Genomic DNA, 57537 nt, shown 5'->3' with positions numbered 1-57537 from the left:
TGGCCGCCGTCTGGCCGTGGTCGGAGCCCGCGCCGGGCACCGAGGACGGGCGCGAGCAGCCGGCCGCGGCCGGCGAGGCGCGGCCCGAAAGCCTGGAGGGTGTCCTGGTGGCGCAACTGCGTGCCGGGGAGATCACCCGCCGGCAGTATCTGCGGGCCATGGGCTCACTGGCGGCCCGCGACGACGTGCGCCACCCGCTCGCCCCACCCCCCGACACCCGCTGGCCGCCCACCGAGGCCTGAGGACACGCTCGTGCGGCCGGGGGAGGCGGAATGGGCCGTACGGCCCTGTTCGCGCGTGCCCGCCGGGTATGCGATGGACCATGCCGGGCTGTTCAGGCAGGGGGTCCGCATGTCGTTTCGTGATCGCATCGACGCCGGTCGGCGGCTCGCCGAGCAACTGCGCCCGCTGCGGGGCCGCGACGACATCGTGGTCCTCGGGCTGCCGCGCGGCGGCGTGCCGGTGGCCGCCGAGGTGGCCCGAAGCCTAGGCGCCCCCCTCGACGTCATCGTCGTGCGCAAGGTCGGCGCGCCGGGCCAGCCGGAACTGGCCCTCGGCGCGGTCGGTGAGGACGGCGAGGGCGTCGTCAACGTAGGACTCGTGCGGGCCCTGGGCGTGAGCCAGGCCGAGCTGCGCGCGGCCCAGGACCAGGCCCACGACGAGGTACGCGCCCGCGTGGGGGCGCTGCGCGGGCACCGGCCCCGGGTGCCGCTGGCCGGGCGTACCGCGATCGTGGTGGACGACGGTGTGGCGACCGGGGCGACCGCCCGCGCGGCGTGCCGCATCGCCCGGGCGGCCGGGGCCGCGCGCGTGATGGTGGCGGTGCCGGTGGCCCCCGCCGACGCGGTCGAGTCGCTCGCCGGCGCCGCCGACGAGGTGGTGAGCCTGCTGCACCCCACCCTGTTCGGCGCGGTCGGACAGTTCTACGACGACTTCTCGCAGACCCCGGACGCCGAGGTCACCGCGCTGCTGGCGGAGTCGTGCGGGGCCGGGCCGCGCCCGGCGTACGACGCCGAGGTGGTGGTCGACGCGGGCGGCGTCGCGCTGCCCGGCCGCCTGACCATCCCCGCCGGCGCCCGGGGCATCGTGGTGTTCGCGCACGGCTCCGGCAGCGGCCGCGGCAGTCCCCGCAACCGGCACGTCGCCGAGGTGCTGCACGGGGCCGCCCTGGGGACACTGCTGTTCGACCTGCTCACCGAGCCGGAGGCGAGCCAGCGCAGCAACGTCTTCGACATCGGCCTGCTGGCCGGGCGGTTGCTGGACGCGGTCGCCTGGCTGCGCGGGCGCCCCGAGGCCGGTACCGCCCCGGTGGGGTTCTTCGGCGCCAGCACCGGCGGGGCCGCGGCGCTGGCCGCGGCGGCCACTCTGGGTACGGACATCGCCGCGGTGGTGTCCCGGGGTGGACGGCCGGACCTGGCCGGGGACCGGCTGGCCGAGGTGCACGCGCCGACCCTGCTGATCGTGGGTGGCGACGACCACGTCGTGCTGGAACTCAACCGCGACGCCCGGCGCCGGCTGCACTGTCCGAACCGGCTGGCCGTGGTCCCGGGCGCGGGCCACCTGTTCGAGGAGCCCGGTGCGCTGGACGTGGTCGCGGGGGCCGCCGTGGAGTGGTTCACCGACCATCTCGCCCCGGACGCCGTACCCGCGACCGCCACTCCCTAGAGGATCTCGGCGCCGCGACCCCGGTCCGGCATCCCGCCCAGTTCGGCCACGTCCAGCGCGCGGCGCACGTCGCCCGGGCTGAGCACGCCGCACGGGCGGCCGCCGACCGCGACCACGGCCAGCCGGCACGGGTCGCCGAGCACCCCCAGCGCGCCGAGCAGCGGCGTGTCCGGCGCGAACACCCGGATCCGGGCCAGCGGCACCCGTACGTCCGCCAGCCGGGTGGTGTCCCGGGCCGGCCCGGGCACCGCGGCCAGCCGGGGCAGGGTGACCAGACCGGCCAGCGCCCCGTCGAGGTCGACCACCGGGTACGCCCGGTGCGGGTGCCCCGCCGCCACGGTGGCGACGAACGCGGCGACCGACTGGCCGGCGTAGCCGCAGACCGGTGGCGCGGTCATCACCCGCGCCACGTCGATGCCCGCCAGCCCGGTGGTGAGCCGGACGTCGGCGGCCTCGGCACCGGCCGTGGTGGCCAGGAACCAGCCCAGCAGCATCAGCCACAGCCCGCTCAGCGAGCCCGACACGAGCACCGCCGCCAACCCGCCACCGGCCACCAGACCGCCGGTCACCTGGCCGGCGCGCGCCGCCGTCCGCCGGGCCGCCGTCCGGTCACCGCGCCGCCACCAGATCAGCGCCGCGACCACCCGCCCGCCGTCCAATGGGGCGCCGGGCAGCAGGTTGAACACCGCCGTGACCGCGTTGACCGCGGCCAGCCAGACCAGGCCGACGTGCAGCGGTGCGAGCCCGGCGAGTGCGGCCAGCCACGCGGCCCCGGCGAAGACCCCGGAGGCGGCCAGGCTGGCCAGTGGCCCGGCCAGGGCGATCAGCAGGTCGGCGCGGGGGTGCGGGGGGTTGCCGTCCAGTTCGGACACCCCGCCGAGCAGCCACAGGGTGATCGCCTTGACCCGTACGCCGAAGTGCCGGGCGGTCAGGGCGTGGGCGAGTTCGTGCCCGAGCAGCGCGGCCAGAAACAGCCCGGCCAGCGCCACGGCCACCAGCCAGTACGCGGCGGCGGCGTACCCGGCGGCGGCCGCGGGCAGCAGCGCGCCCGCGACGCCCTGGGTGAGCAGGAGCAGGATGAGCAGCACCGACCAGTGCATGCCGACGGGGATTCCGGCGATCTGGCCCAGCCGAAGGTTCTGGCGCATCGGATTCGCCTCTCTCCCCCGGACGGTCCGTCGGGGGCGGGTCGCGCGGACCGGGCCGGAGGTCCCGACCGCCGGCCGCGGCCGGTGCCTCAGGGAGCCGGGGAGCCCGGGAATCCCTCCAGCGACAGGACCGTGTCCCGGATGTCGCGGATGATGCCGTCCACCTCTTCGATCTGGTCCTGCAGCCGATCCCGGAACGCGGGTGGGGAGAGCCGGGTGGCCAGGCACTGCAGCGCCAGTCCGTGCCGGAACAGCCGGTGGATCGCCCGGCTGCGCAGCTCCTCACCGATCTGCTGGCGGTCCTCCAGCAGCCGTAGCTGTTCGGTGTCGTGGCGGGCGCGGGCCAGGCGTAACACCAACCCCGCCTGGGCGGCCAGCGCCGCCATGATCTCCCGGTCGAGCGGGTCGAAGACCTCGGCACCGGCCCGGCGCGAGACCATCAGCACCCCCGTGAGATCCCGCTCGTCCAGCAACGGTACGGCCATGGACTGGCCCACCGAGCCCGGCGCGGGCGGCCCCCCGGGCAGCCGGTCGGCATCCGCCACGGCGAGTCCGCCGAACGCGACGGCGTCGCCGAGCACCGAGTCCGGCACCGTCACGCGGGCGCCCCGCCACGGCCGGAAGATGCCGTCGGCGACCGCCACGATCATGGTGCCCGGGTCGTCGCCGACGGGGATCGCCGCCACCGCGCCCGCGGCCCGCAGGGTGTCCTGGGCGGCGTGGCCGAAGCGGTGCAGCGCCACGTCGGCCTCGGCGCCCGCCAGCAGCTCCGTCGCCGCCTGCGCCATGGCGGCGTGGAACGCCTGCCGGCGCCGGCCCTCCACGAGCAGGGTGGCGTTCTCGATCGCCACCCCGGCCGCGGCGGCCAGCGCCACCACCAGTTGCTCGTCGTCGCAGGTGAACTCGGCGGCGTCGCGTTTCTCGGTCAGGTAGAGGTGGCCGAAGAGCCGCGGCCCGACCCGTACGGGCACGCCGAGGAAGGAGCGCATCGGGGGGTGGTGCTCGGGGAAGCCGACCGATCGGACGTGGTCGGCGATGTTGGCCAGCCGCAGCGGCTCGGGGCGCTCCAGCAGGAGCCCGAGCAGCCCCTTGCCCTCGGGCAGGCAGCCGATCCGCTCCCGCGCGCCCTCGTCGGCGCCCGCGTGGATGAATCGGACAAGCGTGCTCTGGGCGACCACGCCCAGCGCGGCGTACCTGGCGCCCACCAGGGCCTTCGCGGCCTCGACGAGGTGCCGGAGCACAGCGTCGAGGTCGTCCGCCCGGGCAACCTCGAGGTAGCCGCGCAGCAGCGTGCCCAGCCGCCCCTGGGCGGCCTCGTCTGGCGTCATCGTGCGCTCCTCGTCCGTGCACGAGGTTTGCCTGATTCGACCAGTCTGGCACCCTTGGCGGTCCCCGGGAACATCCGGCACGCGACAAGTTACCGCGTGGTCCGGGCCCGGTGGCCCTGGCGCGGTGCTGACCTGCGGCTCGACACTTCGTGCGGAGGCTGCCATGAACCCGTGCCTCGGCCCGCTCATCGATCCGCCGGACCCGTCCGCCGCCCGGATCGGCGGCTCACCGCGCCCGGTCGCGCCCGCGCACCGGCCGGCTCACAGCAGCGGCGCGCGCCCGGAGAAGCCCGTCGCCACCCGGACGCGGGCCTGCAGGGTGCTGCCGTTGCCCGGGTACAGGAAGACGTAGTTGGTCGACTTCTGCACCGCGGCCAGGTCCAGGTAGCCGTCGCGGTTGAAGTCGCCCACGCCAACCAGGTCGCGCATGGTGTCCCAGCTGCTGCCGATCTGCCGTCGCGCGGCGAAGCCGCCGGAGCGTCCCGAGTAGAACTGCAGGGTGCCGGTGGAGGTGACCCGGGCGATCAGGTCCGGCACGCCGTTGCGGTCGAAGTCCCCGACGCCGGTCAGCTCGCTCATGGTGGTCCAGCCGCCGGTGCCGACCCGTACCCGGGGACCCAGTGTGGTGCCGGCGCGGCCCGGGTAGAGGTACAGGTTCCTGTCGGCGGTCCGCACGGCCAGCAGGTCGGGGTAGCCGTCCCGGTTGAAGTCGCCGATCGCGGTGATCTCGCGCAGCGAGTTCCAGCCGGTGCCGATCCGCTTGCGGGTGCCGAAGCCCGAGCCGGTGCCCGGGTAGAACCAGAGGTCGCCGTTGGAACTCTGCCGCGCCACGACGTCCTCGCGGCCGTCGCGGTTCAGGTCGCCGATCCGGACGATCGCGTTCATCGCGCCCCAGCCGCCGCCCAGGCCGCGGGCCGCGGCGGTGTCCAGGTAGGTGCCGTTGCCCGGGTACAGCACCAGGTTGCCGCTGCTGGTGGTGCGGGCCAGCACGTCGGACCAGCCGTTGCGGTTGAAGTCCGCGAAGGTGGCCGACGGCAGCGGACCGAAGTCCACGTAGTCGTTGTCGATGTTGATGGTGACGCCGCCGTACGTCTCCTGGTGGTCGCCCCGGTACTGCTTCATCCGGCGGTGCGGCGGCCAGTAGCTGGCCGGGATCGCCGGGTCGGTGACCGTGGCGACGCCGTCCCAGCGGGCGAAGTCCAGGTAGTCGGGGCGCACGTACCCGGCGGTGCGGTAGTTCGCCACCTGGTCGGCCACCCCGGATGCCATGCTGGAGTAGAAGCCGGACAGGTGGCCGCGGTCGTGCAGCCGTGCCGTCCACGCGCTCATGAAGGCCAGCACCCCGGCCCGGCAGGCGGCGTCGTCGGTGCGGTACGCCTCCATGTCGTAGATCAGCACGCTGGGTGCGCTCAGCCCGAGCGCCGCGGCCTGGGTGGCGGCGTCGTCCGCCGCGGCCCGTCCCTGTGCCGCCGCCTGCGTGTTGTCGATCCTGTACCGCTTGTTCGAGGTGGTGCACGACGCCTGCGGGCCGAGGTAGATCGGCAGCAGATGCCAGCCCGCGGCCTGCTGGTGGGCCACCCACCCCGGGGTCAGGTTGGGTTGGGCGCAGGCGCGGTTGTTGCCGCCGAAGTAGATCCCGATCGCCCGGTACGGCGACGCCAGCCAGGCGTCCATCGTCGCGCTCGACGGCGCGGTGCAGGTGTCGAACCCATACCCGGTGAAGGTGCCCGGCGCGGGAGCTGCGGCAGCGGGCGGCGCGGCACCGACCGTGCCGAACACGGTGGCGGCGATCGCGGTGCAGAGCAGACGGAACAGGGGGCGGCGGCCGCCAGGGTCGCCGCACGGGGCAGCCATGGTGACCTCGCACGGTATCGACGTTCTCTCAGACAACCATCGGCGGCGCCCGCCGGACAGGGGCCGAACGTCCCCAAAGGCAGGTACGGCGGGACCAAAGTCCCGGCGTACCCCCGGCCGTTCAGCCCTGGGACCGCGCCCTCGGCACGCGCGAGGCTGAAGGTCGGCCTCTGTCTCGGGGGTGTCCCCATGACCACGACGATCAGCCCCACCGGCCGCCTCAGCGCGGTGCCCGCGACCGCGCGCCCGGTGGCGGCGCTGGCCGCCGTGGTGGGCGAGCAACGCCACGCCCGGCTGCTGGCCGCGGCCCGCGACTTCCGGACCCGGTTCGCGGGCCACACCCTCTGGACCGTGAGCTCCACCGCGTCCGGCGGAAGCGTCGCCGAGATGCTGCAGGCCCTGGTCGGGTACGTGCGCGACCTCGACCTGGACATCCGCTGGCTGGTGATCGGCGGCGACCCGGGGTTCTTCGCGGTCACCAAGCACCTGCACCACCTGCTGCACGGCTTCCCCGGCCGGTTGACGCTCGGCCCGGACACGGCGGCCCACTACGAGGACGTGCTGGCCGCCAACGCCCAGGACCTGCTCGGCCGCGTCCACCCGGGCGACATCGTGCTGCTGCACGACCCGCAGACCGCCGGGCTGGCGCCGTGGCTCACCCACGCCGGGGTGCACGTGGTGTGGCGCAGCCACGTCGGCTGCGACCTGCAGAACGCGGCCACCCGCGACGGCTGGGCGTTCCTGCGGCCCTACCTGCAGCACGCGGACGCGTACGTGTTCTCCCGGCGCGCGTTCGTCCCGGCCTGGCTGCCCGCCGAGCGGACCCGGATCATCACCCCGTCGATCGACCCGTTCGCGCCGAAGAACCAGGACCTGTCCCCGGCCGTGGTGCGCGCGGTGCTGGCCGCCGCCGGGCTGATCGACGCGCCGGTGACCGGGCCGCCGGTGTACCGGCGCCTCGACGGCGGCACGGGCCTGATCGCGCACCGGGCCACCGTGGTCGCCGAGACCCTGCCGGGCCCCGACGAGCCGCTGGTCGTGCAGGTGTCGCGCTGGGACCCGCTCAAGGACATGGCCGGGGTGATGCGCTCGTTCGCCGAGTACGTCGCCCCGTACGCCCAGGGGCGGCTCGTGCTGGCGGGCCCGGCGCTGGTCAGCGACGACCCCGAGGGCGCCCTGGTGCGCGCCGCGTGCGTGCAGCGGTGGCGCGGGCTGCCGTCGGCGGTACGGGAGCGGATCGTCCTGGCCTCGCTGCCGGTGGACGACGTCGACGAGAACGCCGTACTGGTCAACGCGTTGCAGCGGCATGCCGCCGTGGTGACCCAGAAGAGCCTCGCCGAGGGGTTCGGGCTGACGGTCGCCGAGGCGATGTGGAAGGGACGCCCGGTGGTGGCGTCGGCGGTCGGCGGCATCCCCGACCAGATCACCGAGGGCACCGGAGTGCTGGTGCCCGATCCGTCCGACCTGGCCGCGTTCGGGATGGCGTTGTGCGGGCTGCTGTCCGACCCGGCCACCCGCGAGCAGCTCGGCGCGGCCGCCCACGAGCGGGTCCGGACCGCGTTCGTCGGTGACCTGCACCTGCTGCGCTACGCCGAGATGCTGACGGCGCTGCTGAGCGTCGTGCCCGGCGGCTGACGGTGCTCGACCGCACCGCCGAGGCGGTGATCGTGGTGACCGACGATCCGGACCGGCTGGCCGCTCGTCCCGAGGCCGACGGGCTGCGGCGGCGCGCCGCCGAGCTGGCCGCGGTCCGGGTCGAGGTGCGCGTGCTGCCCGCGGCGGACCGGCCCGTCGCGCACGCGCTGAAGCGGCTGGCGCGGCGCGGGATCGGCCCCGGGCTGGTGCTGCTGCTGCGCGGCGATTCCGGGTCGGCCGACGCGGACGCGGCGCCGCTGGGGCCCGCGGCCAGGCGTACGTTGACGGTCGCCGTGGGTCCGCTGACGGCCGGCCCGGCCGAGCCGAGTGGCTGGCCCGGGCTGCTGGCCGCCCTCGACGAGCAGCTCATCCGGCGCCGCGACCGGCGGGTGCCCGCGGTGGACGAGGATCCGGCGTGGACGCTGCGGGAGACCGGCACGGACCGGCACCGCCGCCGGGTCACGGAGTCGCTGTTCACCCTGGGCGCCGGGGGTTTCGCCACCCGGGGCGCGGTGGAGGAGGACGGGCCGGGCACGGTGCCGATGACCCTCGCCGACGGCGTGTACACCGGCGAGGGGCCGGCGGAGCACCTGCTGCCCGGGCCGTGCTGGACGGCGCTGGAGCTGCACCCGCCGCCCACCGAGGAGGTGCGCATCCTGGATCTGCGCACCGGTGTGTTGTACCGGCGCGAGTGCGGTCCCGACGCGACCGTGCGTACCCTGCGGCTGGTCGATCTCACCCGGCCCGGGGTGGCCGCCGCGCGGGCGGAGGGCCCGCCGGGCCGGCTGGCCCCGGGACCGGCGCTGTGCCTGCCCGCCGCCGACCCGGCCGCCGCCGAGGGGGTGGCAGCCGGGTCGGGCGTCGCCGACGGGTACCACTGGGCCCGGGTGGCCGCGCGGGGCGGGCAGGGCATCACGGCGGTGGCCGCCCAGCAGTGTCACACCGGCGGGACGCGGCACGTCGTGGACCGGTTCGCGGTGTACGCCCGCGAGGCGGACGGCCCGTCCCCGGCCGCGGTCGCGGCGTTGCGGGCGGCCCAGGCGGACGGATTCGAGCACCTGCTGGCGGAGCACCGGGCCGCGTGGGCGCGCCGCTGGCGGCGGGTCGACGTACGGATCCCGGACGACCCGGAGGCCCAGCGGGGGGTGCGCTTCGCGCTGTTCCAGCTGTGGTGCGCCGCCGGGCGCCACGACGAGGCCGCGGTGGGCGCCCGGGGGATATCCGGGACCGGCTACGCCGGGCACGTCTTCTGGGACGCCGACGTGTTCGTGCTCCCCGCCGTGGTCAGCATGGACCCCGGGGCCGCCGACGCGATGGTGCGGTACCGGCTGCACCGGCTCGACGCGGCGCGCGCCGCCGCCGCGCAATGCGGCCGTCGCGGCGCCCGGTTCCCGTGGGAGTCGGCCAGTTCCGGGCGCGACGTGACCCCGCGCAGCGGCTACATCGGCGGCGAACTCGTGCCGATCCGCACCGGGGAGCTGGAGGAGCACATCACCGCCGACGTGGCGTGGGCGGCCGTGCACGCGGCGACCTGGTCGGGCCGGCCGGACCTGCTCACCGGCGCTTGGCGTCCGCTGCTGGTCGAGACGGCCCGGTACTGGGCGTCGCGGGTGCGTACCGACGGGGCCGGGCGGGCACACATCGACAAGGTCATCGGGCCGGACGAGTACCACGAGGACGTCGACGACAGCGCGTACACGAATGTCATGGCGCGGTGGAACCTGCGCACGGCCGCCGCGCTCGGCCCGGCGGCGGCCGGCGACGCGGAGCGCGCCGCCTGGTCCGACCTGGCCGACCGGCTCGTCGACGGCTACGACCCGGCCACCGGCCGGTACGAGCAGTTCGCCGGGTACGGCGCGCTGGAGCCGCTGCGCGCGATCGACCTGGCACCGCCGCCCCTGGCCGCCGACGTGCTGCTGGGCCGCGACCGGGTGGCCGGCTCCCAGGTGATCAAGCAGGCGGACGTGTTGATGCTGCACCACCTCGTGCCGCAGGAGACCGCACCCGGCTCGCTCGGGCCGAACCTGGACTTCTACGGCCCGCGTACCTCGCACGGCTCGTCGCTGTCCCCGGCGATCAGCGCCGCCCTGCTGGCCCGCGACCGGCGCCCGGACGCCGCCCTCGCGCTGCTGCGGCTGGCGCTGCGGCTCGATCTCGAGGACGCCACCGGGACCAGCGGGGCCGGGCTGCACGTGGCCACCATGGGCGGGCTGTGGCAGGCGGTACTGCTGGGCTTCGCCGGGGTGAGGGTGGAGTCGGGGGCCATGCGGGTCGACCCGTGCCTGCCGGACGCCTGGGGCGCCCTGGAGGTGCGTTTCCGCTGCCTGCGCCGCCACGTGCGGCTGCGCCTGGCCCGGGACGCGATCGAGATCCGCACCGACGGGCCGCTGCGGGTGCGGGTGCCTGGCCACCCGCCCGTGCTGGTCCGGGGGACTGCGCGGCTGCCGGCCGCGCGGGAGGGAGCGCCGTGATGTCGCATGTGCTGGCAGCGGTCCGGCCGGGGGTGGACGGTGCCGCGGTGGAACCGGTCGCCGGGGCGATGGCCGCGCTGCTCGCTGCCGAGGTGCGCCGCATCGACCTGGTCGGGCGTCCCGCTGCCGACGCCGCACCGATCCTGGCCGCGCTGCGTGCCCCCGACGCCGTGGCCGCGGTGGTGGCCCGCGACGCGGTGGACGACGCGGGTTGGGAGGCGCTGCTGCAGGGTGCCGCCCAGCCGCTGGTCCTGGTGCCCGAGAAGGGCCGCGCCCCGGAACGCATCGACCGCATCCTCATCCCGTTGGACGGCAGCGACGCCGCGGCCGAGGCGGTCGCCGAGACCGTGCAGATGTGCGCGGGCGCGGGTCTGGAACTCGTCGTGCTGCACGTCTTCGACGCGAGCACCGTGCCGGCGTACTGGGATCAGGCCGCGCACGCGCGGCAGTGCTGGGAGCAGGAGTTCCTGGCCCGGCACTGCGCGGTTCCCGGGGTGCGGTTGCACCTGCGCAGCGGGGTCGCCGGCGAGCACGTGGTCGACGTGGCGGAGGCCGAGCAGGTCGACCTCATCGCGCTGGCCTGGTCGCAGCGGCTCACCCCGGGCCGGGCGGGCACGGTGCGCCGTACGGTCGCGGAGGCGGGCGTGCCGATCGCCCTGATACCCGTTTTCACCCGATAGGCGAGCTCTGCTCCTGCCTGTTCCTCGCGACCCGTGTACCGGACCCGGCGCACGGGTATCGATATGCGTGCGCCGGACCGCGCGGGACGGACATGCGCGCCTCGGCCCGGCGGTCGTGACGAGGAGGCTGCTATGAGGATCGGACTGATCGCCCCGCCTTGGGTCCCCGTGCCGCCGGTCGGCTACGGCGGCACGGAGGCGGTCGTGGACAACCTGGCGCGCGGGCTGAGCGAGCTGGGACACCAGGTGCGCCTGTTCACGGTCGGGGAGTCCACCTGCCCGGTGCCCCGGGACTCGCTCTACCAGCGGGCCGTGCAGCCCATCGGCGACACCATGGCGGAGGCGGCGCACGTGCTGGCCGCGTATCGGGACCTGGCGCGGATGGATCTCATCCACGACCACACCGTCCTCGGGCCCCTGCTGGCCGGGCGGTACGCGGGCGAGCTGCCCCCGGTCGTGGTCACCAACCACGGCCCGTTCGCCCCGACCCCGCGCCGGGTCTTCGGGGAGATCGCCCGCACGGCCCACGTCGTCGCGATCTCCCGGTCCCAGGCCCGGCAGGGCGCGGGGGTACGCGTCGCCGCGGTCATCCACCACGGCATCGACCTCGACCGCTACCGTTTCGGCGCGGGCGCCGGCGGCTACCTGCTGTTCCTCGGCCGCATGTGCCCCGACAAGGGGGTGCACCGGGCGGTCCGGATCGCCCGGCGCGCCGGGCTGCCGCTGCGGATCGTCACGAAGATCTGGGAGCCCGCCGAGCGGGCGTACTACGAGCGGGAGGTCCGGCCGCTGCTCGCCCCCGGCGACCCCGAACCGGCCGAACAGAGCCCGCGAGCCTGCCTCGAGCTGCTGCGCGGGGCGACCGCGCTGCTCAACCCGATCGCCTGGCCGGAGCCGTTCGGGCTGGTCATGGCCGAGGCGCTGGCCTGCGGCACCCCCGTGATCACCACCGCGTGCGGGGCCGCGCCGGAGATCGTCGATCACGGCCGCACGGGCTTCGTGTGCCACAGCGACGAGGAGATGGCCGCCGCGGTCGCCGAGCTGCCCGGCATCGACCGGCGGGCCTGCCGGGACGCCGCCGAGCGCCGCTTCTCCCGCGAACGCATGGCCCGCGACCACGAACGCCTCTACGCGGGTGTCCTGTCCGGCGTCCGGGGCGTCCCGCGACCGCGCGCCTACCCCGTCCCGGCCTGAACTCGGTGGTCCCGGCGCCGCGGGTCCGTCACCCGACGTCCGGGTACGGCGCCTGCGGCCCGCCGGTGGGCAGCACGGCCAGCGGGCAGGCGGTACGCCCCAGCAGGGCGCGGGGGATGTGGCCCAACGCCTCGCCCGCGTGGTGGCTGCCCGCCGCCACCACCAGCAGCGACGCCTCCTGGCTGAGCGAGACGAGCGCGTGCGCCGGGTCGGTGTCGTGCAGGATCTGCCGTTCCACCTCGTCGGCGGCGTCCGCGGGCAGGTGGTCGTACAGGATGGAGGTCAGCAGCCGGTCCGCGTCCGAGATGCGGTCGTGGCGGCTCAGCCGGTAACCCTCGGCCAGGTCCGCTTCGGCCTCCGTCCACGCGTACACGGCGCGCAGCGGCACCTCCTGGCGCCGGGCCTCGGCCGCGGCGTAGGCGATCACGCAGCCGGGGCAGCTGTCGTCGTCGACGGCCGCCACGACCGCACGTCCCGCGCCCGGCGAGTCGGGCCCGTACACGAGCACCGGGCACCGCTCGTGGGTGGCGGCCCCGGCCAGGTGCGCCCCGACCACCCGGCACCCGGTGGGCGCGGTCTCGCCGGGCACCGCGACGGCCCCCTCCGGTGTCGCGTCGTACGACACCGGCAGCTCGGCGAAGCGGTGGCGCAGCTCCGCGAGGATCTCCGTCGCGGTCGCGTTGGGTCGCGTGTCGTGCGGCGCTCGGACGGCCGTTGCTGCGCCGGCGTTCATGGGGGGCCTCCAGTGCGGCGGGGACCTCAGCGCGGCGCCGCGGCGACCCCACTGGGCGTGATGTGGGCCTCCGGCCCGGGGAAGATCAACGTCGTGCGGTCGCTGTCCCGCCACCGCACCTCGTACGGCGGGCTGCCGTCGGGGTGGCCGACCGCGACGATGACACCGATGCGGCGGCTGTCCCCCAGGTGGGTCCCCTCCAGGACGATCTGGTCGCCGACCTGCGCATTCATCCTTGCCTCCCGAGGGCTGTCCGGGCCTATGGGGTCACGGCCAGCATGGCTCTGGGCCTGGCCGGGCGGGCAGGGCCATTGGTCCCGCCGTTGGACCCGGTCCGCACCCCGTCGCGATCGCGGCGCCGGGGCCGTTCGGCGCCGCCGCCGTGACCTTCGGCCGTCCCGGCCGGCGTCCTACCGGGTCGACACTGACCAGGGGCCGTGACTGGGCCCGAGGGACGGAGGACCGCTGCGGCGGAAGGAGCCCGCGATGACGCAGACCCGTACCTGGAACATCGAGATCATGATCAGTGAGAACGCGGACGAGCGGCGCACTCACGCCGAGGCCCGCCTGCACAGCGGTGTTCGGCCGTTGCTGCGCGGGGAGGGCGTCGCGCGGCGCCGGGCGTCCGATCACGAGGTCCCGGAGATCGGCGACGAGCTGGCCGTGGCCCGCGCGTTGTCCGACCTGGGACATCAGCTGCTGGACGCCGCCGCCGGCGACATCGAGCAGTTCACCCACCGGCCGGTGCACCTGGTCGGCTGAGCCGGGTCCGGCGGCGGGTGGGCCGTCCGGGCCACCCGCCGCCGGATCACCGGCTCTACCGGTGCCGCCCAGCCCGGACCATTAGCGGACGCCGGGCGGCGATCCCGGATTGCCCCTGCCTGGTCTCACTGCGTGGCGGAATCAGTCGATCTTCGTAACGGTTCGATTGCTTCGGTGGCCCGATTTGTGCGCTTTGTGGGAATTTGGTAACAGATTGTTGACCTTCAGCTTCACCACGGCCGAAGAATCTGGTCTAGCGTAGGCGCCCTTGACCCGCATTGCCGCGGAGGTGCCCCCTCATGATCCGCCGTGAATCCTTCGTCGCCGTCCTGGCCCTGGTCGGGGTCGTCGGCGCTGGCTGTGCCTCGCCCACCGGGACGGAGCAGCCCGATCCCGCGGGCGCCGCGCCCGCCGCGACGCGTCCGGGCCCGGACGTCCTGTGCCGTACGGCGCTGGACAGCTACTACAGCCAGAAGCTCAGCGACGACCCGATCGTTGGGCAGCAGCTCACGAGGGATGCCGCCCTTCAGGCAGCCGCCGATCTGTCCGAGCTGAACGAGAAGAAGCTCGCCGGCCTCATCAAGGCGCTCAACGACTACGGCTACATCGCCGGGAAGATCGCCGACGCCAGTAAGCGCGGCGACACCGAGGAGGCGATCAAGCTGCAGAGCGACAGCGCCGCCGCCGGGCGTGCCATCACCCGCGAGTCGACCGCCGTGAAGGCGCCGAACTGCGCCCAGTTCATCAACCTCTGATCCCGGCCGATGGGCCGGGGATGACGCGGTCCGGCCCGCGCTGAGGCCGATCATCGCGCCAGCCCCACGACCATGGCGTCGCCGGTGCCGAGGCGGCGCCAGACCGGCGGAGCCGCCGGGCGCGGTCACCCGCGGCCGTCCACACGCAGGACCCCTGCCCGCTGGGCACGGGACTTTCGGCCCTCCGGGTGCCAGGGCGAAGATCGCAAGATTCTGGAGGACATCTCTGGAAGGATCCGCCCCATGGACGCGCTCGACCTCGCCCGATGGCAGTTCGGCATCACCACTGTCTATCACTTCCTCTTCGTACCGATCACCATCGGACTGTCCATCCTGGTCGCGGGGCTGCAGACAGCATGGGTACGGACCGGGCGGACGGAGTATCTGCGGGCCACGAAGTTCTGGGGCAAGCTGTTCCTGATCAACTTCGCGATGGGCGTCGTCACCGGCATCGTGCAGGAGTTCCAGTTCGGCATGAATTGGAGCGATTACTCCCGGTTTGTCGGTGACATCTTCGGCGCGCCGCTGGCCATCGAGGGCCTGCTGGCGTTCTTCCTGGAGTCCACGTTCCTCGGCCTGTGGATCTTCGGGTGGGACCGGCTGTCCAAGAAGGTCCACCTCGCCTGCATCTGGCTGGCCGCGATCGGGACCTGGCTCAGCGCCTACTTCATCCTGGCCGCCAACTCGTGGATGCAGCACCCGGTCGGCTTCGAGGTCAACCCGGTCAGCGGCCGGGCCGAGCTGCACAGCATCGCGGCGGTGCTCACCAACTCGACCACCCTGGTGACCTTCCCGCACACCATCACGGCGGCCATGGTCACCGCGGGCGCCTTCATGCTGGCGATCAGCGCCTGGCACGTGCGGCGCCGCAACCAGCCCGAGGTGTTCCGCCCCAGTCTGCGGCTCGGCGCCTGGGTGGTGCTCGTCGCCGGCCTCGGCGTCGTGGTCACCGGCGACCTGCAGGCGCGCATCATGACCGAGCAGCAGCCGATGAAGATGGCCGCGGCCGAGGCGCTGTACAACACCTCCCAGCCCGCCAGCTTCTCGATCTTCACCGTCGGCTCGCTCGACGGCAGCCAGGAGATCGCCAGCATCCGGATCCCGCACCTGCTGTCGTTCATGGCCACCGGCGACCCGAACGGCCAGGTCGAGGGCATCAACGACCTGCAACGCGAGTACGAGCGGACGTACGGCCCGGGCGACTACACACCGTCCATCCCGGTCACCTACTGGTCCTTCCGGCTCATGATCGGTTTCGGGGTGCTGGCCATGCTCGTCGCCGCCCTGGCGCTGTGGCTCACCCGCGGTGACCGCACCCCCACCAGCCGCGTGCTGTGGTTCGCCGCCCTGTGGACCTTCGCGATGCCGCTGCTGGCCAACTCGTTCGGCTGGATCTTCACCGAGATGGGCCGCCAGCCGTGGACCGTCTTCGGAGTGTTCAAGACCGCGCAGAGCGTGTCGCCGTCGGTCGGCGCCGCCTCGGTGGCCACCTCCCTGGGCGTGCTCAGCCTGCTCTACGGCGTACTCGCCGTCGTCGAGGTGGGGTTGTTGCTGCGCTACGCCCGCGCCGGAGCCCCCGAGCCGCCACCCGAGGAGAGCGACTCCGACGCCGACCGCCCGCTCGCCTTCGCGTACTGAGGGGCCGCGTGACCATGGAACTCACCACCATCTGGTTCGCCCTCATCGCCATCCTTTGGGCGGGCTACTTCCTGCTCGAGGGCTTCGACTTCGGCGTCGGCATCCTGCTGCCCGTGCTGGGCCGCGACGACCGGGAACGCCGCCTGCTCATCAACACCATCGGCCCGGTCTGGGACGGCAACGAGGTGTGGCTGCTCGTCGCGGGCGGCGCCACCTTCGCCGCCTTCCCGGAGTGGTACGCCACCCTGTTCTCCGGCTTCTACCTGCCGCTGCTGATCATCCTGGTGGCACTGATCCTGCGCGGGGTCGCGTTCGAGTACCGCGGCAAGATCGACGACGGGCGGTGGCGGCGCCGGTGGGACCTGTGCATCATCGGCGGCAGCCTGGTGCCCGCCGTGCTGTGGGGGGTGGCGTTCGGCAACATCGTGCGCGGGGTGCCCCTGAACGCCGAGCACGAGTACGTGGGCGGCTTCCTCGACCTGCTCAACCCGTACGCGCTGCTGGGCGGCCTGACCACCCTGACCCTGTTCACCCTGCACGGCGCGGTGTTCCTGGCGCTGAAGACCGACGGGGAGGTACGGCACCGCGCCGGGCGGCTGGCCGCCACCCTGGGCGTGCCCGCGATCGTGGTCGCGGGAGGCTTCCTGCTGTGGACCGCCCTCGCCCACCACGACGTGGGTGGCTGGGTGCTGTCCGGCCTGGCCGCGCTCGCCCTCGCCGGGGCCGTGGTGGCGGCCCGGCTGCGCCGCGAGGGGTGGGCGTTCCTGGCCACCGGCACCACCGTCGTGCTGGCCACGTTCGCGCTGTTCGTCACGCTGTTCCCGAACGTGATGCCGTCCACCATCGACCCGGCCTTCAGCCTGACGGTGGACAACGCCTCGTCGACGCCGTACACGCTGCGGGTGATGACCTGGGTGGCGCTGGCCTTCACCCCGATCGTGCTGGGCTACCAGGGCTGGACGTACTGGGTGTTCCGCAAGCGGCTCACCGTCGAGCACATCCCCCCGGCGGTGGTGGTGCCCGCCCGGGAAACCGCGTGAGGCCCCTCGACCCGCGGCTGCTGCGCCACGCGCGCGCTACCCGTACGTACCTGGCGGCCACGGCCGGGATCGGCGCGGCGCTGGCCGTCCTGGTGGTGGCGCAGGCGACCCTGCTGGCCGACGGGATCACGGCGGTGTTCCTGGGCGGCGCCGGACCGGCCGCGCTGAGCTCCACCCTGGGCTGGCTGACCGTGGTGGTCGTGGCCCGGGCCGCGCTGTGCTGGGCGCAGGAGGTCACCTCCACCCGCGCCGCGGCCGGCGTCAAGAGCGAACTGCGCGGGCGCCTGCTGTCCCACCTCGCCCGGCTCGGCCCGGCCGCGCGGACCGGCACCGGCGGATACGCCACCCTCGCCACCCGGGGCCTGGACGCGCTCGACGCGTATTTCGCCCGCTACCTGCCGCAGCTCGTGCTGGCCGCGCTGGTCCCGGCGATCGTGCTGGCCCGGCTGCTGCCCGCCGACCTGATCGCCGCCGTCACGATCGCGCTGACCCTGCCGCTGATCCCGGTGTTCATGGCGCTGGTCGGCTGGCACACCGAGGCCGCGAACCGGCGCCAGTTCCGGCTGCTCACCCGGCTCTCGCGGCACTTCCTCGACGTGGTCGCGGGCCTGCCCACCCTGCGGCTGTTCGGCCGCGCCAAGGCGCAGGCGGAGACGATCCGGCGGATCAGCGAGGAGCAGCGCCGCCGCACGATGCGGACGCTGCGCACTGCGTTCCTCTCCTCGCTGGTGCTGGAACTGCTGGCCACCCTGTCCGTGGCCCTGGTCGCGGTCGGGGTGGGCCTGCGTCTGGTCGCGGGGCACCTGGATCTGTCCACCGCGCTGCTGGTGCTCATCCTCGCCCCCGAGGCCTACCTGCCGCTGCGGGCGGTCGGGGCGAACTACCACGCCAGCGCGGAAGGGCTGGCCGCCGCGGAGGAGGTGTTCGCCGTGCTGGAGACCCCGGTACCACCGGCCGGCACCCGGCCCGCCCCGGACGCCGCCACCGCCGAGCTGGTCTTCGACGACGTCGAGGTCGCCTATCCCGGTCGCGACGGGGCGGCGCTGCGGCTGAACGCCCGGATCGCGCCCGGGCAGATCGTGGCGCTCACCGGCCCCAGCGGCTGCGGCAAGTCCACCGCACTCGCGGTCCTGCTCGGCTTCGCGGTACCCACCCGGGGGCGGGTCACGGTCGGCGGGGTTCCGCTGTCCGAGATGGACCCGGCGCGGTGGCGCGACCGGATCGCCTGGGTGCCGCAGCGCCCGCACCTGTTCGCGGGCACCATCCGCGACAACGTCACCCTCGCTACCGGGGCGGGCCGGCCCGGCCCGCCGAGTGCCGCCGTCGGCCATCCGGCCGGCCCGGCCGCCGAGACCGGCTCCAGCGCCGCCCGGCGGGCCGAGGCCGGCGATCAGGAGGTCTGGTGGGCGCTGGAGCAGGCTGGGGTCGCCGATGCGGTCGCCGCCCTGCCCGGCGGACTCGACACCGTGCTCGGCGATGACGGTGCCGGGCTGTCGGCGGGGCAGCGGCAACGTCTCGCGCTGGCCCGGGCGTTCCTGCGCGACGCCCCGATCGTGCTGCTCGACGAACCCACCGCCAACCTCGACGACGCCACCGCCGCCACGGTCACGGCCGCGATCCGGCGGCTCGCCCACGGCCGTACCGTCGTGCTGGCCGCCCACCGCCCCGAGCTGATCGCGCTGGCCGACCGGGCACTGCCGCTGGCCCCCGCACTGGCGGGTGCGCGATGAGCTGGTGGCGGCTACTGGGCGCGGTCGCCCGCCCCGCCGCGGGCCGCCTCACCGTGGCGGTGCTGGCGGGGGTGGCGGCGGCCGGGGCGGGCGTCGGGCTCATGGCCACCGCCGCGTGGCTCATCTCCCGCGCCGCCCTGCACCCCCCGGTGCTGCACCTGATGGTGGCGATCGTCGCCGTGCGCGCGTTCGGCATCAGCCGCGGCGTGCTGCGCTACGCGGAGCGGCTGATCGGGCACGACGCCGCCCTGCGGGTGCTGGGCGCCCTGCGGGTCCGGCTCTACACCCGGCTGGAACGCCTCGCCCCGGCCGGGCTGGCCGAGTACCGCCGCGCGGACCTCGTGCAGCGGATGGTCGGCGACGTGGACGCGGTGCTGGACCTGCTGACCCGGGTCGTGTTGCCGTACGCGGTCGCCGCCGTCGTGGGCGCCGGGTCGGTCGGGCTCGTCGGGTTCCTGTGCCCGCCCGCAGGCGTCGTCCTGGCGCTCGGCCTGCTGGGCGTCGGCCTGCTCGTCCCGCTGCTGCAGGCCGCGACGGCCCGCCGCGCCGACGGGCGGTTCGCCCCGCTGCGCGGCGAACTCGCCACCGACGCGGTCGACCTGCTGCACGGCCTGCCCGACCTTGTCGCGTACGGTGCCGCCGACGCCCAGCTGGCCCGCCTCGCCGCCACCGACGCGCGGCTGCGCGCCGCGCAGCGCCGCTCCAGCGCGTCCACGGGCACGTCGGCGGCGGTGAGCGCGCTGGCCACCGGCCTCTGTGTCGTCGCCGGGCTGGCCGCCGGCGCGGTGGCCGTCCGCGCCGGCACCCTGCCCGGTGAGCTGCTGGCCGTCGTGGTGCTCACCCCACTCGCGGTGTTCGAGGCGGCGGCCGGGCTGCCCGCCGCCGCCCAGCGCTACGCCGCCGCCCGCGGTTCGCTGCGCCGCCTCGCCGACGTGTGCGCCGCCCCCGACCCGGTGGCCGAGCCGGACCAGCCGGCCGAGGTGCCCGCGGGCCCGCACACCCTGCGCGTGTCCGGGGTCAGCGCCGCCTGGGTCCCCGGCCGTCCCGTGGTGCACGGCGTCGACCTGGAGCTGAGCCCGGGGCGGCGGGTCGCCCTGGTCGGGGCGAGCGGCAGTGGCAAGAGCACCGTCGCCGCGCTGCTGGTCCGCTGGCTCGACCCGTGCGCGGGGCGGATCACCCTGGACGGGGTGGACCTGCGCCGCATCCCGGGGGATCAGGTCCGCCGGGTCGTCGGCTACCTGCCGGAGGACGCGTACCTGTTCGACACCACCATCGAGGAGAACCTGCGGATCGGGCGGCGCGACGCCACCGTGGCGCAGCTGCGGGCCGCGCTCGCCGACGCCCGGCTGCTCGACTGGGTGGACGGCCTGCCGCTCGGCCTCGACACCCCGGTGGGGGAGCACGGCATGGCGCTCTCCGGTGGCCAGCGCCGCCGCCTCGCCCTGGCCCGGGCGCTCCTGGCCGACTTCAGCATCCTCGTGCTCGACGAGCCCACCGAACACCTCGACGAGGCGACTGCGGCGGCGCTGACCCGGGACCTGCTGGCGGCGGCGCGTGACCGTGCGGTGCTGCTCATCACCCACCGTACCGACGGGCTGTCCGACGTGGACGAGGTGATCCGGCTGGGCGCCGTGCCCACCCCGGTGGCCGCGTAGGGCCTGCCCCGCCAGGCCGACCGACCCTGCCCGGTGCGGCGCCCGCCGGGAAGGCTCAAGGTGCCCCACGGACGGGGGTGGAGCGCCGCGATCAGGTCACTCAGCCCGGACCGGCCGGGGTGGAGTGCGGGGCGAGCGTCGCCTGATGGACCGCCTGCAGCAGCTCCCCGGCGGTGAACGGCTTGTAGACGATGGGGACGCCGGCGGCGAGCAGCCGTAGCACCTCGGCGCTGGCCGCGCTGTAACCCGACACCAGCAGCACCCCGACGGCGGGGTGGTCGCGCCGGACGGCGTCGACGAGCTGGGCCCCCGACATCCCGGGCATCACGATGTCGGTGAGCAGCAGGTCGAACGGCTGCTCGGCCAGGTGGTCGAGGGCGGCTTGTCCGCTCTGGACCGTGGTGACGTCGTAGCCGTGGGCCCGCAGAATGCGCGCGGCGATCTGGCTCACCTCGCCGTCGTCCTCGGCCAGCAGGACGTGCCGGCCCTCGCCGCGCGGTCCGCGTTCGGCGGCGGGGCTCTCCGCCACCGCCGGGGCGGTGGTCAGCGGGAGCAGGATGTGGAACGTCGTACCGACGGTGCTGTCGGAGCCGAGGCTGATGCTGCCGCCGGCCTCGGTGACGATGCCGTAGACGGTGGCCAGGCCCAGCCCCGTGCCGCGGTGCCGGCTCTTGGTGGTGAAGAACGGCTCGAAGATGTGGGCGGCCACGTCGGGCGGCACGCCGGTGCCGGTGTCGCTGACAGTGAGATGGGCGTACTGGCCGGGCGGCAGCGGCGGCCGGCGGGTGGGGTCCTCGGCGAGCTCGGTGGTGGCGGCCTCGATTTTGACGACACCGCCGTCCGGCATGGCGTCGCGGGCGTTGATGACGAGATTGAGCAGGATCTGTTCGACGCGGCCCCGGTCGGCGCGGATGACCAGGGGTTCGGCGGCGGGGCGGGTGACCAGCTGGATGTGGGCGCCGATGGTGCGGTCGAGCAGGGCGCGGGTCTCGTCGATGACGGCGTTGAGGTCGATGTGCTCGGTGGTGGCGGGTTCCTCGCGGGCGAACAACAGCAGCTGCCGGGTCAGGTCGCGGGCACGTTCGGCGCCCGCGCGGGCACGGGTCAGGTCCTCACGCGTGTCGGCCTCCGCCGATTCGAGGGCGAAGTCCACGTAGTTGATGATGATTGCCAGCAGGTTGTTGAAGTCGTGGGCGACGCCGCCGGCGAGCTGACCGAGGCTCTCCATCCGCTCCGCGCGGGCGGAACGTTCGAGGACCCGCTTGCGATCCGTGATGTCCCGTTCGGTGGCCGCGGCGCCGACCACGGTGCCGTGCCGGTCGCGGATGGGTGAGACGCTGGCGGAGATGTCGAGGACGGTGCCGTCCTGGCAGACGCGGCGCGACTCGAAGTGGGCGATCCGCTCGCCCCGCGCGATCCTGGCGAGGGACTGGGGGAAGTGGGGCGCCCGGTCGGGGGTGAGCAACCTCAGCACGCTCTGACCGATCATCTCCTCGGCCCGGTAGCCGTACATCCGTTCCGCTCCGGGGTTCCATGAGGTGACGATGCCGTTCAGGTCGGAGGTGATGATCGCGTCCTCCGACGACAGGACGATCTCGGCCAGCCTCGACTCGTCCTCGGCCGCCCGATGGGTCCGGCGCTCCAGGGTGCGCTGGTGGTAGGCGAAGCCGACGCTCAGCCCGGCCAGCCCGGCGATGACCCACAGGCGCAGCACCTGATCCGTGGTCCCGGCCAGCCCCTGCCAGGTCGACGTGCCCCACGCCACCAGCAGGGCCAGGAGCCCGATCATGGCCACCGCCCACGGGCGGGCCGACACGGCCGCCACGGGCGGTCCGATCGCGGCCACCCCGAACACCATCAGTTCCGGCGGCGTGGCGAGATCCGCGACGCCTATGGCCACGACGAGCACCACCGCGGCGGCCAGCACCACGTTGCGCCACCGGTCGTGACCCGCCGTGGCGCGGTCGCGCCGCCGTTGCCGATACCTCATGGGCAGCCCCCGCGGACCGGGTCGGATCCTCACAGACCCCGTGGCTCCCGGCCTCCGGACGGTGGTGACGTTGTTGGTTTCAGGATGGCATGCCGGAACCGGGCAGCCGCCGTACCCGGAGATTCCGCCGCTGACCTTGAAGAGTTCGGGTCAGCGCCGCACCCGAACCCATCAAGATCCGGGAGGTCAGCGCCCGCGCAGCGCGGGTTCCTTCGCCGGTGCGGGCCGCTCCGCCGGGACCGGGATCACCACCACCGGGCAGGTCGCCTTGCGGATGCACTCTTCGCTGACCGAGCCGAGCACGGTGTGGCGTACCCGGCTGTGCCCGTGGCTGCCCAGCACCAGCAGGTCCGCGGCGGACGCGGCGGCGCTCAGCACGTCGGCCGGGCGCCCCTCGATGACCTCCGCGGCGACCGGCTGGGCCGTGCCACGCCGGTCTGCCAGGGCCTTGACCTCCCGGTCCAGGAGCTCGGCGGCCCGTTGCGCCTCCTCCTCGGGGCCGGTGGCGGTCATCGGGCCGTACTCGATGCCGTCCCACGACCAGGCGATGACGGCCTGGACCGCGCCGCCCCGGGCGGCGGCCTCGCGGGCGGCCCACTCCAGGGCGCGCCGGCTGCCTACCGAGCCGTCCACGCCCACCACGATCAGGTAACTGTCGGTCATCGCTTCCACGTCCTTCCGGCGTTGACGGCGGCCACGATCAGTCGACTAGGACTTCCGCCACGTCCCGGCGCGGCGTCGGCTGGCCGGGCTGGCCGTAACCGATGCGCAGCGCCATCTGCGGAGTCCCGAAGCGCCCCAGCGAGCGGCGCAGCTGCTCGCGGGCGGCGGGCACCTCGATGGGCTGGGAGATCATGGAGCTGGCCAGGCCTGCGTCGGTGGCGGTCAGCAGCACCCGTTGCAGCGCCTGCCCGGCCTGGAGCTGGTCGACGGCGCGATCGCCCGCGGTGCCCAGGATGGCCACGAGCGGCTCCGGTTCGAAGTCGCGGCCCGGAGCGCGCCGGTGCTCCGCGAACGGCCGGGTCGGCAGCAGGTCCTGCGGCTCCGGGCTGGGCGCCCCCGCGGTCACCGGTACGCCGTCCAGCGCGGCGTCCGAGTGCGCCCAGCTGACCAGCTCCGCCTGGTAGCGGGGGTTGCGCCGGAGCACCCGGTCGGCGCTCTGCGCGATCTCCGCGAAGCCGCTGAGCGCGGTCATCCCGACCAGCAGGTCGAGCCAGCCCGCCTCCGCCCGGGCGGCCTCGATGAGCAGCGCCCGGACCTCCGAGGGCACCGGGTTCGGCCAGAACGGTCGCCGATTGCTGAACCGGTGCGGGATGGCCGCGCACAGATCCTGCTCCCGGTACGTGGCCGGGCGCTGCTCGGCCGGGGTCAGGCGGGCCATCACCTCGGGGGCGGCGTCGGCCGGGCGCAGCGTCACCTCGGCCGGGGTGCCCGCCACCGCGAGCGCGAGCCGGGCGTTGAAGGTGGCCGCCCCGCAGGCGATCCGCAGCGCCCAGCCTGCCCGGTCGGCCACGGCGAGCTGCCGGGCCGTGTCGGAAAGCACCTCGATGCCGCCGTCGTGCAGCCGGAACAGCCACGGCTGGCTGTTGTGCAGCGACGGCGCGCGGATCCCCGCGGCGGCGGCCCGGCGCAGGTCGGCTTCGGTGTAGCGCGCCGTCACGGCAACTCTCCCTCTCCTTGGTCGAACTCTGCTTGGCCGAACCCTGTTCGGTCGAACTCTGCTTGGCCGATCGGGACCACGGCGACCGGGCAGCCGGCACGCCGGGCGACCGTCAGGGGCACGTCGCCGGTGCGGGTGCGGGCCAGTAGGCCCCGGTGTTTGTCGCCCACGACGAGCAGGTGCGCGCCGAGGCCGGCGCGGCGCAGGCCGTCGGCGACCCGCCCGTTGAGTACGGCCCGGCGCACCCGGGACCGGGGATAACGCAGCATCCACGGCTCCACCTCGGCGCCCAGCAGTTGCAGGGCGGGCGGTTCCGTGGCGCCGTGCGGGGACACCGTGACCTCGTCGGAGAAGAAGTCGTCGGCGGTCCGGGCGGAGACGTGCGCCGCGGCCACCGGCAACCGGTGCTCGTCCGCGTACGCGAAGCCGAACTCCAGGGCGGCCCGGCCGGCGGCGCTGCCGTCCACGCCGACCACCACGTGCCCGGCCAGCGGCGCCCCGCGCCCGGCGCTCACCGGGCGCACCACGACCACGGGGCACCGCGCGTGGTGCACGATGCGCCGTACCGTGTGGCCGTCGCCGCCGGAGCCGATGACCAGCAGGTCCGCGCCGGCCGACGCGGCGGCCAGCGCGGTGCCGGGGTCGCCGACCTGGATGCGCAGGTGCACCCGGTGCCCGCCCAGCTGGGTACGGGTGGCCGACAGCGCCCGCGACAGCGCGGGATCGGCCAGCTCCAGCAGGGCGGGGGCGGGTTCGCCGGCCAGCCCGGCCAGCGGCGAGCCCGGTTCGGCCACCCGCAACAGCTCCAGCCGCATGCCGGTCTGGTAACCGGCCTGCTCGGCCGCCCAGGCCAGCGTCTGCCATCCGCCCGCCCCGCCGACGCCGGCAGCCACCGTGGCGACCATGGCAACCACCTACTCCACGATTTCGATCACGTCGGTGGCGGTGCGCCGGGGCGCGGCCGGCAGCGGCTCCGCCTGGTCCAGGTAGCCCAGGCGCACCACGAGGTACGGCTCGCCGACCCCGGCCAGCAGCTCGCGCAGCAGGTGCCGGGGCCAGTCCACCTCGATGGTGTCGCTCAGCGGCGCGGTGGCCAGGCCGGCGGCGGTGGCGGACAGCAGCAGCGCCGACAGCGCCTCCCCGCCGCGCAGCACGTCGGCCGGGCGGTCGGTGAGGCCGAACAGCACCACGAACGCGGCGCCCAGGTCGAAGCCCTCACCCGGGTCCAGACCCGCTCCGCCGTCCGGGGCGTAGTCGCGCACCGGCACCCGGCGGGCCGTGGGCCGGACCGCGGTGGCGGCCGGGACGCCGTCGCCGCTGCCCTCGGGCCGGTGTGTCCACTGCTCCAGCTCGGCCCGGTACGCCGGATCCTGCTGCTCGGCGTCCGCCGCCCGGCCGGCGGAGGTGGCCAGCATCGGCATCTGGTCACGCCGGACGACGTGCAGGTAGGCGCCCTGCGCCTCGACGGCCCGCCGGAGCTGTGCCAGCACGTCCTCCGGCACGGTGCGTTCGCTGTACGCGCGCCGGTCGGTGCGCCGGCGCGGGATCGCGTCGGCGAGTCGTTGCGCGTCGGGGTCCGGGCGGCCTGGCTCGCCGATGGTGACCAGCGCCAGCAGGTGCGGATCGGTGTCGGGCTGGCGTACCACCTGCGGCTGGTAGCCGGCGGCGGCGAGAGCGACGCGGGCGTGGTGCAGGGCGGTGCCGCAGCTGAGTAGCAGCAGCCGGCCGTCCGGGTCGGTGGCGTCCAGCTTGCGTGCCGGGTCCGCGTACAGCGCGGCCGTGTCGCCCGTGATGCGCCAGCGCCACGGCTGGGTGTTGAACACCGACGGGGCGGACAGCGACGCGCGGGCGGCGTCGGCGAGGACCTCGGTGGCGCGCTGGCGCGTGCCGTACTCGGACGGTGCGGTCATGGTGGGAAACCTCCTGCTGGTCTCCCCTCACGATCGTTGCTGCGCCCGGTGTCCGTTCAGGGCCGAAAGACCCCTGTCATCCGGTCATTCGGAGAGGGGAACCCGCCAGGTGACGATCGTGCCGCCGGTGCCGCCACGGCCCATCTCGAAGCTGCCGCCGAGGTCCGTGGCGCGCTCGCCCATGTTCACCAACCCGCCCCGGGCCTGCTCCGGGTCGGCGCCGACGCCATCGTCCTCAATGGTCAGCGTGAGGTGGTCCCCGGTGGCCCGGACGGAGACCCGCGCGGCGCTGGCCCGGGCGTGCCGGGCGACGTTCGACAGCGCCTCGCGCAGCACCGCCATCAGCTCGGGCACGACGTCGTCGGGCACCACGCTGTCCACCGGCCCGGAGACGTCCAGGACCGGCCGGAAGCCCAGCGCGTCGGCGGCGGCCTGGACGGCGTCGCTGAGTTCGGTGCGCAGGGTGGCCTCGGCGGGGGCGCGCAGTTCGAAGATCGAGCGGCGGATGTCGCGGATAGTGGCGTCCAGGTCGTCCACGGCGGCGTTGATGCGTTTGGCGGCCTCGGGGCGCAACGCGTGCGGTGCCACTCCCTGCAGGTGCATGCCGGTGGCGAACAGCCGCTGGATCACCACGTCGTGCAGGTCGCGGGCGATGCGTTCGCGGTCCTCCAGTACCACGAGCAGTTCCCGTTCGTCCTGGGCGCGGGCGCGTTCCAGGGCGAGGGCGGCCTGCCCGGCGAAGCTGGACAGCAGGGCCGCGTCGTCGCCGTCGCCCGGCCCGCTGCCGGGGCGCTGGGCGACGATCAGCACGCCGCGGATCTTGTCGGAGCCGGCCAGCGGGGCCACCATGGCCGGTCCCTCCGGCACCGGGCCCGGCCAGTCGGCGGCCGTGCGCAGGTTGTCGACGACCCGGTACTTCTCGTGGCCGAGCGCGTCGAGCGCGTCGCCGTCGGCGACGAGCTGCCTGCCCACCAGGGCCGCCGGGTACGGGTCGGGCCCGTCGGCCACCTCGATGGTGTAGCGGGCGTTGTCCTCGTCGTACAGCAGCACGAGGACGAGGTCGGCGTCGGCGACCTCGCGGGCGCGGCGGGCGATCAGGCGCAGCGCCTCCGTGCGGCGTACCGTGCCGAGCAGCACGGAGGTGATCTCGGCGGTGGCGGCCAGCCAGCGTTCCCGGCGCTGGGCCAGCGCGAACAGCCGGGCGTTGTCGATGGCGATGCTGGCCGCCGCGGCCAGCGCCACGACGATCTCCTCGTCGTCCTCGCTGAACTCGTCCGCGCCGATCTTCTCGGCCAGGTACAGGTTGCCGAAGATCTGGTCGCGGGCGCGCACCGGCACGCCGAGGAAGCTGTGCATCGGCGGGTGGTGCGGCGGGAAGCCGAACGAGCGCGGGTGGGTGGTGATGTCGGGCATCCGAACGGCCTTCGGATCCGTGATCAGCAGGCCGAGCACGCCCCGGCCACGGGGCAGGTCCCCGATGGCGGCGTGGGTCTTCTCGTCGATGCCGTGGGTGATGAAGTCCGACAGGTCGCGCCGGTCCGGGCCGAGCACGCCCAGTGCGCCGTAGCGGGCGCCGACCAGCGCGCAGGCGGCCTGCACGATGCGTTGCAGGGTCATCCGCAGGTCCAGGTCGGTGCCGATGCCGACCACCGCGTCGAGCAGGGCGCGCAGCCGTTCCCGGCTGGCGACGATCTCGCCGACCCGGTCGAGGGTCTCCTGCAGCAGCTCGTCGAGGCGCACCCGGGACAGGGGGGACAGCCCTAGCGAGGGTGGTTCGTGCGCGGATTTACCCATGTCGGGGGTGTCGACCATGAGCCGATGCTAGCGGTGCGGGCGGCGTCCGCCGCTCACGCATGCGCGAGGTCGTGGACGACCGCCACCGGGCACCGCGAGTGGTGCAGCAGGTGCTGGCTGACGGAGCCGCGCAGCAGGCCGTGCCACGCGCCGTGGCCGTGGGTGCCGAGCACGACGAGCTGGGCGGCTTCGCTGCTGTGCGCCAGCGCGTGTGCGGGATCGCCGGTGACCACCTCTGACGTGACCGCCACCTGCGGGAAGGCGTCGCGCCACGCGTCCACCATCGCGGCCAGGTGCCGGTTCTGCTCCGCCTCGCTCACCCGGGGGGTGGGCGGGTTGCCGTCGCCCGGCGGGGTCCAGGCGTGGACGGCGCGCAGCCCGGTGCCGCGCGCGGCGGCCTGCGTGAACGCGAACGCCAGGGCGGGCGGGGTGCGGTTGGAGTCGTCGACGCCGACCACCACGGGCGCGGCCGGGTCGCTGGCGCCGCGCACCACCACGACGGGGCAGTGCGCGTGGGCGCTGACCCCCACACTGACCGAGCCGAGCAGGCTGCCGACGGCGGTGTGCCCGCGGCTGCCCAGCACCACCAGGCTGGCGTGGGCCGAGCGCTCGATGAGGGTGAGCACGGCGCCGGAGTGGGCGACCGACGTGGACACCTCGACGCCGGGGTGGCTGAGCCGGGCCGCGGCTGCGGCGCGTTCGAGCATGCCCTTGATGGCCCGTTCCGTCTCGGGGTCGGGCCACGGTGCCGGGACGGGGACGGTCGCGGCGGCGGGTGACCACGTCGGCCATTCGTACGCGCAGCACAGCTGCACGGGCGCGCCGGTGCGGGCGGCCTCGTCCATGGCCCACCGGCTGGCGGCCCGCGCGTCCGGTGAACCGTCGTACCCGACAATGATCATCTTTTCGGGCATGGCCGGGCCCCTTTCCGTGTCTGTTCCCTGATCGTCGGCCGCCGGGTGGCCCCCCGGTCAGGGCGCCTGGTCCCGTCCGGACGGGCCGTCCGGCCCGGCGCGGGACCTTCGTCCCTTGGTCATCGCATCACCGGCAGGGTAGGAAAGAGCAATGATCCGAGTTTTCCTGCTCGACGACCATGAGGTCGTCCGGCGTGGCCTGGCCGATCTGCTGCACGCGGCCGGCGATATCGAGGTGGTCGGCGAGTCCGGCTCGGCCCAGGAGGCGGCCCGCCGCATTCCCGCCCTGCGCCCGGACGTGGCGGTCCTCGACGCGCGCCTGCCCGACGGCAACGGCATCGACGTGTGCCGCGATGTGCGCGCGATCGATTCGTCGATCAAGGGACTGATCCTCACGTCCTACGAGGACGACGAGGCGCTGTTCGCGGCCATCATGGCCGGCGCCTCGGGGTACGTGCTCAAGCAGATCCGCGGCACGGACCTGGTCGACGCGGTGCGCCGGGTCGCGGCCGGGCAGTCGCTGCTCGACCCTGCGGTCACCCAACGGGTGCTGGAGCGCATCCGCAACGGGGTGGAGCAGCCGCGCGAACTGGCCTCGCTGACCGAGCAGGAGCGCCGGATCCTGGAGTACGTGGCCGAGGGCCTGACCAACCGGGAGATCGCCGGGCGGATGTTCCTGGCGGAGAAGACGGTGAAGAACTACGTCTCCAGTCTGCTGGCCAAGCTGGGCCTGGAGCGCCGCACGCAGGCGGCGGTGCTGGCCACCCGGCTGCTGGGGGAGCACCCGCACACGCTCTGAGACCGGGCCGTGAACCATACGGTGCGCCCCGGGACCGGTGGGTCCCGGGGCGCCCTTGCGCCCGCGCCGTGGCGGGCCGGATCAGCCGGTCAGGACGCGGGCGGCCCGGTCCGGTTGAGGTAGACGGCGTTGTTGGTGCCGCGGATGAACAGGTCCAGCGAGCCCTGGTACACGCCGGGGCCGGGTGCGGACAGTGTCGCGCCGCCGCCGGGCACCTGGGACCACCCGCTCCACACCCCGTTCGTCAGCGCGTTGACGTAGATCGCGTTGTTGGTGCCCCGCACGAACAGGCCCAGCGAACCCCGGTACGCGATGGGGGCCGGGGACGAGGGGCTCGCGCCGCCGCCGGGCACCTGGTACCAGCCGCTCCACGCGCCGTTGGACGACATCCAGTTGCCGTAGAGGCGGTTGTCGGAGCTGCGGGCGAACAGGTACAGCGTGTTCTGGTACACGGCCGCGCCGGGACCCGAGGGGGTCGCGCCGCCGCCGGGCACCTGGTACCAGCCGCTCCACGCGCCGTTGTAGTCCCGGTTGACGTAGAGGCGGTTGTCCGTGCCCTGGACGAACAGGTACAGCGTGTTCTGGTAGACCACCGCGCTCGGCGTGCCGCGGGTCGCCCCGCCGCCGGGCACCTGGGACCAGCCGGACCACGTCGTGCCGTTGAGCCGGTTGAGGTAGATCCGGTCGTCGGTGCCGCGGGTGAACAGGTGCAGCTGCGACTGGTACACCGTGGCCGCGGGGGCGGACGGGGTGGCGCCGCCACCGGCCACCTCACGCCAGCCGTACCAGAACACGCCGTCGGCGGCCTGGGTGTAGATCTTGTTGTCCGTCCCCCTGACGAACAGGTACTGGATGTCGTTGTAGACGGCGGTGGCGGGCTGGTCGGCCGTCGTCCCGCCGCCCGGCACCGGCACCCAGCCGGTCCAGGCCGCCGACGGCGGCGCGGCACTGGCGGCGGCGGGTTGCGCCACCGCGAGCGCCGTGATCGTGATCATCGCGGCGAGGCCCGCGACGATCGCGCGGACGATGCGCCGGCCCCCACCGGCGTGCGCCTGATGAACCATGAGTGGTTCCCCCTTCGATCATCTCCGCACTCCGATGTGCGAAGCCATCGATACTGATCGATCGATCGGACCGTACTGAGGGAGCGTTCAGGGGAACTAGAGGCTTTGGACCCTTGCCGGCCACGTCACGTCAGGTGACGAAGAGGCCACGCTCGCGGAACTGCCCGCGAACCCGGTCGAGCAGTTCGGGGCTTGGGCTCGGGGTGTCCTTGAGCGGGTAGTCCAGCCCGAGCGCCGCGTACTTCGGCGCGCCGAGGGTGTGGAACGGCAGCACCTCGACCCGTTCGACCGTGCCCACCCCGGCCACGATGTCGGCCACCGCGGCCACGTTGTCCACGGCGTCCGTGAGCCCGGGTACGAGCACGAAACGCACCCAGATCGGGGTGCCCCGTTCGGCCAGCCGGTGCGCGAAGCGGACCGTCGGCGCCAGCCGCCCGGTCCGGGTCACCTTCCGGTACGTCTGCGCGTCGCCGGATTTCACGTCCAGCAGCACCAGATCGGTGGCGTCCAGCAGCTCGTCGTCCGCGCGTTCGTCGAGGAAGCCGCTGGTGTCCAGCGCGGTGTGCAGGTCCACGGCCTTGCAGGCCTGGAACACCGCGCGGACGAAGTCGGGCTGCTGCAGCGGGTCGCCGCCGGACAGGGTGACACCGCCCCGCGCGATCTTGACGAAGCGCTCGTACCGGTGGACCTTCGCCATGAGTTCGTCCACCGTGGTGGCGGTGCCGCTACGCCGGTACCAGGTGTCCGGGCTGTGGCAGTAGAGGCAGCGCAGCGGGCAACCGGCGAGGAACGCCACGAACCGGGTGCCGGGGCCGTCCACCCCGACGGACACGTCGTAGGAGTGGACGGCGCCGACGATCCGTTTCAGCGCTGTGGTCACAGCGCGCCGTGGAAGGTGCGCGAGATGACGTCGCGCTGCTGCTCCGCGGTGAGCCGCACGAAGTTCACCGCGTACCCCGAGACCCGGATGGTCAGTTGCGGGTAGTTCTCCGGATGCACCATCGCGTCCTCCAGGGTGGCCCGGTCCAGGACGTTGACGTTGAGGTGGAAGCCGCCCGCGTCGGTGTAGCCGTCGAGCACCCCGACCAGGTTGTCGATCCGCTCTTCGCGGGTGTGGCCCAACCCGTCCGGGGTCACGGTCGCGGTCAGCGAGATGCCGTCGCGGGCGCTGCGGTACGGCAGCTTCGCCACGCTCAGCGCGGCGGCGATCAGGCCGTGCTTGTCGCGCCCGTTCATCGGGTTGGCGCCCGGCGCGAACGGCTCCCCGGCGCGCCGGCCGTCCGGGGTGTTGCCGGTGTGCTTGCCGTACACCACGTTGGAGGTGATGGTGAGCACGGACAGGCTGGGCTCGGCACCCCGGTACGTGGGCTGGCGGCGCACCTTGTCCATGAACCGTTCCACGAGGTCCACCGCGATCGAGTCGACCCGGTCGTCGTTGTTGCCGAACGTCGGGTACTCGCCGTCCACCTGGTAGTCGACCGCGTGGCCCTCCGCGTCGCGCAGCACCTTGACCTGGGCGTGCTTGATCGCGGACAGGCTGTCCGTGGCGACCGACAGGCCCGCGATGCCGGTGGCCAGGAACCGGTGCACCGGGTGGTCGTGCAGGGCCATCTCGATCCGCTCGTACGCGTACTTGTCGTGCATGTAGTGGATCACGTTGAGCGCGTCGACGTACGTCTCGACCAGCCAGTCGAGGGTCTTGTCGTAGGCCGCCATCACCTCGTCGTAGTCCAGCACGTCGCTTTCCAGCGGCGGGCTCGGCGGGGCCACCTGCGCCCCGGTCAGCTCGTCGCGGCCGCCGTTGATCGCGTACAGCAGCGCCTTGGCGAGGTTGGCCCGGGCCCCGAAGAACTGCATGTCCTTGCCGACCCGCATCGCCGACACGCAGCAGGCGATCGCGGTGTCGTCGCTGTACGCGGGCCGCAGCAGGTCGTCGTTCTCGTACTGGATCGAGCTGGTGTCCAGCGACACCTGCGAGCAGAACCTCTTGAACCCCTCGGGCAGCTGCGGCGACCACAGCACGGTCAGGTTGGGTTCCGGGGCGGGCCCGAGGTTGTAGAGCGTCTGCAGGTAGCGGAAGCTGGTCCGGGTGACCAGCGGGCGCCCGTCGGTGCCGATGCCGCCGATCGCCTCGGTGACCCAGGTGGGGTCGCCGGAGAACAGTTCGTCGTACTCGGGTGTGCGCAGGAACCGGACGATCCGCAGCTTGATCACGAAGTCGTCGATCAGCTCCTGGGCGGCGGTCTCGTCCAGGGTGCCCTCGGCGAGGTCGCGCTGCAGGTAGATGTCGATGAAGGTGGAGGTGCGGCCCAGCGACATGGCCGCGCCGTTCTGCTCCTTGGTGGCGGCCAGGTAGCCGAAGTACAGCCACTGGATCGCCTCGCGGGCGGTGGTGGCGGGGCCGGACAGGTCGAATCCGTACGCCGAGGCCATCTCCTTCAGCTCGCCCAGGGCGCGGATCTGTTCCGCCAGCTCCTCCCGTTCGCGGATCACGTCCTCGCTGGAGAGGCGGTCGTCGGCGGCCTTGATCGCGCGGCGTTCGGCGATCAGGGTGTCGACGCCGTACAGGGCGATGCGGCGGTAGTCGCCGATGATGCGGCCGCGGCCGTACGCGTCGGGCAGGCCGGTGATGATGTGCGAGCGGCGGGCGGCCAGCACGTCGGCCGGGTACGCGTCGAAGACGCCGTCGTTGTGGGTCTTGCGGTACGTGGAGAAGATCTTCTTCACGGTCGGGTCGATCTCGTAGCCGTACGCCTTCAGCCCGCCCTCGACCATGCGCAGCCCTCCGGCGGGCATGATCGCCCGGCGCAGCGGGGCGCTGGTCTGCAAGCCCACGATCAGCTCGTTGTCGCGGTCCAGGTATCCCGGGGCGTGCGCGGTGATGGTCGACGGGGTGTGCGTGTCGACGTCGAAGATCCCGCGCTGGCGCTCCTCCACGAACATCTGCTGCAACGTCGTCCAGATCTGGCGGGTGCGCTCGGTGGGGCCGGCCAGGAACTCCGCCCCGCCGGTGTACGGCGTCACGTTGTCTCGGATGAATCCGGCGACGTCGATCGACGGACGCCAGCTCTGGCCGTCGAACCCCCGCCAGGCATCGTGCGATTCAGCCTGCATTGCCCCTCCTCGTGTCCATCTCCAGCATCGTCACCGGCCGCCCGCGCCGGACACGGCCGAAGGTCCTGTCCGCCCGGTGCCGCCGCCCTGCGCAGGACGGGCACCCGCGGGCCGGGCGGGAGCGCCGGGGCTGCCCGCCCGGGCGGGAAACGCCGCGGCGCCAGGCCCGGGCGGCGGGCCCGGGTCCTGGCGCCGCGGCGGGCGGTCAGGGGTTGGTGGGTGCCTCCGTCGTCGGCCACGTCCACTCCGCGATCTTCGGGTCGTCCTCGCCGTGGGTCCGGGTGTACGCCCGGGCCTGCTGGCGGGCGTCGACCATCGCCTGGCGCAGGTGCGCGGCCCGCGAGCCGAGCCCCGGCACCCGGTCGATCACGTCGATGACCAGGTGGAAGCGGTCCAGGTCGTTGAGCATCACCATGTCGAACGGCGTGGTGGTGGTGCCCTCCTCCTTGTATCCGCGTACGTGCATGTTGCCGTGGTTGGTCCGCCGGTAGGTGAGCCGGTGGATCAGCCACGGGTAGCCGTGGTACGCGAAGACGATCGGCTGATCCGTGGTGAAGATCGTGTCGAACTCCTGGTCGGACAGCCCGTGCGGGTGCTCGCTCTCGGGCTGCAACCGCATGAGGTCCACGACGTTGACCACCCGGACCTTGAGGTCGGGCAGGTGGGTGCGCAGCAGGTCGGCGGCGGCGAGCGTCTCCAGCGTCGGCACGTCCCCGGCGGCCGCGAGGACCACGTCCGGCTCGCTGCCCGCGTCCGTGCTGGCCCAATCCCAGATGCCCAGGCCGCGGCGGCAGTGCAGGGCGGCCTGTTCCATGGACAGCCAGTTCGGCGCGGACTGCTTGCCCGCGACGATCACGTTGACGTACTGGCGGCTGCGCAGGCAGTGGTCCATGGTGGACAGCAGCGTGTTGGCGTCCGGCGGCAGGTAGACCCGGACCACTTCGGACTTCTTGTTGACCACGTGGTCGATGAAACCCGGGTCCTGGTGGGAGAAGCCGTTGTGGTCCTGGCGCCACACGTGGCTGGACAGCAGGTAGTTGAGTGAGGCGATCGGGCGCCGCCACGGGATCTCGTTGGTGGTCTTGAGCCACTTGGCGTGCTGGTTGAGCATCGAGTCGACGACGTGGATGAACGCCTCGTAGCTGGTGAACACGCCGTGCCGGCCGGTCAGCAGGTAACCCTCCAGCCAGCCCTGGCACAGGTGCTCGGAGAGCACCTCCATGACGCGGCCGTCGGGGGAGAGGTGCTCGTCGTACTCGGTGGTGCGCGCCGTGAATGCCCGGTCGCTGACCTCGAACGCGGCGCCGAGCCGGTTGGAGGCCACCTCGTCGGGGCCGAACAGCCGGAACCGGTCGGGGTTCGCGCGGGCCACGTCGCGCAGCCATTCGCCGAGCACCCGGCACGCCTCGCGCTTCGGGTGCACGGGGTGGTGCACGTCGACCGCGTAGTCGCGGTAGTCCGGCAGTACCAGGTCGCGCAGCAGTTCGCCGCCGTTGGCGTGCGGGTTGGCGCTCATCCGCCGGATGCCCTTGGGCGGCATGGTGGTCAGCTCGGCCACGGGCGCGCCGATCGGGTCGAACAGCTCCTCCGGCTTGTACGAGCGCAGCCAGCGCTCCAACTGGGCCAGGTGCTCCGGGTTGTCGCGGGTCCCGGCCAGCGGCACCTGGTGCGAGCGGAACGTGCCCTCGACCGGGATTCCGTCGACCTCGCGCGGACCGGTCCAGCCCTTCGGCGTACGGAAAATGATCATCGGCCAGCGGGGCCGGGTGCCGTCACCGGTGCTGCGGGCGTGCCGCTGGATCGCCGCGATCGTGTCGAGGGCCTGGTCCATCGCGGCGGCCAGGCTCTGGTGCACCAGCGCGGGCTCGTCGCCGGCGACGATGATCGGCTCGTAGCCGGAGCCGGTGAACAGCGCGACCAGGTCGGACTCGTCGATGCGGTCCAGCACGGTCGGGTTGGCGATCTTCCAGCCGTTGAGGTGCAGGATCGGCAGCACCGCGCCGTCGCGGGCCGGGTTGAGGAAGACGTTGGACAGCCAGCTCGCCGACAGCGGGCCGGTCTCGGCCTCACCGTCGCCGACCACGCAGATCACGGTCAGGTCCGGGTTGTCGAACGCGGCACCGTACGCGTGCATCAGTGAGTAGCCGAGCTCGCCGCCCTCGTGGATGGAGCCAGGCACCTCGGGAGCCACGTGGCTGGGGATGCCGCCGGGGAAGGAGAACTGCCGGAACAGCCGGGCCATCCCGGCCTCGTCCTGGCTGACCGACGGGTACAGCTCGCTGTACGTACCCTCCAGCCAGGTGTTCGCGACGATGGCCGGGCCGCCGTGGCCGGGGCCGATGATGTAGATCGCGTTGAGGTCGCGGTTGACGATCTGCCGGTTGGTGTGGGCGTAGATCATGTTGAGGCCGGGGCTGGTGCCCCAGTGCCCGAGCAGCCGGGGCTTGATGTGGTCCGGCTTCAGCGGTTCACGCAGCAGCGGGTTGTCGAGCAGATAGATCTGACCGACCGTGAGGTAGTTCGCCGCGCGCCAGTACGCGTCGAGCCGGCGAAGCTCGTCGTCGGTCAGCGGCCCTTGCAGGGCTTGCGTCGAGGTCATGCTCGGATCCTCCCGTATGCGCTGCGGTGCGGTGCCCCGTTCAGGGGAACCGCCACCATGCTTTCGGGCGGCGTTCACCGCGATCAGGGCCAGAGGTCCCGCCGCGCCGGTCCCGTTGGTCACGCCGTTGCGCCGTGCTGAAATACCGGCCCAATCCGTACCTTTGTGGTATCCGGCGCGAACGGGGCGCCGCGCCTGGAAGGTTCCCTCGTGCCGCTCTCCTCCCGCCTGCTGGCCGCCGGTGCCGCGGGCCTGATCGCCGCCGGGGGCCTCATCACCCCGGCCCCTGCCGCCCCCACCGCCGCGCCGGAGCCGGCCGCCACCGCCGCCGCGGCGCGGTCCGCGAAGACCAGCGCCGCCGAGGCGCGCCGGGTCGACCGGGTCCCCACCCCCAAGCTGGACTGGTACAGCTGCTACCAGTGGGCCCAGTGCGCGACCGCCGAGGTGCCGCTGGACTACGACAACCCCAGGGGACGCCAGGTCACCCTCGCCCTCGTGCGCGTGCGCGCCAAGGACCAGGACCGCAAGATCGGCAGCCTGTTCGTGAACCCCGGCGGCCCCGGCGCCCAGGCGACGTTCATGGCCCTGGCCGCGCCGTACTTCCTCAGCGAAGCGCTGCTGGAGCGCTTCGACATCGTCGGGGTGGATCCGCGCGGCATCGGCGCCAGCGACCAGGTCCAGTGCTTCCGGGACACCGGCAAGCAGACCCGGGCCCTCAAGCCGCTGAACACCCTGCCGTTCCCCGTGGGCGCCAAGCAGGTGAAGTCGTACCTCAAGTCGGCCCGCAAGCTCGCCCGCGGCTGCTCCACCACCGGCCGGGAACTGGCCGGGGCGATGAGCACCGCCGAGGTCGCCCGCGACATGGACGTCATGCGCCGCGCGGTCGGCGACACCAAGCTCACCTACCTCGGCTTCAGCTACGGCTCCGCGCTCGGCCAGTACTACGCCAACATGTTCCCGGACCGGTTCCGGGCCCTCGCGGTCGACGGCACCATCAACCCGCGCGCCTGGGTCGGCACCCGGAAGACCGGCAAGACCAACCAGGACCAGCGGCTGCGTTCGGCCGACGGCGCGTACCGGGCGCTGATCGAACTGCTGCACCGCTGCGAGCGCGCCGGCAGCACCAAGTGCGCCTTCGCCGGCCCGGACACGGTGCGCAAGTTCGGCACCATCGCCCGCCGGCTCAAGCGCAAGCCGCTGAACCTCGGCGAGGGCATGACGTTCACGTACCCCCTGTTCGTCACGGTCGCCCTGGGGGCGCTCTACGACACCCAGGGCGGCGACATGCTCTCGGGCATGCTGGCCGAGCTGTGGCTGCTGACCGATCCGAACCGCTCCGCCACGCCGGACGAGATCGACGCGGCCGGCGCCGCCATGCGCCAGCGGCTCACCGCGCGGCGTGCGCAGCGGGGCTTCCCGTACGACAACTCGCTCGAGGCGTACTCCGCCGTCATGTGCACCGACGGGCGGCACCCGGCGTCGGCGAAGGGCTGGGCCCGGCAGGCGGCCGCGGCCGACCGGCGCGCCCCCTACTTCGGGCGGCCCTGGGCGTGGGCCAGCGTGCCCTGCGCCCGCAACGCGTGGACCGTACGCGACGAGGACGCCTACACCGGGCCGTTCAACCGGCGTACCGCCCGGCCCGTGCTGATCGTGGGCAGCTACTGGGACCCGGCCACCAACTACCGCGACGCGGTCAAGGCCGCCGACCTGCTGCCCAACAGCCGCCTGCTGAGCAGCGACAACTGGGGCCACACCGCGTACGGCACGTCGGCGTGCGCCACCGGCCACATCGACCGCTACCTGCTGTACCGGGACCTGCCGAAGGCCGGCACGGTGTGCCACGGCGACGTCCAGCCGTACACCAGGGTGATCGACAAGGCGGACCAGTCCGGCCTTGAGGCGCCGTTCGACCTGAGCGGCGCCACCCCGGAGGAGATCGTCGCCCACGGCCTGCCCGCACCGGGCGAGGCCAAGCTGCTGCCGCCGGTGGACCGTACGCCGTTCGCCGGCTGAGAAGGACCGGGTGCCCCGCCCTCCATGCCTCCGGGCGGGGCACCCCCTTTCCGGCGCCCTCAGCGCTTCCAGAACGTCGCCCGGCGCCCCCGTGCGGGCCGGCCGTGCCCGGCGAGGAACGCGTCCAGGACCTCCCGGGCCGCGCGCCACCGGTCGGCGAGGTCCTCGCCCGAGTTCAGCCGGTCCACCAGTGCCCGCAGCGGTTCCACCGCCGGGTCGCTGAGCCCGGCCAGCAGCACCCCGAGCCGGCTGGCCAGGTCCGAGAGCAGGTCCCGGCGCTCGGCCGCGGGCAGTTCCCCGGCATCGCGCAGCCGGCGGGCCTCCACGGCGAGGATGTCGCGCAGCGCGTCGGTCTGGCGCCGGGCGCCGCCGCGGTGGCCGCGGGGCAGCCGCATCACCGACGGCACGGCCGCGAAAGTCCGCGCCGGACCCGACGGCGGAGGCGGCGGCATTGCCGGCGGAGGCGACGGCGGTGCCGCATCGGCCATGAAGTGCCGATCCGCCTCGCCGTCGAAGTACGCTGCCGCGTTGGCCTCGGAACCCGCTCCCGCGTCGACCGCCCGCGCCGAGCCCCGGGCGGGGGCGAACCCCGGTGCCATCGGCGCCGCGGCGGGCGCGACGGGCGGCGCGGCGCCAAGGCGCAGCATCGGCGCCACCGCGTCGCCGGCCGCGGGTGACGCCCACCCGGACGGCAACTCGACCGGCTGCGTGACCCGCCGCGGCGCGCCGTCGGCGGCCACCACCCGGGCGTCCACCGCCACGTACGCGGTGAACCGGCACAGCACGCCGAAGCGCAGCGAGGTCGACACGATCTGCGGCTCCAGCTCGTGCTCGCCGGCGGCGTACCGGTCCTCCAGGTCGCGCAGCCGGGCCCGGGCCCACTGCGCGGTCACGGCGGGCTCGTCGCGGCGCCGCACCGGCACCGTGGCCGTGAACAGGCCGTCGTCGCGGGTGCGCCCGGTGACCGTCAGCGCTCCGGTGGCCGCGCCGGTGTACCGGCCGGTGATCACCAGGGGCACCCCGGGGTAGAGGCCCGGCAGCCGGTACGGGCTGCGGGTGTCGTCCGTGGTCGCCAGGCCCTCGGCGCTGATGCTCAGGTCGGTCACCACGGGCGAGCCGATCCGGCGGTGGATGTGCTCCATCGCCTCGTCCAGGCGGTCCTCGCTCTCGACCAGCTCGCACCGGCCCGCACCGAGCGCGGCCAGGCGTCCGAGGAAGCCCGCGTTGACCGCCCGGTCGATCCCCACCGCGTGCACGCGGGTGGCCCCCACCAGGCCCGCGACCTCCGCGAGGATCTGGTCCTCGTTGCCGACCTGGCCGTCGGTGACCAGCACGAGCACCCGGTCGCGGCCCCCGTCCGCCGCGTGCAGCAGGCTGAGCCCCTCGTCCAGCGGGGCCAGCAGCTCGGTGCCGCCGCGGGCGGTCGCCCGGGCCAGATGTTCCACCGCGCGGAACCGATTCCGGTCGCTGGCCTCGACCAGCCCGGCGCCGAGTCCGTCGACGCGCTCCACCTGGTGGTCGAAGGTCAGCACCGCGAACCGGTCCGCGCCGGTCAGCGTGTCCACCACCCGCGCGGCGGCGCGTCGGGCGGCGACGATCTTCCAGCCCTCCATGCTGCCGGAGCGGTCCAGCAGCAGCACCACGTCCTTGGGCCGGGCACCGGCCGCGGCGTCCGCCGGAGGCAGCAGGGTCAGCTGGTACGACCCCTGCTCGCCGTCCGCGTCGGGCACCGCGATCGCCGCCTGCGTGGCGCCCGCGTACGCCAGCCGCAGCACGAAGTCGCGGTCGGCGCGCTCGCCGGGCCGGATCTCCAGGTGGCCGCCGCTGCCGGTGACGGTGTGCAGGCTGGAGCGCACCTCGCCGAGGGTGAGCCCGGCCGGGTCGATGTCGATGCCGATCGACAACCGCAGCGGGTTGGGGAAGCCGGGCAGCAGCACCGGCGGGGTGATCCGGGAGGCGTCCGGGACCGCGTCAGTGTCGTCGGCGTACCCGTCGCCCACGGCGGGGCCGGGCAGCGGTGCCCCCGGGATGTAGCGCGGCGCCACCACGAGCGGGAACCGGAAGGTCGCCGCCCCGTCCTCGTACGGCAACGGCCCGGCCAGCCGCAGCCGTACAGTCACCCGCTCGCCGGGGGCGATGTTGCCGACCCGCATCGTGAAGACGTCGGGGCGTTCCTCCTCGGCGATCGAGGCGCGCTGCCCGGCCGCGACGGCCTGGTCGTACTGCTGGCGGGCCGCGGCGCGTTCGCGCAGTTCCGCCTCGATCGTGCGGCCGTCGGCCGTCATGGTCATGCCGGTGACCGCGGCCCGGTCCGGCAGCGGGAAGACGTACGTGGCCTCCAGGGCGGTGTCGTGCACGTTGACGAACTCGGTGGTCACCACGGTGTGCGCGACGAGCCCCGTGATCGCGGCCTGGACGTCGAGCAGGTCCAGCGGAAGGTTGCCGCGCTCGGTGAGCAGGATGCCCACGCCACCGTCGATCTTCGGGCGGACCGCCCGGTCGAGCTCGGCCCCGCTCAGCGGCAGGACGGAGAAGGTCATCGGGGACTCCCATCGTTGGTGGCGAGCAGGCCGCGAGTGGCGAGCAGGTCGATCAGGGGTTGGGCGGCGGTGGCGATGTCGGCGAGGTCGGCGGCGCGCGGGCTGCCCGGCACCAGCAGCACCGCCCCGCCACCGAGCGCCACCCCGGCCAGCGGCGTTCCGGCGGCCAGCGCCGCCTCGGTGGGCAGCGGCGTTCCGGCGGCCAGCGCCGTCTCGGTGGGCAGCGCCGCCTCGGTGGGCAGCGCCGTCTCGGTGGGCAGCACCGTCTCGGGCGGTGCCGGTGCGGGCCGAGCCCGGCTTGGCGGTGCTGGGGGGTCCGCCCAGAACCGGGTCCGTGGCGGCTCGGCGCTGGTGGCCGGGTCGGCCCCGGCTAGCAGGTCCGGCGGGATCCGGGCGATCTCGGCGAGCTGGGCGTCACCGGCGCCGGCCAGCTCGGCCTGGATCTCGGCGAGGCTGCGTCCCGCCGCCTGGCGCCGCTTGAGCGCCACGAGTTGCAGCAGGTGGCGGGGCCCGTAGAGCGCCGTGCGCCCGCGCATCGCGGCGGGGCGGTCGACCAGCCCGGTGGTGGCGTACCACCGGATCGCCCGGCGGTCGGGCAGATCCCGGATGCGGCCGTTGGGCGCGCCGGGGTACTGCGCCGCCAGGGCCAGGCGTACGCGCTCCACCAGCTCGTCCATCGTCCACATGCCCACCACAATGACACTGTCATATGTCACTGTCAAATAGCGCGGTCAGGGTTCCGTCGGTCCCGGTGCCCATCCGGATGCCGTACGGCTCGCTGATCTCGTCCAGGGTGTCCCGCAGCCATGCCGTCTCCCCGGCCGTGGCGCGTTCCAGCCGCAGCCGCCGGGCCTGCAGCGGCACCAGGCGCAGGCCGGTCAGCGTCCCGTCGGTCGCCTCGAGCTCCGCCAGGTACACCAGCCGCAGGTCGGCGCGGTACCGCTCGTGCCCGCCGATGCCCTCGTAGTCGTTGATCAGGTCGCCGCAGCCGTACAGGATCAGCCGTCCGTGGTGCAGTTCGACCGGGCGCGGGTGGTGCGACGAATGGCCGTGCACGACGTCGGCCCCGCCGTCGATCAGGGCGTGGGCGAAACGCCGTTCGTCGTGCGCGACCTGATAGCCCCAGTTGCCTCCCCAGTGGAGGCTGGCCACGACGAGATCGCCGGGACGCCGCGCCGCCTCGATCTCCGCCGCGATCCGCCGCGCCCAGGCAGCCGAGGGTTCGGGCACGTACGCGACGCCCGGCCCCTCCGCGGTCGCCGCCCACCCGGCCGGAATGCCGCTTGACGGCAGCCCCGCGGCCAGCACGACGACCCGGCCCGGTCCCGACGCGACCGGCGCGGGGCGCCACGCGGCGGCGGCGTCCGCGCCCGCCCCGGCCGTGGCCAGGCCGCCCGCCCGCAGCGCGGCGAGGGTGTCCACGAGTCCGTCCGCGCCGAAGTCGAGCACGTGGTTGTTCGCCAGCACGCACACGTCCGGGCGGGCGGCGCGCAGGCAGGGCAGGTTCGCCGGGTGCAGGCGGTAGTGGATGCCCTTGCCCGCGGCCGGTGTGCCCCCGGCGGTCACCGCGGTCTCCAGGTTGAGCACCCGCACGTCCGCGTCGAGCAGGTGGGGCAGGGCGTCGCCCCACGGCCAGCGCGGGTCCGCCCCGCGCGGCACGGGCCCGTTGACCGCCTCGGCCAGGCGGACGTAGTCGCGCGCGTCGCGTACGTAGGTCTCCCACAGCTCGGGCGCGCCGGGGTGGCCGAGGATCTGATCGATGCCGCGTCCGAGCATCACGTCGCCGCACAGGGCGAGACTCACCACCCTTCCCACGCTAGACCGGTCGGCACTGTCTCGAATGTGGGATAGGATCCCCGATATGAGAACAGAGACGGTGGACGACCGGCTGGCCGTGCGGCTCGGCGCGCTGCGGGGCGAGCGCGGCTGGTCCCTCGACGACCTGGCGTCCCGCACCGGCATCAGCCGCTCCACCCTGTCCCGGCTGGAGCGCGGCGAGATCAGCCCCACCGCCGCCCTGCTCGGGCGGCTGTGCACCGCGTACGAACGCACCATGTCGGCCCTGCTGGCCGAGGTGGAGGCGGCCCCGGCCGAGCTGGTCCGCGCCGACGACCAGCCGGTGTGGCGCGACGAGGCCTCCGGGTTCACCCGGCGGCTGATCTCCCCGCCACGGCCGGGCCTGCGCGGCGAGGTCGTCGAGGGGCGGCTGCGACCGGGCGCCGACATCACGTACGAGGCGCCGCCCGTGCCCGGCCTGGAACAGCACGTCTGGGTGCTCGACGGGACGCTGGAGCTCACCGACGACGGCCGCCGCCACGAGATCGGCGCCGGGGAGTGCCTGCGGTTCCGGCTCTGGGGCGGGACCCGGTTCCGCAACCCGGGCCCGGAGCCGGTCCGCTACGCCGTCTTCGTGGTGCTGCCATGAGCACCCCGGCGCAGCAGGCGACCGTGCCGCACGTGATCGAACGCCTGACCCCGGCGAGCTTCGACGCCGCCGTCCCCGGGCTGGCCGAGGTGCTGGCCGACGCGGTCGCCGGGGGCGCCTCGGTCGGGTTCGTCGCCCCGTTCAGCCCGGCCGAGGCCGCCGCGTGGTGGCAGACGCAGCGCTCCGCGCTCGCCGACGGCAGCCTCGCCGTCTGGGCGTCGCGCGGTCCCGCCGGGATCAGCGGCACGATCAGCCTCGCGTACGCGGGCAAGGCGAACGCCCGGCATCGCGCCGAGGTGGTCAAGCTGGCGGTGCACCGGCGGGACCGGGGCCACGGGCTCGGCCGCCGGCTGCTGTCCACCGCCGAGGACGCGGCCGCCCGCGCCGGGATCACCCTGCTGCTGCTGGACACCGAGACCGCCAGCCCCGCCGAGCGGCTGTACCTGGCGGCGGGCTGGTCGCGCTACGGGATCGTGCCCGACTACGCCCTGGAGCCGAGCGGGTCGCTGCGCGACTGCAGCTTCTTCTACAAACCGATCGGCGCGGCCTGAATCGGTCCCCGGCCGCCACGGTTGTCACAGACCGGTCATCGGCCCACTCGGCCCGTGTGCCAGGAGATGGACCGCGCCCCGCCCGGCCCATCGGCGCAGCGCCACGGGCTCGCCGTACATCTCGCGGTGTGGCCAGCCGATCTTCACCACGGCGGGCGTGCCGTCGGGTAGTTCGGCGGGTGCCACCCAGCTGCAGCTGCCCGCGTGCCAGGGCGGGCCCAGCCGTACCCCGAACCGCTCGCGCACCTCGGCGATCAGCGCCGGCAGCGCGGCCAGCCACGGCCGTGCCGCCGCGATCCGGCCCAGCGTCGTGACCACCGGCAGGTCGTCGGGCACCATCTCGTCCAAGACCAGCACCCTACGGCGCCCCGGATGCGTCGCGGGCCACGAACTAGGGTTCGTGTCTGGAGAGACAGGGGGCGGCCCATGGGCGACACCGCGCGGTCTCCGCTGGGGCGGATCAGGCTGGTCAGCCTGTCGCACGTCAACGATCCCGCGACCACGTGCCTGTTCCCCGGCGATCCACCGTTCACGTTGGAGACGGCCGCGACGATCGCCGACGACGGCTATTACCTTCAGTACGTCCGCGAGGGCGAGCACACCGGCACGCACTGGGGTGCCCCCGGGCATTTCACCGACGGTGAGGCGCTGGCCGACGACCTGGAGCCGAACGACCTCTTCCTGCCCGCCGTCAAGATCGACATGCGGGACCGGTGCGCCGCCGACCCCGACTACGCGATGACGGTGGCGGACCTGCGGGACTTCGAGAACGCGCACGGCCGCATCCCGGACGGCGCCGCCGTCATCATGTGGACCGGCTGGGAGTCACACTGGGGCACGGACGCCTTCCACCGGTACGACGCCGACGGCGTGCGGCACCAGCCCGGCTTCAGCGTGGCGGCGCTCCAGTGGCTGGTGGACACCGGGCGGCTCGGCCGCAACGGCGCGCTCGGCACCGACACCTTCGGGCCCGACCCGGGCACCGACCGCACGTACGCGGTGTCCAAACTGCTCTACCGGCGACGCCGGATCAGCCTGGAGATCCTCGCCAACCTCGCGTCCCTGCCCGCCACCGGCGCGTACGTCCTGTGCGGCGGCCAGATCAACCGCCACGGCTCCGGCTCCACCGCGCTCATCTACGGGGTCCTGCCGCCGCCCGGCTGACCACGCCGCTACTCGAACAGCGAGTGGTCGCGCCCGCCCTCCGCGCGCCGCCGGGCGCGGCGCCGCACCTGCACCACCACGGCATCGACCGCGGCCACCACCGCCCAGGCGGCCAGTAGCCAGCCCGGCACGGTCCAGCCGCCGCGCCACAGCCACACGGCCAGCACCGAGCAGACGACGACACCGAACAGCGCCAGCACCAGACGCAGATTCAGCGCACTGTACGGGTGCCCGACCGTCCCGCGTCGGTCCGGAGGTTGCGCTCCGATCGGCATGCCAGGGGCCTACCCGGCCGGCCGGGGGCGGGAAACGTTGGGCGGCACGAGACCACCCACGGGACGCCGGGGCGTGGGGAGCGTGGGCGGTTCCCAGTCGGGATTCAAGGTCGGGCGCGTGGTCCGCGGGACCGGGTCGGTCGGCGGTCGAAGGGTCGTCGTGACCACCGGCCCCGGCGGCGCGGTCGTGGCCATCGGCGGCGGTCCGGTGCCGGCGGTGGTCGCGGGCGGCCACGGGTTCCGCGCGGAGGTCGCGGCGTCCGGCGGCGGCCCGGCCGATCCGGGCACGCCCCCGTTCCCGGTGTCGTCCCCGGTTCCGGTCCCCGTCGCGGCAGCCGTGCCCGGAGGTGCGCCATGATCGACAAGGGTTCCCGGGGAGGTGCCGGACGAGTTCCCGGAGGCTCCCGCCGGGCCGGTCGCGGAGGCTGCCGGGGACGGCGGGCGCACGGCGTACAGGGTTCCGGTCGAGCCGGTCGCGAACACCCCGGCCGCGTCGCCGGACGGCGCGTCGCCGAAGGTGTCCGCCACGGCCAGCTCCCATCGCGGGACCCCGGTGCCCGCGTCGACGCCGAGCAGCCGTCCGTCCGGGTAGGCGACGTTCAACTCGCCCGCGCGCACCGCCGGAAACCCGGAGGGCGCCGGTGCGGGCGCGGAAGCGGACGGCGCGGCCGTGAACGCGGCCGCCGGGACCCCGTGGGCTCCCGCCCGGGCCAGCGGTGGCAGTCGCCAGCGGCTGGCTCCCGTGTGCGCGTCCCAGGACCCCACGCTGCCGTCGGCGCCCGCCGCGAACACCACGCCGTCGCCGCCGACCGGCCGGGCCAGTCCGGTGCCGGGCAGCTCGATGCGGCTGGTCGGCGCGCCGTCGGCGGCGCGTACGCAGCGGACGGCACCGTCGTTCAGCGGCACGCAGGCGTTCTGGCCCACCAGTTGCGGCGCACCGGCGATCCGGCCCACCGCGGTCCGCCAGCGCCGGCCCTGGGCGGACCCGTACAACCGCCCGTCGGTCGCGGCGACGACCGCCACCGAGCCCCGGACCGCCGGAGCGGTGCGGATCTCGCCACCGGTCCACACCCGGGTGCGGTGCTGCCCGCCGGCCGCCTCGTACCGGTAGACGACGCCGTCGCGCCCACCCGCGTAGACGTGCTTGCCGGCGACGGTCGGCGGGGCGTCGATGGTGGTGCCGGTGGTGCGGCGCCACCGCCGCGCGCCCGACCCGGCGTCGAGGCCGAGGATTTCACCGGCCGCCGTGCTCGCCAGCACCGTGCCACCGGCGACCCGGGCCGCGACGGACACGCGGGCGCCGGCCCGGTAGGTCCATGCCGGCTGCCCGTCGGCGCGGCGGAACGCGCGGATCACCCCGTCCGCGCCGCCCAGCACGACCCGCTCCGCCGTGACCGTGGGCGGCCCGGTCGCCGCGCCGCCGGTGTCGCGGCGCCACAGCACGGTGGCGGCCGAGTGTTCGTAGGCGGCGAATCCTCCGCCCGAGGCGGCCCCGCTGTCACCGCGCGGCCAGGCCACGACCGCGGTGACGCCGACGACGGCGGCGGCCACGCCACCGGCCAGGGCGGCCCAGCGCAGCGCGCGTCGCCGCGTACCCGGCCTGGCGAGGGTGCGGCGCAACTCGCCGGTGGTGTGGGGGTCGTCCGTGCGGCCGGGCTGGCGCGCGGCGCCTGCGGCGGTGAGCCGGTCGAGGACCGGTGCGGCGGTCCCGCCCGGCCTCGCCCTACCCCCGTCCGCGGCAGGCTGCAGCAGGGTGGCCGGAGCGGCCTGCGGGCCCGGAACCGCCGCGCCCACAGGTAGGGGCACCGGGTCAGGCGACTCTGGCGAGGTCGGTGCTGCGGGCGCCGTGCCGGCGGCCGCCAGACGGGGGGCGGCGGCTCGATCACCGGCGGGTTCGTCGCCGAGCCCGCTGAGCCGGGCGGCGCCCAGGGCGATGCCGAGTTCCGGCTGCTCGTCCAGGCTGAGCGGCCGCTGGAAGTGCTCGGTCAACAGCTCGGTCACCAGGGGGATCCGCGCGGAGCCGCCCGCCAGCACGATGCACCGCAGCTCCTGCGGCGCGATCCCGGCGGACCGCAGTGCCCGCCGCATCGCCGCCACGGTCTCGCCGAGCGCCGGCCCGATCATGGCCTCGAACTCGGCGCGGTTGATCCGGACCCGGGTGTGCAGGTGCGGCAGTGCCACCCCGAGCACGGCCTCCGTGTCGTACGACAGGCTCTCCTTGGCCTCGACGCAGTCCCTGCGCAGCCGCACCAGGGCCTCGGTGACGTGCTCGTCGGCGAGGTCGAGGCCGTCGAGCGCGGAGCCGAGCGTGTCGCGTACGTGTTCGAGGATCGCCTCGTCGAAGTCGATGCCACCGAGCTGTTCGATGCCTTCCGGCTCGCCGAGCAGCGCGAACCCGTCCGTGGTCTTGCGCAGCACGGCCGCGTCGAAGGTGCCGCCGCCCAGGTCGTACACGGCGACGATCTCGCCGGGTGTGACCCGGGCGGTGGCCGCGAAGCGGACCGCCGCCGCCTCCGGTTCCGGCCGCAGCGTCACCGCGCCGACGTCGGCGAGCTGCGCGGCCTGGGCCAGCAGTTCCCGCTTGTACGGCCCCCAGTTCGCCGGATGTGTCACGACGATGCGCTCGGGGGCCGCCTCCTGGGTGCGGCTGACGGTCTCGACGACCTGGGTCAGCAGCCGGGCGGTGAGGGCGTGGGCGGAGAAGGGCGCGCCGCCGAGCAGCACCGGCACGGGGTCGCCGAGCCGCCGCTTGAACTCGCGGGCCAGCCGGGGCGGGTCCGCGTCGCCGCGCCGCTGGGCCGCCTCGCCGACGAGCATCTCGCCGTCGTCGCGCAGGTAGACCACCGAGGGGATCTCGGGTCGGCGGCTGCCCAGGTGGACGGGTTCGACGCGCCCGTCCACCCGGATCGCCGCAGCGGTGTGCGTGGTGCCGAGATCCACGCCGAGCCCGTAGCCCATTCCCCGAATGCTAGGTCGATGCTCCGCAGAGGGAATGGAACAGGTAGAACGCCGACAATACGTATCAAAAGGCGGAGGCGGTGTCCGCGGAACGGGGGGAAGCCCGCGGACACCGCCTCCGGTCGGTGGGGGAACCGACTATCAGGCCGCGAGGGCCAGGTCCTTGCGCGCGACCGGCGCGTACTCGTTGCGGCGCAGGCGGGTGTAGATGGTGAAGGTGTCCCGGATGGTGCGGACGATGGCGCTGCGGCCGACGGTGGAGCCGGCGGTGCGCTGCTCGAGGCGGACGGGGGCGCCGACGAAGTCGCGGATGCCGGCGGCCTTGGCGGCGACGAAGAACTCGAGGTCGAAGGCGAAGCGGCGCTCGCGCAGGCTGGGCAGCAGGCCGGCGAGGACGTCGCGGCGGAAGATCTTGCAGCCGGTCTGGCTGTCCCGGACGCCCAGGAAGAACAGCACCGACACCAGCGTCGAGTAGACGATCGAGACGAGCTTGCGGAAGCCGGTCGCGCCGCTGGTCGACAGGGCGTGACGCTTGTCGGCGTACACGCCGGCGTGACCGCCCGTGCGGGCCAGCAGCAGGTACTGCACCAGGTGGGCCGGGTCGATGTCGCCATCGGCGTCGATGAAGCCGACCCAGGCGCCGCGGGCGGCGGCGAAGCCGGTGTGCAGCGCGGCGCCCTTGCCCTGGTTGACGGCGTTGACGATGACCCGCACGCCCGGGATGCCGGCCAGGGTCTGCTCGGAGCCGTCAGTGCTGCCGTCGGAGACCGCGACGACCTCGAAGCCGACGCCGGCCTCGGTCAGGCACTCGGCCAGCCGCTGCACGGTGGGCCGCAGCGCCGCGCCGGGGTTGTAGAAGGGGACCACGACGGTGAGCTCGACCCCCGCGGCGGCGGGGGCCCACAGCCGGATGACGTCGGCGGGCTTCGGCGCGGCGGCGGCGGGGCGGGCGATCAGCGTTGCGGTCATGCCCCCGTAGTTCGGAGCCGAACCTCAAGACAACCTCTAGCGGCAGTCAAGCCAACGGCAAGCTTCGCCGCGATCGGCGGTCAGCGCGCGGGCGAGCCCGGCCAGAGCGGCTCCCGGGCCGCCTCGTGCGTCACACGCAGCACCCGCAGCACGTTGCGCCCCGTCAGTTTCACCAGCTCCGCCTCGGACCAGCCGCGCTGCACCAGCTCGGCCAGCAGGCGCGGATATCCGGAGACGTCCGCCAGCCCCACGGGCAGCCGGTCCGTGCCGTCGTAGTCACCGCCGAGCCCGATGTGCTCCAGACCGGCCACCTCGCGCGCGTGTTCGACGTGGTCGGCGACCTGGGCGAGGGTCGCCTCGGGCCGCGGATGGGCGGCCAGCCAGTCCCGCAGGCGCGGGTCCTCGCCCGGTTCGGCGGGCGCCTGGGCGGCGGCGAGCGCGGCGGCGGACTCGCCAGGCCGGGGCGCGCGGGGCCAGGGCGCGTCGTCGGCGGGCAGGCCGAGCCGCTTCCGCTGGTCCGCGTACGCGGCCGTCCAGTCCGCGACCGCCGGGGACACGAACGGCGGCACGAACGTCACCTGCACCACCCCGCCGTTGTCCCGCAGCCGGGCCAGCACGTCGTCCGGGACGTTGCGGACATGGTCGGTCAGGGCCCGGCACGACGAGTGGCTGAACAGTACGGGCGCCTCGGCGACGTCGAGCGCCGCGTGCATGGTGACCGGCGCCACGTGGGACAGGTCGACGATGACGCCGATGCGCTGCATCTCCCGCACGATGGCCCGGCCCACGTCGTTCAGGCCCCCCACCACGGGCTCGGCGGTGGACGCGTCCGCCCAGGAGGTGTGGTGGTTGTGGGTGAGCGTCACGTACCGCACGCCCAGCCGGGCGAAGGCGCGCAGCACCCCGAGCGAGGTGGCCAGGCTGTGCCCACCCTCGATCCCGATCAGGGAGGCGATCCGCCCGGACGCGATCGCCGCCTCGACCCCGTCGGCGTCGTAGGCGATCGCGAGCTCCCGCGGGTACGCGGCGACCAACCGGTACACCGCGTCGACCTGCTCCAGGGTGGCCGTCACCGCCTCGGGCTCGGACAGGTCGCCGGGCACGAAGACGGACCAGAACTGGGCGCCCACCCCGCCCGCGCGCAGCCGGGGCAGGTCGGTGTGGAACTCGGGGCGGTGCCGGTCCAGGCCGGACACGTCGTACCCGGTGCGCGCCCGCAGCGCCATGGGCAGGTCGTTGTGCCCGTCGATCACCGGCATGGAGCGCAGGACCCGCGCGACGGTGTCAGTCACCCGGCAAGCCTGTCAGATGTGTCCTGGGTCACAACGAGGTGGTCGTCCACTCTCCATGATGGCCGGTCGAGGCGGCCCGTTCGGCGCTTGCGGCAGCCCGGGTAGCGAGGCGCTCTGACCTGGGTAGTGACGCGTCCCGGCCGAAAGTATGAGGTGCAACCGGCGAGCAACCGTCCGAGACCGGGAGGCGCACCGCACGACCCCGAATCTCTTTCATGTGACCGGCCGACGTGGGCCGGAACGATCGGGGGAGAGATTCAATTGGCTCGCAAGGTCCGCAAGTCAGTGACCATGGTCGGCGCGATGCTGGCCGGCACGGGCACCGCGCTTCTGACGCCGCTGGGCGCGCTCGCCGCCCCGGCCGCGGCGCCGGCGGGCCAGCAGGTGAAGCTGGCGGCCTCCGACGACTCGTACACCTCCAGCACCCGCCGCACCACGGCGTTCGGCAAGGAGGACAAGCTCGCCGTCGGTCAGGCCGGCAAGGAGGTCAAGACCGGGTACGTGGAGTTCACCGTCCCGGCCGGCACCAAGGTCACCGGCGCCCGGCTGGACCTGCCGGTGGAGAGCACCCCGGGCGGAGCCGTCAAGGTGAACCAGCTTTCCGGCGGATTCAACGAGAAGACCCTGACCGCGGCCAACGCGCCCGCGCTCGGTGCCGCCGTCGGTACGGCCAAGGCCGCCGGTTCCCAGCTGAGCATCGACCTGAGCAAGGTCGTCACCAAGCCCGGCGTGTACGCGTTCGCGCTGCGTTCCAACGCTGACGTCACCCGGATCCGCTCGGCGGAGAACCCGGACGGTGGCCCGCAGCTGACCGTCACCACCGCCGCGCCCAAGCCCACCAAGCCGGCGACCCCGCCGACCAAGCCGACGACGCCGCCCACGACGCCGCCGAGCACCCCGCCCACCACGCCGCCCACGACGCCGCCGAGCACTCCGCCGACGACGCCGCCGGCTCCGCAGGAGTGCGTGACCGGCGACCTGCTCGTGCCGTCCTGCGGCGTGCTGTGGGGCGCGGCCGCCGGTGGCTTCACCTCCGCGCCGCGTGACGCGGAGCTGAAGAAGTGGGAGCAGCTGTCCGGCCGCGACGCGTCGATCTTCCACACCTACCACAAGGGTGACGAGGTCTTCCCGACCAAGAGCGAGATCGCCATGACCTCCGACCCGGCGCACCCCCGCGTGCTGCTGGTCAACTGGAAGGTCGCCTACGGCTCCACCTGGGCCAAGGTCGCCAAGGGCGAGCAGGACGCCCGGATCGACAAGTTCGCCCAGCGGGTCAAGACCACCTACGGCGACAAGAAGTTCTTCCTCGTGCTCAACCACGAGCCGGAGAACGACGTGATCGCCAAGAAGGGCTCCGGCATGGAGGCCAAGGACTTCGCCGCCATGTACCGGCACACCATCCAGCGCCTCGACAGCAAGGGCGTGGACAACGCGATCAACGTGATGGCCTACATGGGCAACGAGAAGTGGATGGCGCAGTCCTGGTGGAACGACCTGTACCCCGGCGACGACGTCGTGGACTGGATGGGCCTGGACTCCTACGTCAGCGCGGAGAAGGGCTACTACCACTACGGCCAGTTCGGTGACCTGCTCGACCGTCAGCCGTCCGGCGGTGGCCAGGGCTGGTACGACTGGGCCACCACCCAGCACGCGTCGAAGCCGATCATGGTCGCCGAGTGGGGCGTGTACCACCGCATCGGCAAGCCGACCGACAAGACCGCCGGCTACAACTCGGTGCTGCCGGAGCTGGCCAAGCGCCCGAACATCAAGGCGATCGTGTACTTCGACACCAAGCACGACGACGAGGGCGACCGCGACATCAGCATCGACAGCACCCCGGCCAACCTGGCCGCCTTCAAGACCCTCGCCGCCAACCCGATCTTCAACGTCAAGATCGCCTGACCGGCACCAGCCACACCCACGAGCCGCCCGGCACCCGCCGGGCGGCTCGTGCCGTTCCCGCACCCCGTCACGGGTGCGCGTCCAGATACGCCTGGGCCATCCGCTTCGGTACCCGGGCCAGCCAGGCGTCCACCAGCAGCTCCCGCAGCTCGTCGGGCTCGATCACGCCGAGGCGGACCAGCACCGCCGGATACCCGGCGAAGTGCGGGGTACGGAAGTAGACCGCCGGATCGTCGGCGCACAACGCCTCGGCCACACCCACGTCCGCCACCCGTACGCCGAGAATGTCGCCGTCGGGCGCCGCGTCGCCCAGGGCCGCGTAGTCCGCCTTGCGCAGCGGCCGTTCCCAGGCCAGATTCTTGTCCCGGGCCCGCCACTCGCGCGGCGCGCGCTCCACCGTCTCCGGCAGCGCCGCCGTGATCGCGCGCACATCCTCCCAGGTCGCCATGGCGCCTCCTGATCGTTTCGGGCGTGGTTGCCGTAGTGGTACCGCACGGGTGCGACAAAACGCGTCTCACCCGGCGCCGAACCCCTCAGATCCGCGCCCGAATGCCCGATCACGACGAGGACAGCGTGCAACGTGCACGCGAGGCCACCGGAGGTACCGGCGATGACACTCAGGCGCGTGTACGCGGCCGTGAGTGGCATGCGCCCGGGCACCGCCGTCGTGCTCGGCGCGGTCGCCGTGTTCACCGCCTGGATGCTCACCGGGCTGGGCGGGCCGACCCTCACCCGCGACGTCTCCAACGTCGGGACCTTCCTGCTGACCCTGGTCGCTGCCGGCGCCTGCCTGCTGCGTGGCGCCCGCCACCGGGGCCGCGTGCGGGGCTTCTGGTACGGCACGGGCGCCGGCCTGCTCTCCTGGGCGCTCGGGCAGGGCATCTGGACCTGGCAGGAGACCGTGCTGCGCGGCGAGGTGCCGTTCCCGTCGGCGGCGGACATGGGCTACCTGTTGATGATGCCGTTCATCGCGGCCGGGCTGCTGCTGGCGCCGGTCTCCCGGCAGACCCTGTCGCACCGGTTGCGCAGCGTCGTCGACGGGCTGATGATCGCCACCTCGCTGCTGCTGGTCGCCTGGCTCCTGGTGGTCGCGCCGCTGATCGGCTCGTCCGGGAGCTCGTTGGTCGGGCTGTCGGTCACGCTCGCCTACCCGCTGGGTGACGTCGTGCTCATCACGGTCGTGCTGCACGTGCTGGCGCTGCTGCGCCGCCGGGGCGAGCAGGCCGGGCCGACGCTGCTGGTCGGCGCCGCCATGGTGGTCATCTGCGTCACGGACTCGGTGTACGTCCTGGTGTCGCTGAAGGGCGACTACGAGAGCGGTGGCCTGCTCGACGTCGGCTGGTTCGTGGGCTTCGCGCTGGTGCTGCTGGCGGCCCGGACGCGCGGTCACTCGGCCCCCGAGGACCTCGAGCGGGAGGAGGCCGCGGAGGTCGAACGGCCGTTCGCGATCGCCCTGCCCTACGCGGCCGTCGTCGGCGCCGTCCTGATCAGCGTCGTCTGGTTCGCGCGGACGGGGCACGCGGACGCGTTCTTCGCCTGGTCGCGCACGGTGCTGATCGTGCTGATCCTGGTCCGTCAGCTGATCACGCTGCGCGAGAACCGGCACCTGACCCGGCACCTGGAGGCCCGCGTCGCGGTGCGCACCGCGGAGCTGCACGCCAGCGAGCAGCGCTTCCGCGCCCTGGTGCAGCAGAGCTCCGACTCCGTCGCGATCATCGCGGCGGATTCGACCATCCGCTACCAGAGCGACTCCATCGAACGGATCTTCGGATACCCGGCGACGATGCTCCTGGGGCACCGGCTGGTGGAGGCCGCGGGCAAGGCGGCGGGCCCGCGCATCGCCGCCGCCATCGACTCCGTGCGCGCCGAACCGTACGCCACGACCGTGCTGGAGGTGCCCATCCGGCACTTCGACGGCCGGGTGCGGCTGGCGGAGATGACCATCACGAACCTGCTCGACGACCCCGCGGTCGGCGGCTTCGTGCTCAACACCCGCGACATCCACGACGCCAAGGAGCTGCAGGACCAGCTGCTGCACACGGCGTACCACGACGGGTTGACCGGGCTGGCCAGCCGGGCGCTGTTCCGGGACCGGCTGGAGGAGGCGCTGGCGGCGGCCGACGCGCGCGCCGAGGTCGCGATCCTGTTCCTGGACCTCGACGGGTTCAAGGAGGTCAACGACAGCCTGGGGCACGCCGCGGGCGACGAGCTGCTGGTGCGGGTGGCCGCCCGGATCCGGGAGACCGTACGGGAGCACGACACCGTGGCCCGCTTCGGCGGCGACGAGTTCGCCGTACTCGTGCAGTCGATCGCCGCGACCCGTGACGCCGAGGCCGTGGCCCGGCGCATCGTGGCCGCCATCGGCGAGCCGGTCACGGTCGACGGCCGTGAGCTGCACGTCGGCGCCAGCATCGGCCTGGCCTCCGGCGCGGACGCCGACGACACCGACCAGTTGCTGCGCAACGCCGACCTGGCCATGTACAAGGCGAAGGCCGGCGGTGGCGGCGGGGTCGCCAGCTACGACCCGAAGATGCACAACGTGCTCGTCGAGCGCCTGCAGCTGGAGGCCGACCTGCGGGTCGCGTTGGAGCAGGGCCAGCTCGCGCTGCACTACCAGCCGACCGTGGACCTGCGCTCCAGCCTGATCGTCGGTTTCGAGGCGCTGGTGCGCTGGCACCACCCGACCCGCGGGATGGTCTCGCCGCTGGAGTTCATCGGCATCGCCGAGACGACCGGCCTGATCGTGCCGCTCGGGCGCTGGGTGCTGGCCGAGGCGTGCCGCCAGGCGGTGGCCTGGGGCGCCGACGGCGACCGCGACCTCACGATGGCGGTGAACGTCTCGGTGCGCCAGTTCGAGCACGGCGACCTCGCCGAGATGGTCGCCGAGGTGCTGGCGGAGACCGGGATGCCCGCCGAACGGCTGCGCCTGGAGATGACGGAGAGCGTGCTGCTCACCGACACCGACGAGAACCTCGCCCAGCTGCAGCGGATCCGCGCGCTCGGGGTCACCCTCGCGATGGACGACTTCGGTACGGGCTACTCGTCGCTGGCGTATCTGCGCCGCTTCCCGATGGAGATCCTGAAGATCGACCGGTCCTTCGTGGACCGCCTCGGTGGCGGCGACCGCGAGGACGTCGCGCTGGTGCGTACGATCGTGCAGCTGGGGCAGAGCCTCGGCATGGCGACCGTGGCGGAGGGCATCGAGGACGCCGTCCAGCTCGCCGCGCTGCGGGAGATGGGCTGCCCGTTCGCGCAGGGCTACTACCTGTCCCGCCCGCTGCCCGCCCCGGAGGCCGGCAAGCTTCTGGTCCACGGCCTGCCCACCCCCGCCGTCGCGGCCTGACCGGGACCTCCCATCCGGCGGGCGCCGCATGGGAGGGGGCCGTAAAGCAAGAGCACTGCTCTCGCTGTGGCACACTGTTCGCATGAGTGCCTCAGGAGTTCGCGCCCGCGTCCGGGCCGAGATGACCGAAGAGATCAAGGCGGTGGCCCTGCGGCACCTGGCCAGCGACGGCGCCAACCTGTCGCTGCGGGCGGTCGCGCGGGACCTGGGCATGGCGTCCTCCGCGGTCTATCGCTACTTCGCCAGCCGCGACGAGCTGCTCACCGCGCTGATCATCGACGCGTACGACGCGGTGGGCGGGGCCGCCGAGCGGGCCGGGGCCGCCCCGGGCGCACCTCTGGACCGCCTGCTGGCCGTGGCCTCGGCGGTCCGCGACTGGGCCCTCGCGCAGCCGCACCAGTGGGCGCTCATCTATGGCACCCCGGTCCCCGGGTACCGGGCGCCGCAGGACACCGTCGGCCCGGGCATCCGGGTGCCGCTGCTGATCGGGCACATCCTCCTGGACGCGTACCGGGCCGGTGAGCTGGGTCTCGGCGCGCCGCTGCCCGGCCGCTTCGCCGAGGAACTCGCGCCGGTGGCCGCGGACCTCGGCCCGGACGTCCCGGTCCGCCTGCTGGCCAGCACGTTCGCGTTGTACTTCCACCTGTGCGGCGCGATCAGCGGCGAACTGTTCGGCCAGCTGGCCAACTCCATCGAAGACGACCGCCGCGGCTTCTTCGACTTCCAGATCCGCGGCGCCGCGTCCGCCGCCGGCCTCGCGTCCACCCCGTGATCTCGCCGACGGGCGGGGAAGTGCGGCAGGGGGGCGGGGGTTCGTGCCAGGATGGCGGCGAGAGTCCGGGTTCAGGCGGGAGACAGGCATGAGCGAGCACGTGTCCGACAGCGTGGAATGGCAGGCCTTGCAGGGGTACGCCGAGAAGTTCTCGGCGGTGCACCTGCGGGAGCTGTTCGACGCCGACCCCCGGCGCGGCGAGCTGCTCACCGCCGAGGTCGGCGACCTGTACGTCGACTACAGCAAGAACCTGGTGACCGACGAGGTGATGACGGCGCTGTTCGCCCTCGCCGAGCGGGCCCGGCTGCGCGAGCGGATCGCCGCCATGTTCGCGGGCGAGCACATCAACTCGACCGAGGACCGGGCCGTGCTGCACACCGCCCTGCGCCTGCCGCGCGACGCGTCGCTGGTCGTCGACGGCCAGGACGTGGTGGCCGACGTGCACGCGGTGCTGGACCGGATGGCCGCGTTCAGCGAGCGGGTGCGCTCGGGCCAGTGGGTCGGGCACACCGGCCAGCGGATCCGCACCGTGGTCAACATCGGCATCGGCGGCTCCGACCTCGGCCCGGTGATGGCGTACGAGGCGCTGAAGGCGTACAAGGATCCCCAGATCGAATGCCGGTTCGTGTCCAACATCGACCCCACGGACCTGTGGCAGAAGACCCACGACCTGGACCCGGCCAGCACCCTGTTCATCGTGGTGTCCAAGACCTTCACCACGCAGGAGACGCTGACCAACGCGCGGCAGGCCCGCGACTGGCTGCTGGCGGGCCTCGGCGGCGACCAGGCGGCCGTGGCGAAGCACTTCGTGGCGGTCAGCACCAACGCGCAGCGGGTCGCCGACTTCGGTATCGACACGCAGAACATGTTCGGCTTCTGGGACTGGGTGGGCGGCCGGTACTCGCTGCCCTCCGCGGTCGGGCTGTCCGTGATGGTGGCGGTCGGCCCGGAGCACTTCCGCGCGCTGCTCGACGGCTACCACACCGTGGACGAGCACTTCCGGACCGCTCCGCTGGAGCAGAACGTGCCGGTCCTGCTGGGGCTGCTCAACGTCTGGTACGACTCGTTCCTGGGCGCCCAGTCGCACGCGGTCCTGCCGTACGCGCAGTACCTGCACCGGTTCGCCGCATACCTGCAGCAGCTCACCATGGAGAGCAACGGCAAGTCGGTGCGCCTGGACGGCACCGAGGTCGAGTACCAG

General features: G+C 74.0%; 46 protein-coding genes and 1 pseudogene (2 of these 47 running past the window's edge). 22 read left to right on the top strand and 25 right to left on the bottom strand.

Annotated features, from left to right (window positions below; genetic code table 11):
* The 3 genes and pseudogenes from EV385_RS32670 to EV385_RS35520 form a co-directional block, all read left to right on the top strand.
* A protein-coding gene (locus EV385_RS32670; RefSeq protein WP_130512943.1) for a hypothetical protein crosses the window boundary here: on the top strand, nt 1-242 show its 3' portion. The gene continues 46 nt to the left of window position 1, outside the view; only the last 242 of its 288 coding nucleotides appear in the window; its start codon lies off the left edge, out of view; the stop codon is at nt 240-242.
* A gap of 109 nt (nt 243-351) precedes the next feature.
* Nucleotides 352-972 (top strand): annotated as a pseudogene (locus tag EV385_RS35525) (phosphoribosyltransferase); the annotation flags it as partial.
* Complete coding sequence (locus EV385_RS35520; protein ID WP_423203146.1) at nt 970-1665, top strand: dienelactone hydrolase family protein; 696 nt, start codon at nt 970-972, stop codon at nt 1663-1665. The pseudogene EV385_RS35525 and the gene EV385_RS35520, both read left to right, overlap by 3 nt.
* Here the strand turns inward: EV385_RS35520 and EV385_RS32660 are convergent.
* The 3 genes from EV385_RS32660 to EV385_RS32650 form a co-directional block, all read right to left on the bottom strand.
* Nucleotides 1662-2813 (bottom strand): site-2 protease family protein, encoded by a 1152-nt coding sequence (locus tag EV385_RS32660; protein WP_130512941.1) that lies wholly within the window; start codon nt 2811-2813, stop codon nt 1662-1664. The two genes, EV385_RS35520 and EV385_RS32660, sit on opposite strands and share 4 nt — an antisense overlap.
* An 89-nt stretch (nt 2814-2902) precedes the next feature.
* Entirely contained in the window at nt 2903-4141 is a 1239-nt protein-coding gene (locus tag EV385_RS32655) for a GAF domain-containing protein (RefSeq protein WP_165449683.1), read from the bottom strand.
* 261 nt (nt 4142-4402) lie between these two features.
* The gene (locus tag EV385_RS32650; protein ID WP_130512939.1) at nt 4403-5995 is read right to left on the bottom strand and encodes a glycoside hydrolase domain-containing protein; all 1593 of its coding nucleotides are present in this window, start codon (nt 5993-5995) and stop codon (nt 4403-4405) included.
* Between the two features lie 189 nt (nt 5996-6184).
* On the opposite strand from EV385_RS32650, the gene EV385_RS35875 reads away from it, so the two are divergent.
* The 4 genes from EV385_RS35875 to EV385_RS32630 all read left to right on the top strand — a co-directional run bounded on the left by EV385_RS35875 (nt 6185) and on the right by EV385_RS32630 (nt 11975).
* Nucleotides 6185-7630 carry a glycosyltransferase gene (locus EV385_RS35875; RefSeq protein ID WP_130512938.1) on the top strand — a complete coding sequence of 482 codons (1446 nt, stop codon included), beginning with the start codon at nt 6185-6187 and terminating at the stop codon, nt 7628-7630.
* Nucleotides 7631-7632: 2 nt separating this feature from the next.
* Nucleotides 7633-10101, top strand: coding sequence for a glycosyl hydrolase family 65 domain-containing protein (locus EV385_RS35870; protein ID WP_130512937.1), 2469 nt, complete (start codon nt 7633-7635; stop codon nt 10099-10101).
* The gene (locus EV385_RS32635) at nt 10101-10781 is read left to right on the top strand and encodes a universal stress protein (RefSeq protein ID WP_130512936.1); all 681 of its coding nucleotides are present in this window, start codon (nt 10101-10103) and stop codon (nt 10779-10781) included. The genes EV385_RS35870 and EV385_RS32635 overlap by 1 nt, the downstream gene beginning before the upstream one ends.
* A 132-nt stretch (nt 10782-10913) precedes the next feature.
* Complete coding sequence (locus EV385_RS32630; RefSeq protein ID WP_130512935.1) at nt 10914-11975, top strand: glycosyltransferase family 4 protein; 1062 nt, start codon at nt 10914-10916, stop codon at nt 11973-11975.
* A gap of 28 nt (nt 11976-12003) precedes the next feature.
* On the opposite strand, the gene EV385_RS32625 is transcribed toward EV385_RS32630, so the two are convergent.
* Both EV385_RS32625 and EV385_RS32620 read right to left on the bottom strand, forming a co-directional pair.
* Nucleotides 12004-12708 (bottom strand): universal stress protein, encoded by a 705-nt coding sequence (locus EV385_RS32625; protein WP_130512934.1) that lies wholly within the window; start codon nt 12706-12708, stop codon nt 12004-12006.
* 26 nt (nt 12709-12734) lie between these two features.
* Complete coding sequence (locus EV385_RS32620) at nt 12735-12941, bottom strand: DUF1918 domain-containing protein (RefSeq protein ID WP_130512933.1); 207 nt, start codon at nt 12939-12941, stop codon at nt 12735-12737.
* 253 nt (nt 12942-13194) lie between these two features.
* Here EV385_RS32620 and EV385_RS32615 point away from each other — a divergent pair, with 253 nt between their 5' ends.
* The 6 genes from EV385_RS32615 to cydC all read left to right on the top strand — a co-directional run bounded on the left by EV385_RS32615 (nt 13195) and on the right by cydC (nt 20288).
* Nucleotides 13195-13470, top strand: a complete 276-nt coding sequence (locus EV385_RS32615) for a DUF1876 domain-containing protein (RefSeq protein ID WP_130512932.1) — start codon at nt 13195-13197, stop codon at nt 13468-13470.
* 299 nt (nt 13471-13769) lie between these two features.
* The gene (locus EV385_RS32610) at nt 13770-14225 is read left to right on the top strand and encodes a hypothetical protein (protein WP_130512931.1); all 456 of its coding nucleotides are present in this window, start codon (nt 13770-13772) and stop codon (nt 14223-14225) included.
* A 243-nt stretch (nt 14226-14468) separates the two neighbouring features.
* The gene (locus EV385_RS32605) at nt 14469-15863 is read left to right on the top strand and encodes a cytochrome ubiquinol oxidase subunit I (protein WP_130512930.1); all 1395 of its coding nucleotides are present in this window, start codon (nt 14469-14471) and stop codon (nt 15861-15863) included.
* A 14-nt stretch (nt 15864-15877) separates the two neighbouring features.
* Nucleotides 15878-16903: a cytochrome d ubiquinol oxidase subunit II gene (gene cydB, locus EV385_RS32600; RefSeq protein ID WP_130513721.1), complete on the top strand. Its 1026-nt coding sequence runs from the start codon at nt 15878-15880 to the stop codon at nt 16901-16903.
* Nucleotides 16900-18633, top strand: coding sequence for a thiol reductant ABC exporter subunit CydD (cydD, locus tag EV385_RS32595; RefSeq protein WP_130512929.1), 1734 nt, complete (start codon nt 16900-16902; stop codon nt 18631-18633). The genes cydB and cydD overlap by 4 nt, the downstream gene beginning before the upstream one ends.
* Nucleotides 18630-20288 (top strand): thiol reductant ABC exporter subunit CydC, encoded by a 1659-nt coding sequence (gene cydC / locus EV385_RS32590; RefSeq protein ID WP_130512928.1) that lies wholly within the window; start codon nt 18630-18632, stop codon nt 20286-20288. Before cydD ends, cydC begins: the two co-directional genes overlap by 4 nt.
* A 100-nt stretch (nt 20289-20388) precedes the next feature.
* Here cydC and EV385_RS32585 read toward each other — a convergent pair whose 3' ends face one another.
* The 7 genes from EV385_RS32585 to EV385_RS32555 all read right to left on the bottom strand — a co-directional run bounded on the left by EV385_RS32585 (nt 20389) and on the right by EV385_RS32555 (nt 28556).
* Nucleotides 20389-22278, bottom strand: a complete 1890-nt coding sequence (locus EV385_RS32585) for a PAS domain S-box protein (protein ID WP_130512927.1) — start codon at nt 22276-22278, stop codon at nt 20389-20391.
* Between the two features lie 186 nt (nt 22279-22464).
* On the bottom strand, nt 22465-22941 hold the full coding sequence (locus tag EV385_RS32580; RefSeq protein ID WP_130512926.1) for a universal stress protein: 477 nt from the start codon (nt 22939-22941) through the stop codon (nt 22465-22467).
* A 37-nt stretch (nt 22942-22978) separates the two neighbouring features.
* Entirely contained in the window at nt 22979-23938 is a 960-nt protein-coding gene (locus EV385_RS32575; RefSeq protein ID WP_130512925.1) for an Acg family FMN-binding oxidoreductase, read from the bottom strand.
* Complete coding sequence (locus EV385_RS32570) at nt 23935-24843, bottom strand: universal stress protein (protein WP_130512924.1); 909 nt, start codon at nt 24841-24843, stop codon at nt 23935-23937. The genes EV385_RS32575 and EV385_RS32570 overlap by 4 nt, the downstream gene beginning before the upstream one ends.
* A 9-nt stretch (nt 24844-24852) precedes the next feature.
* Nucleotides 24853-25848, bottom strand: a complete 996-nt coding sequence (locus EV385_RS32565) for an Acg family FMN-binding oxidoreductase (RefSeq protein WP_130512923.1) — start codon at nt 25846-25848, stop codon at nt 24853-24855.
* An 84-nt stretch (nt 25849-25932) separates the two neighbouring features.
* Nucleotides 25933-27660, bottom strand: coding sequence for a GAF domain-containing sensor histidine kinase (locus EV385_RS32560; protein WP_242625201.1), 1728 nt, complete (start codon nt 27658-27660; stop codon nt 25933-25935).
* A 35-nt stretch (nt 27661-27695) separates the two neighbouring features.
* Nucleotides 27696-28556, bottom strand: coding sequence for a universal stress protein (locus EV385_RS32555; RefSeq protein WP_130512922.1), 861 nt, complete (start codon nt 28554-28556; stop codon nt 27696-27698).
* A 151-nt stretch (nt 28557-28707) separates the two neighbouring features.
* On the opposite strand from EV385_RS32555, the gene EV385_RS32550 reads away from it, so the two are divergent.
* Nucleotides 28708-29355 carry a response regulator gene (locus tag EV385_RS32550; RefSeq protein WP_130512921.1) on the top strand — a complete coding sequence of 216 codons (648 nt, stop codon included), beginning with the start codon at nt 28708-28710 and terminating at the stop codon, nt 29353-29355.
* A gap of 89 nt (nt 29356-29444) precedes the next feature.
* On the opposite strand, the gene EV385_RS32545 is transcribed toward EV385_RS32550, so the two are convergent.
* The 4 genes from EV385_RS32545 to EV385_RS32530 form a co-directional block, all read right to left on the bottom strand.
* On the bottom strand, nt 29445-30419 hold the full coding sequence (locus tag EV385_RS32545; RefSeq protein WP_130512920.1) for a DUF8189 domain-containing protein: 975 nt from the start codon (nt 30417-30419) through the stop codon (nt 29445-29447).
* Between the two features lie 130 nt (nt 30420-30549).
* Complete coding sequence (gene pflA / locus EV385_RS32540) at nt 30550-31299, bottom strand: pyruvate formate-lyase-activating protein (RefSeq protein WP_130512919.1); 750 nt, start codon at nt 31297-31299, stop codon at nt 30550-30552.
* Complete coding sequence (pflB, locus tag EV385_RS32535; protein WP_130512918.1) at nt 31296-33533, bottom strand: formate C-acetyltransferase; 2238 nt, start codon at nt 33531-33533, stop codon at nt 31296-31298. The genes pflA and pflB overlap by 4 nt, the downstream gene beginning before the upstream one ends.
* Before the next feature lie 205 nt (nt 33534-33738).
* Complete coding sequence (locus EV385_RS32530) at nt 33739-36132, bottom strand: phosphoketolase family protein (protein WP_130512917.1); 2394 nt, start codon at nt 36130-36132, stop codon at nt 33739-33741.
* Between the two features lie 210 nt (nt 36133-36342).
* On the opposite strand from EV385_RS32530, the gene EV385_RS32525 reads away from it, so the two are divergent.
* Nucleotides 36343-38145 (top strand): alpha/beta hydrolase, encoded by a 1803-nt coding sequence (locus tag EV385_RS32525; RefSeq protein WP_130512916.1) that lies wholly within the window; start codon nt 36343-36345, stop codon nt 38143-38145.
* Between the two features lie 59 nt (nt 38146-38204).
* On the opposite strand, the gene EV385_RS32520 is transcribed toward EV385_RS32525, so the two are convergent.
* The 3 genes from EV385_RS32520 to EV385_RS32510 are packed head-to-tail and all read right to left on the bottom strand — an operon-like array spanning nt 38205 to nt 42491.
* A complete protein-coding gene (locus tag EV385_RS32520) occupies nt 38205-40685 on the bottom strand; it encodes a VIT domain-containing protein (RefSeq protein ID WP_130512915.1) in 2481 nt (826 codons plus the stop codon).
* Complete coding sequence (locus EV385_RS32515; protein WP_242625200.1) at nt 40682-41401, bottom strand: MerR family transcriptional regulator; 720 nt, start codon at nt 41399-41401, stop codon at nt 40682-40684. Before EV385_RS32515 ends, EV385_RS32520 begins: the two co-directional genes overlap by 4 nt.
* Nucleotides 41391-42491: a CapA family protein gene (locus tag EV385_RS32510; RefSeq protein WP_207230039.1), complete on the bottom strand. Its 1101-nt coding sequence runs from the start codon at nt 42489-42491 to the stop codon at nt 41391-41393. The genes EV385_RS32515 and EV385_RS32510 overlap by 11 nt, the downstream gene beginning before the upstream one ends.
* Nucleotides 42492-42546: 55 nt before the next feature.
* Here EV385_RS32510 and EV385_RS32505 point away from each other — a divergent pair, with 55 nt between their 5' ends.
* Both EV385_RS32505 and EV385_RS32500 read left to right on the top strand, forming a co-directional pair.
* Nucleotides 42547-43110, top strand: coding sequence for a helix-turn-helix domain-containing protein (locus EV385_RS32505; RefSeq protein WP_130512913.1), 564 nt, complete (start codon nt 42547-42549; stop codon nt 43108-43110).
* A complete protein-coding gene (locus tag EV385_RS32500; RefSeq protein WP_130512912.1) occupies nt 43107-43661 on the top strand; it encodes a GNAT family N-acetyltransferase in 555 nt (184 codons plus the stop codon). Before EV385_RS32505 ends, EV385_RS32500 begins: the two co-directional genes overlap by 4 nt.
* A gap of 24 nt (nt 43662-43685) precedes the next feature.
* On the opposite strand, the gene EV385_RS32495 is transcribed toward EV385_RS32500, so the two are convergent.
* Nucleotides 43686-44009, bottom strand: coding sequence for a hypothetical protein (locus tag EV385_RS32495; protein WP_341273984.1), 324 nt, complete (start codon nt 44007-44009; stop codon nt 43686-43688).
* 78 nt (nt 44010-44087) lie between these two features.
* On the opposite strand from EV385_RS32495, the gene EV385_RS32490 reads away from it, so the two are divergent.
* Complete coding sequence (locus tag EV385_RS32490) at nt 44088-44825, top strand: cyclase family protein (RefSeq protein ID WP_207230038.1); 738 nt, start codon at nt 44088-44090, stop codon at nt 44823-44825.
* Nucleotides 44826-44833: 8 nt separating this feature from the next.
* Here EV385_RS32490 and EV385_RS32485 read toward each other — a convergent pair whose 3' ends face one another.
* From EV385_RS32485 to EV385_RS32470, 4 genes are all read right to left on the bottom strand, one after another.
* Nucleotides 44834-45100 (bottom strand): hypothetical protein, encoded by a 267-nt coding sequence (locus EV385_RS32485; protein WP_130512910.1) that lies wholly within the window; start codon nt 45098-45100, stop codon nt 44834-44836.
* A gap of 9 nt (nt 45101-45109) precedes the next feature.
* Nucleotides 45110-48058 (bottom strand): hsp70 family protein, encoded by a 2949-nt coding sequence (locus EV385_RS32480; protein WP_130512909.1) that lies wholly within the window; start codon nt 48056-48058, stop codon nt 45110-45112.
* A gap of 141 nt (nt 48059-48199) precedes the next feature.
* Nucleotides 48200-49027 (bottom strand): glycosyltransferase family 2 protein, encoded by an 828-nt coding sequence (locus EV385_RS32475; RefSeq protein WP_130512908.1) that lies wholly within the window; start codon nt 49025-49027, stop codon nt 48200-48202.
* A gap of 80 nt (nt 49028-49107) precedes the next feature.
* Nucleotides 49108-50319, bottom strand: a complete 1212-nt coding sequence (locus EV385_RS32470; RefSeq protein WP_242625199.1) for a dipeptidase — start codon at nt 50317-50319, stop codon at nt 49108-49110.
* A 261-nt stretch (nt 50320-50580) separates the two neighbouring features.
* Here EV385_RS32470 and EV385_RS32465 point away from each other — a divergent pair, with 261 nt between their 5' ends.
* Entirely contained in the window at nt 50581-52221 is a 1641-nt protein-coding gene (locus tag EV385_RS32465) for a CBM96 family carbohydrate-binding protein (protein WP_242625198.1), read from the top strand.
* 67 nt (nt 52222-52288) lie between these two features.
* Here the strand turns inward: EV385_RS32465 and EV385_RS32460 are convergent, their stop codons facing one another.
* Nucleotides 52289-52669: an MmcQ/YjbR family DNA-binding protein gene (locus tag EV385_RS32460; protein ID WP_130512907.1), complete on the bottom strand. Its 381-nt coding sequence runs from the start codon at nt 52667-52669 to the stop codon at nt 52289-52291.
* Nucleotides 52670-52831: 162 nt separating this feature from the next.
* Between EV385_RS32460 and EV385_RS32455 the strand changes: the two genes are divergently transcribed.
* From EV385_RS32455 to pgi, 3 genes are all read left to right on the top strand, one after another.
* The gene (locus EV385_RS32455; RefSeq protein WP_242625197.1) at nt 52832-55564 is read left to right on the top strand and encodes a putative bifunctional diguanylate cyclase/phosphodiesterase; all 2733 of its coding nucleotides are present in this window, start codon (nt 52832-52834) and stop codon (nt 55562-55564) included.
* A gap of 82 nt (nt 55565-55646) precedes the next feature.
* Complete coding sequence (locus EV385_RS32450; RefSeq protein WP_130512906.1) at nt 55647-56336, top strand: TetR/AcrR family transcriptional regulator; 690 nt, start codon at nt 55647-55649, stop codon at nt 56334-56336.
* An 88-nt stretch (nt 56337-56424) separates the two neighbouring features.
* Nucleotides 56425-57537, top strand: the 5' portion of a protein-coding gene (gene pgi, locus EV385_RS32445; RefSeq protein WP_130512905.1) for a glucose-6-phosphate isomerase. 519 nt of this gene lie beyond the right edge of the window; 1113 of the gene's 1632 nt are visible here — the first part of the coding sequence; the start codon lies at nt 56425-56427; its stop codon lies beyond the right edge, outside the window.

The sequence above is a fragment of the Krasilnikovia cinnamomea genome (genome assembly GCF_004217545.1).
GTDB classification, from domain to species: Bacteria; Actinomycetota; Actinomycetes; order Mycobacteriales; family Micromonosporaceae; genus Actinoplanes; species Actinoplanes cinnamomeus.
Note: the sequence above shows the minus strand (reverse complement) of the source record. Positions and strands in the feature narration are given on the sequence as shown.

What these genes read in the sequence shown, in the direction of transcription:
- EV385_RS32660 (WP_130512941.1), bottom strand. Translation starts at nt 2,813, where the DNA reads ATGCGCCAGAACCTTCGGCTGGGCCAGATCGCCGGAATCCCCGTCGGC.
- EV385_RS32455 (WP_242625197.1), top strand. Translation starts at nt 52,832, where the DNA reads ATGACACTCAGGCGCGTGTACGCGGCCGTGAGTGGCATGCGCCCGGGC.
- EV385_RS32520 (WP_130512915.1), bottom strand. Translation starts at nt 40,685, where the DNA reads ATGACCTTCTCCGTCCTGCCGCTGAGCGGGGCCGAGCTCGACCGGGCG.
- EV385_RS32490 (WP_207230038.1), top strand. Translation starts at nt 44,088, where the DNA reads ATGGGCGACACCGCGCGGTCTCCGCTGGGGCGGATCAGGCTGGTCAGC.
- EV385_RS32650 (WP_130512939.1), bottom strand. Translation starts at nt 5,995, where the DNA reads ATGGCTGCCCCGTGCGGCGACCCTGGCGGCCGCCGCCCCCTGTTCCGT.
- pflB (WP_130512918.1), bottom strand. Translation starts at nt 33,533, where the DNA reads ATGCAGGCTGAATCGCACGATGCCTGGCGGGGGTTCGACGGCCAGAGC.
- EV385_RS32570 (WP_130512924.1), bottom strand. Translation starts at nt 24,843, where the DNA reads ATGGTCGCCACGGTGGCTGCCGGCGTCGGCGGGGCGGGCGGATGGCAG.
- EV385_RS32555 (WP_130512922.1), bottom strand. Translation starts at nt 28,556, where the DNA reads ATGCCCGAAAAGATGATCATTGTCGGGTACGACGGTTCACCGGACGCG.
- EV385_RS32480 (WP_130512909.1), bottom strand. Translation starts at nt 48,058, where the DNA reads ATGGGCTACGGGCTCGGCGTGGATCTCGGCACCACGCACACCGCTGCG.
- EV385_RS32565 (WP_130512923.1), bottom strand. Translation starts at nt 25,848, where the DNA reads ATGACCGCACCGTCCGAGTACGGCACGCGCCAGCGCGCCACCGAGGTC.
- EV385_RS32635 (WP_130512936.1), top strand. Translation starts at nt 10,101, where the DNA reads ATGTCGCATGTGCTGGCAGCGGTCCGGCCGGGGGTGGACGGTGCCGCG.
- EV385_RS32560 (WP_242625201.1), bottom strand. Translation starts at nt 27,660, where the DNA reads ATGGTCGACACCCCCGACATGGGTAAATCCGCGCACGAACCACCCTCG.
- EV385_RS32550 (WP_130512921.1), top strand. Translation starts at nt 28,708, where the DNA reads ATGATCCGAGTTTTCCTGCTCGACGACCATGAGGTCGTCCGGCGTGGC.
- EV385_RS32530 (WP_130512917.1), bottom strand. Translation starts at nt 36,132, where the DNA reads ATGACCTCGACGCAAGCCCTGCAAGGGCCGCTGACCGACGACGAGCTT.
- EV385_RS32485 (WP_130512910.1), bottom strand. Translation starts at nt 45,100, where the DNA reads ATGCCGATCGGAGCGCAACCTCCGGACCGACGCGGGACGGTCGGGCAC.
- cydB (WP_130513721.1), top strand. Translation starts at nt 15,878, where the DNA reads ATGGAACTCACCACCATCTGGTTCGCCCTCATCGCCATCCTTTGGGCG.
- EV385_RS32450 (WP_130512906.1), top strand. Translation starts at nt 55,647, where the DNA reads ATGAGTGCCTCAGGAGTTCGCGCCCGCGTCCGGGCCGAGATGACCGAA.
- EV385_RS32610 (WP_130512931.1), top strand. Translation starts at nt 13,770, where the DNA reads ATGATCCGCCGTGAATCCTTCGTCGCCGTCCTGGCCCTGGTCGGGGTC.
- EV385_RS32545 (WP_130512920.1), bottom strand. Translation starts at nt 30,419, where the DNA reads ATGGTTCATCAGGCGCACGCCGGTGGGGGCCGGCGCATCGTCCGCGCG.
- EV385_RS32630 (WP_130512935.1), top strand. Translation starts at nt 10,914, where the DNA reads ATGAGGATCGGACTGATCGCCCCGCCTTGGGTCCCCGTGCCGCCGGTC.
- EV385_RS35875 (WP_130512938.1), top strand. Translation starts at nt 6,185, where the DNA reads ATGACCACGACGATCAGCCCCACCGGCCGCCTCAGCGCGGTGCCCGCG.
- EV385_RS32580 (WP_130512926.1), bottom strand. Translation starts at nt 22,941, where the DNA reads ATGACCGACAGTTACCTGATCGTGGTGGGCGTGGACGGCTCGGTAGGC.
- EV385_RS32615 (WP_130512932.1), top strand. Translation starts at nt 13,195, where the DNA reads ATGACGCAGACCCGTACCTGGAACATCGAGATCATGATCAGTGAGAAC.
- EV385_RS32460 (WP_130512907.1), bottom strand. Translation starts at nt 52,669, where the DNA reads ATGGCGACCTGGGAGGATGTGCGCGCGATCACGGCGGCGCTGCCGGAG.
- EV385_RS32620 (WP_130512933.1), bottom strand. Translation starts at nt 12,941, where the DNA reads ATGAATGCGCAGGTCGGCGACCAGATCGTCCTGGAGGGGACCCACCTG.
- cydC (WP_130512928.1), top strand. Translation starts at nt 18,630, where the DNA reads ATGAGCTGGTGGCGGCTACTGGGCGCGGTCGCCCGCCCCGCCGCGGGC.
- EV385_RS32505 (WP_130512913.1), top strand. Translation starts at nt 42,547, where the DNA reads ATGAGAACAGAGACGGTGGACGACCGGCTGGCCGTGCGGCTCGGCGCG.
- EV385_RS32625 (WP_130512934.1), bottom strand. Translation starts at nt 12,708, where the DNA reads ATGAACGCCGGCGCAGCAACGGCCGTCCGAGCGCCGCACGACACGCGA.
- EV385_RS32655 (WP_165449683.1), bottom strand. Translation starts at nt 4,141, where the DNA reads ATGACGCCAGACGAGGCCGCCCAGGGGCGGCTGGGCACGCTGCTGCGC.
- EV385_RS32500 (WP_130512912.1), top strand. Translation starts at nt 43,107, where the DNA reads ATGAGCACCCCGGCGCAGCAGGCGACCGTGCCGCACGTGATCGAACGC.
- EV385_RS32585 (WP_130512927.1), bottom strand. Translation starts at nt 22,278, where the DNA reads ATGAGGTATCGGCAACGGCGGCGCGACCGCGCCACGGCGGGTCACGAC.
- EV385_RS32605 (WP_130512930.1), top strand. Translation starts at nt 14,469, where the DNA reads ATGGACGCGCTCGACCTCGCCCGATGGCAGTTCGGCATCACCACTGTC.
- EV385_RS32475 (WP_130512908.1), bottom strand. Translation starts at nt 49,027, where the DNA reads ATGACCGCAACGCTGATCGCCCGCCCCGCCGCCGCCGCGCCGAAGCCC.